The sequence below is a fragment of the Massilia sp. PWRC2 genome, from assembly GCF_049896725.1.
Taxonomy (GTDB): domain Bacteria; phylum Pseudomonadota; class Gammaproteobacteria; order Burkholderiales; family Burkholderiaceae_D; genus JAFCUW01.
The window spans coordinates 230,347-286,615 of the sequence record NZ_JAFCUW010000007.1; the positions used below are offsets into that span (position 1 = coordinate 230,347).

At 62.9% G+C, this 56,269-nt stretch carries 53 protein-coding genes, 3 tRNA genes and 1 pseudogene (2 of these 57 running past the window's edge); 21 read left to right on the top strand and 36 right to left on the bottom strand.

Annotated features, from left to right (window positions below; all coding sequences use genetic code 11):
* From xylF to ACP7BZ_RS15360, 3 genes and pseudogenes are all read right to left on the bottom strand, one after another.
* Positions 1–971: the 5' portion of a D-xylose ABC transporter substrate-binding protein gene (gene xylF, locus ACP7BZ_RS15350; protein WP_426114774.1), read on the bottom strand. Its footprint begins 16 nt before the window's first position; 971 of the gene's 987 nt are visible here — the first part of the coding sequence; its start codon is at positions 969–971; its stop codon lies off the left edge, out of view.
* 160 nt (positions 972–1,131) lie between these two features.
* Positions 1,132–2,325, bottom strand: coding sequence for a XylR family transcriptional regulator (locus ACP7BZ_RS15355; RefSeq protein WP_426114624.1), 1,194 nt, complete (start codon positions 2,323–2,325; stop codon positions 1,132–1,134).
* A 202-nt stretch (positions 2,326–2,527) separates the two neighbouring features.
* Positions 2,528–2,671, bottom strand: a pseudogene (locus tag ACP7BZ_RS15360) (hypothetical protein); the annotation flags it as partial.
* A gap of 256 nt (positions 2,672–2,927) precedes the next feature.
* On the opposite strand from ACP7BZ_RS15360, the gene ACP7BZ_RS15365 reads away from it, so the two are divergent.
* From ACP7BZ_RS15365 to ACP7BZ_RS15375, 3 genes are read left to right on the top strand one after another with little or no spacing between them, the layout of a single operon-like run.
* Positions 2,928–4,448, top strand: coding sequence for a TadE/TadG family type IV pilus assembly protein (locus tag ACP7BZ_RS15365; RefSeq protein ID WP_426114626.1), 1,521 nt, complete (start codon positions 2,928–2,930; stop codon positions 4,446–4,448).
* Positions 4,445–4,927: a TadE/TadG family type IV pilus assembly protein gene (locus tag ACP7BZ_RS15370; RefSeq protein ID WP_426114628.1), complete on the top strand. Its 483-nt coding sequence runs from the start codon at positions 4,445–4,447 to the stop codon at positions 4,925–4,927. The genes ACP7BZ_RS15365 and ACP7BZ_RS15370 overlap by 4 nt, the downstream gene beginning before the upstream one ends.
* Entirely contained in the window at positions 4,914–5,504 is a 591-nt protein-coding gene (locus ACP7BZ_RS15375) for a TadE family protein (RefSeq protein ID WP_426114630.1), read from the top strand. Before ACP7BZ_RS15370 ends, ACP7BZ_RS15375 begins: the two co-directional genes overlap by 14 nt.
* 205 nt (positions 5,505–5,709) lie before the next feature.
* On the opposite strand, the gene kdpE is transcribed toward ACP7BZ_RS15375, so the two are convergent.
* The 10 genes from kdpE to ACP7BZ_RS15425 all read right to left on the bottom strand — a co-directional run bounded on the left by kdpE (position 5,710) and on the right by ACP7BZ_RS15425 (position 15,755).
* Complete coding sequence (kdpE, locus tag ACP7BZ_RS15380; RefSeq protein WP_426114632.1) at positions 5,710–6,411, bottom strand: two-component system response regulator KdpE; 702 nt, start codon at positions 6,409–6,411, stop codon at positions 5,710–5,712.
* Entirely contained in the window at positions 6,404–9,121 is a 2,718-nt protein-coding gene (gene kdpD, locus ACP7BZ_RS15385) for a two-component system sensor histidine kinase KdpD (protein ID WP_426114776.1), read from the bottom strand. Before kdpD ends, kdpE begins: the two co-directional genes overlap by 8 nt.
* A gap of 25 nt (positions 9,122–9,146) precedes the next feature.
* The gene (gene kdpC / locus ACP7BZ_RS15390; protein WP_426114634.1) at positions 9,147–9,722 is read right to left on the bottom strand and encodes a potassium-transporting ATPase subunit KdpC; all 576 of its coding nucleotides are present in this window, start codon (positions 9,720–9,722) and stop codon (positions 9,147–9,149) included.
* A gap of 23 nt (positions 9,723–9,745) precedes the next feature.
* Positions 9,746–11,860 carry a potassium-transporting ATPase subunit KdpB gene (kdpB, locus tag ACP7BZ_RS15395; protein ID WP_426114636.1) on the bottom strand — a complete coding sequence of 705 codons (2,115 nt, stop codon included), beginning with the start codon at positions 11,858–11,860 and terminating at the stop codon, positions 9,746–9,748.
* A 20-nt stretch (positions 11,861–11,880) separates the two neighbouring features.
* Positions 11,881–13,692 carry a potassium-transporting ATPase subunit KdpA gene (gene kdpA, locus ACP7BZ_RS15400; protein ID WP_426114638.1) on the bottom strand — a complete coding sequence of 604 codons (1,812 nt, stop codon included), beginning with the start codon at positions 13,690–13,692 and terminating at the stop codon, positions 11,881–11,883.
* On the bottom strand, positions 13,692–13,778 hold the full coding sequence (gene kdpF, locus ACP7BZ_RS15405; protein WP_426114778.1) for a K(+)-transporting ATPase subunit F: 87 nt from the start codon (positions 13,776–13,778) through the stop codon (positions 13,692–13,694). Before kdpF ends, kdpA begins: the two co-directional genes overlap by 1 nt.
* Complete coding sequence (locus ACP7BZ_RS15410; RefSeq protein WP_426114640.1) at positions 13,778–13,867, bottom strand: potassium ABC transporter ATPase; 90 nt, start codon at positions 13,865–13,867, stop codon at positions 13,778–13,780. Before ACP7BZ_RS15410 ends, kdpF begins: the two co-directional genes overlap by 1 nt.
* 102 nt (positions 13,868–13,969) lie before the next feature.
* Positions 13,970–14,722 (bottom strand): TorF family putative porin, encoded by a 753-nt coding sequence (locus ACP7BZ_RS15415; RefSeq protein WP_426114642.1) that lies wholly within the window; start codon positions 14,720–14,722, stop codon positions 13,970–13,972.
* A 32-nt stretch (positions 14,723–14,754) separates the two neighbouring features.
* Positions 14,755–15,426 (bottom strand): hypothetical protein, encoded by a 672-nt coding sequence (locus ACP7BZ_RS15420; protein ID WP_426114644.1) that lies wholly within the window; start codon positions 15,424–15,426, stop codon positions 14,755–14,757.
* The gene (locus ACP7BZ_RS15425) at positions 15,423–15,755 is read right to left on the bottom strand and encodes a hypothetical protein (RefSeq protein ID WP_426114646.1); all 333 of its coding nucleotides are present in this window, start codon (positions 15,753–15,755) and stop codon (positions 15,423–15,425) included. The genes ACP7BZ_RS15420 and ACP7BZ_RS15425 overlap by 4 nt, the downstream gene beginning before the upstream one ends.
* A gap of 191 nt (positions 15,756–15,946) precedes the next feature.
* On the opposite strand from ACP7BZ_RS15425, the gene ACP7BZ_RS15430 reads away from it, so the two are divergent.
* From ACP7BZ_RS15430 to ACP7BZ_RS15440, 3 genes are all read left to right on the top strand, one after another.
* On the top strand, positions 15,947–16,165 hold the full coding sequence (locus ACP7BZ_RS15430; RefSeq protein WP_426114780.1) for a transposase: 219 nt from the start codon (positions 15,947–15,949) through the stop codon (positions 16,163–16,165).
* Positions 16,162–17,061, top strand: a complete 900-nt coding sequence (locus tag ACP7BZ_RS15435) for an IS3 family transposase (RefSeq protein ID WP_426114648.1) — start codon at positions 16,162–16,164, stop codon at positions 17,059–17,061. Before ACP7BZ_RS15430 ends, ACP7BZ_RS15435 begins: the two co-directional genes overlap by 4 nt.
* A 416-nt stretch (positions 17,062–17,477) precedes the next feature.
* A complete protein-coding gene (locus ACP7BZ_RS15440) occupies positions 17,478–17,765 on the top strand; it encodes a helix-turn-helix transcriptional regulator (RefSeq protein ID WP_426114650.1) in 288 nt (95 codons plus the stop codon).
* Here the strand turns inward: ACP7BZ_RS15440 and ACP7BZ_RS15445 are convergent.
* From ACP7BZ_RS15445 to cysS, 9 genes are all read right to left on the bottom strand, one after another.
* Positions 17,760–18,131 (bottom strand): tyrosine-type recombinase/integrase, encoded by a 372-nt coding sequence (locus ACP7BZ_RS15445; RefSeq protein WP_426114652.1) that lies wholly within the window; start codon positions 18,129–18,131, stop codon positions 17,760–17,762. The genes ACP7BZ_RS15440 and ACP7BZ_RS15445 overlap by 6 nt on opposite strands.
* Entirely contained in the window at positions 18,106–18,732 is a 627-nt protein-coding gene (locus tag ACP7BZ_RS15450; protein ID WP_426114654.1) for a tyrosine-type recombinase/integrase, read from the bottom strand. The genes ACP7BZ_RS15445 and ACP7BZ_RS15450 overlap by 26 nt, the downstream gene beginning before the upstream one ends.
* A gap of 115 nt (positions 18,733–18,847) precedes the next feature.
* A complete protein-coding gene (locus ACP7BZ_RS15455; protein ID WP_426114656.1) occupies positions 18,848–19,063 on the bottom strand; it encodes an Arm DNA-binding domain-containing protein in 216 nt (71 codons plus the stop codon).
* A 165-nt stretch (positions 19,064–19,228) separates the two neighbouring features.
* Positions 19,229–19,321 (bottom strand) — tRNA-Ser (locus ACP7BZ_RS15460).
* Between the two features lie 94 nt (positions 19,322–19,415).
* Entirely contained in the window at positions 19,416–20,663 is a 1,248-nt protein-coding gene (locus ACP7BZ_RS15465; RefSeq protein WP_426114658.1) for an aspartate kinase, read from the bottom strand.
* Between the two features lie 118 nt (positions 20,664–20,781).
* Positions 20,782–22,191, bottom strand: coding sequence for a tRNA lysidine(34) synthetase TilS (gene tilS, locus ACP7BZ_RS15470; protein ID WP_426114660.1), 1,410 nt, complete (start codon positions 22,189–22,191; stop codon positions 20,782–20,784).
* A gap of 7 nt (positions 22,192–22,198) precedes the next feature.
* A complete protein-coding gene (locus ACP7BZ_RS15475) occupies positions 22,199–23,176 on the bottom strand; it encodes an acetyl-CoA carboxylase carboxyltransferase subunit alpha (RefSeq protein ID WP_426114662.1) in 978 nt (325 codons plus the stop codon).
* Positions 23,177–23,288: 112 nt separating this feature from the next.
* Positions 23,289–23,948, bottom strand: a complete 660-nt coding sequence (locus tag ACP7BZ_RS15480) for a DNA-3-methyladenine glycosylase family protein (protein ID WP_426114781.1) — start codon at positions 23,946–23,948, stop codon at positions 23,289–23,291.
* Positions 23,948–25,327: a cysteine--tRNA ligase gene (cysS, locus tag ACP7BZ_RS15485; protein WP_426114664.1), complete on the bottom strand. Its 1,380-nt coding sequence runs from the start codon at positions 25,325–25,327 to the stop codon at positions 23,948–23,950. The genes ACP7BZ_RS15480 and cysS overlap by 1 nt, the downstream gene beginning before the upstream one ends.
* A 263-nt stretch (positions 25,328–25,590) precedes the next feature.
* Here cysS and ACP7BZ_RS15490 point away from each other — a divergent pair, with 263 nt between their 5' ends.
* From ACP7BZ_RS15490 to ACP7BZ_RS15515, 6 genes are all read left to right on the top strand, one after another.
* Positions 25,591–26,199: a peptidylprolyl isomerase gene (locus ACP7BZ_RS15490; protein ID WP_426114666.1), complete on the top strand. Its 609-nt coding sequence runs from the start codon at positions 25,591–25,593 to the stop codon at positions 26,197–26,199.
* Positions 26,200–26,254: 55 nt separating this feature from the next.
* Positions 26,255–26,746 carry a peptidylprolyl isomerase gene (locus ACP7BZ_RS15495; protein ID WP_426114668.1) on the top strand — a complete coding sequence of 164 codons (492 nt, stop codon included), beginning with the start codon at positions 26,255–26,257 and terminating at the stop codon, positions 26,744–26,746.
* A 35-nt stretch (positions 26,747–26,781) separates the two neighbouring features.
* Positions 26,782–27,537, top strand: coding sequence for a UDP-2,3-diacylglucosamine diphosphatase (locus ACP7BZ_RS15500; protein ID WP_426114670.1), 756 nt, complete (start codon positions 26,782–26,784; stop codon positions 27,535–27,537).
* A 273-nt stretch (positions 27,538–27,810) separates the two neighbouring features.
* Entirely contained in the window at positions 27,811–28,179 is a 369-nt protein-coding gene (locus ACP7BZ_RS15505; RefSeq protein ID WP_426114782.1) for a GntR family transcriptional regulator, read from the top strand.
* Positions 28,176–29,048: an ABC transporter ATP-binding protein gene (locus ACP7BZ_RS15510; RefSeq protein ID WP_426114671.1), complete on the top strand. Its 873-nt coding sequence runs from the start codon at positions 28,176–28,178 to the stop codon at positions 29,046–29,048. Before ACP7BZ_RS15505 ends, ACP7BZ_RS15510 begins: the two co-directional genes overlap by 4 nt.
* Positions 29,045–30,034, top strand: coding sequence for a hypothetical protein (locus ACP7BZ_RS15515; protein ID WP_426114673.1), 990 nt, complete (start codon positions 29,045–29,047; stop codon positions 30,032–30,034). The genes ACP7BZ_RS15510 and ACP7BZ_RS15515 overlap by 4 nt, the downstream gene beginning before the upstream one ends.
* A 101-nt stretch (positions 30,035–30,135) precedes the next feature.
* On the opposite strand, the gene ACP7BZ_RS15520 is transcribed toward ACP7BZ_RS15515, so the two are convergent.
* The 4 genes from ACP7BZ_RS15520 to rnr all read right to left on the bottom strand — a co-directional run bounded on the left by ACP7BZ_RS15520 (position 30,136) and on the right by rnr (position 34,897).
* Positions 30,136–30,828, bottom strand: a complete 693-nt coding sequence (locus ACP7BZ_RS15520; RefSeq protein WP_426114674.1) for a YceH family protein — start codon at positions 30,826–30,828, stop codon at positions 30,136–30,138.
* A gap of 11 nt (positions 30,829–30,839) precedes the next feature.
* Positions 30,840–31,577, bottom strand: coding sequence for a serine O-acetyltransferase (gene cysE / locus ACP7BZ_RS15525; RefSeq protein ID WP_426114676.1), 738 nt, complete (start codon positions 31,575–31,577; stop codon positions 30,840–30,842).
* 105 nt (positions 31,578–31,682) lie between these two features.
* Positions 31,683–32,429, bottom strand: a complete 747-nt coding sequence (rlmB, locus tag ACP7BZ_RS15530; protein WP_426114678.1) for a 23S rRNA (guanosine(2251)-2'-O)-methyltransferase RlmB — start codon at positions 32,427–32,429, stop codon at positions 31,683–31,685.
* On the bottom strand, positions 32,426–34,897 hold the full coding sequence (gene rnr / locus ACP7BZ_RS15535; RefSeq protein WP_426114680.1) for a ribonuclease R: 2,472 nt from the start codon (positions 34,895–34,897) through the stop codon (positions 32,426–32,428). The genes rlmB and rnr overlap by 4 nt, the downstream gene beginning before the upstream one ends.
* A gap of 373 nt (positions 34,898–35,270) precedes the next feature.
* On the opposite strand from rnr, the gene ACP7BZ_RS15540 reads away from it, so the two are divergent.
* The 6 genes from ACP7BZ_RS15540 (at position 35,271) to phaP (ending at position 39,017) form a co-directional block, all read left to right on the top strand.
* A tRNA-Leu gene (locus ACP7BZ_RS15540) sits at positions 35,271–35,355 on the top strand.
* Between the two features lie 125 nt (positions 35,356–35,480).
* Positions 35,481–35,565 (top strand) — tRNA-Leu (locus ACP7BZ_RS15545).
* A 438-nt stretch (positions 35,566–36,003) separates the two neighbouring features.
* Complete coding sequence (locus tag ACP7BZ_RS15550) at positions 36,004–36,201, top strand: heavy-metal-associated domain-containing protein (RefSeq protein WP_426114682.1); 198 nt, start codon at positions 36,004–36,006, stop codon at positions 36,199–36,201.
* A 41-nt stretch (positions 36,202–36,242) separates the two neighbouring features.
* Positions 36,243–38,081 (top strand): ATP-binding protein, encoded by a 1,839-nt coding sequence (locus ACP7BZ_RS15555; protein WP_426114684.1) that lies wholly within the window; start codon positions 36,243–36,245, stop codon positions 38,079–38,081.
* 24 nt (positions 38,082–38,105) lie between these two features.
* The gene (locus ACP7BZ_RS15560) at positions 38,106–38,315 is read left to right on the top strand and encodes a hypothetical protein (RefSeq protein ID WP_426114686.1); all 210 of its coding nucleotides are present in this window, start codon (positions 38,106–38,108) and stop codon (positions 38,313–38,315) included.
* A gap of 153 nt (positions 38,316–38,468) precedes the next feature.
* Complete coding sequence (gene phaP, locus ACP7BZ_RS15565) at positions 38,469–39,017, top strand: TIGR01841 family phasin (protein WP_426114689.1); 549 nt, start codon at positions 38,469–38,471, stop codon at positions 39,015–39,017.
* Positions 39,018–39,063: 46 nt separating this feature from the next.
* Here the strand turns inward: phaP and tssA are convergent, their stop codons facing one another.
* The 6 genes from tssA to ACP7BZ_RS15595 form a co-directional block, all read right to left on the bottom strand.
* On the bottom strand, positions 39,064–40,155 hold the full coding sequence (tssA, locus tag ACP7BZ_RS15570) for a type VI secretion system protein TssA (protein ID WP_426114691.1): 1,092 nt from the start codon (positions 40,153–40,155) through the stop codon (positions 39,064–39,066).
* 40 nt (positions 40,156–40,195) lie between these two features.
* Positions 40,196–42,832 carry a type VI secretion system ATPase TssH gene (tssH, locus tag ACP7BZ_RS15575; protein WP_426114693.1) on the bottom strand — a complete coding sequence of 879 codons (2,637 nt, stop codon included), beginning with the start codon at positions 42,830–42,832 and terminating at the stop codon, positions 40,196–40,198.
* An 86-nt stretch (positions 42,833–42,918) separates the two neighbouring features.
* On the bottom strand, positions 42,919–43,410 hold the full coding sequence (locus ACP7BZ_RS15580) for an Hcp family type VI secretion system effector (protein ID WP_426114695.1): 492 nt from the start codon (positions 43,408–43,410) through the stop codon (positions 42,919–42,921).
* A gap of 44 nt (positions 43,411–43,454) precedes the next feature.
* Positions 43,455–44,960: a type VI secretion system contractile sheath large subunit gene (tssC, locus tag ACP7BZ_RS15585; RefSeq protein WP_426114697.1), complete on the bottom strand. Its 1,506-nt coding sequence runs from the start codon at positions 44,958–44,960 to the stop codon at positions 43,455–43,457.
* A complete protein-coding gene (gene tssB / locus ACP7BZ_RS15590; RefSeq protein WP_426114699.1) occupies positions 44,957–45,457 on the bottom strand; it encodes a type VI secretion system contractile sheath small subunit in 501 nt (166 codons plus the stop codon). Before tssB ends, tssC begins: the two co-directional genes overlap by 4 nt.
* 66 nt (positions 45,458–45,523) lie before the next feature.
* Positions 45,524–46,105, bottom strand: a complete 582-nt coding sequence (locus tag ACP7BZ_RS15595; RefSeq protein ID WP_426114701.1) for a hypothetical protein — start codon at positions 46,103–46,105, stop codon at positions 45,524–45,526.
* Positions 46,106–46,296: 191 nt separating this feature from the next.
* On the opposite strand from ACP7BZ_RS15595, the gene icmH reads away from it, so the two are divergent.
* Entirely contained in the window at positions 46,297–47,058 is a 762-nt protein-coding gene (icmH, locus tag ACP7BZ_RS15600; protein WP_426114703.1) for a type IVB secretion system protein IcmH/DotU, read from the top strand.
* 30 nt (positions 47,059–47,088) lie between these two features.
* On the opposite strand, the gene ACP7BZ_RS15605 is transcribed toward icmH, so the two are convergent.
* The 4 genes from ACP7BZ_RS15605 to ACP7BZ_RS15620 all read right to left on the bottom strand — a co-directional run bounded on the left by ACP7BZ_RS15605 (position 47,089) and on the right by ACP7BZ_RS15620 (position 53,673).
* Entirely contained in the window at positions 47,089–47,862 is a 774-nt protein-coding gene (locus ACP7BZ_RS15605) for an OmpA family protein (RefSeq protein ID WP_426114705.1), read from the bottom strand.
* Positions 47,859–48,842 (bottom strand): type VI secretion system-associated protein TagF, encoded by a 984-nt coding sequence (tagF, locus tag ACP7BZ_RS15610; protein ID WP_426114707.1) that lies wholly within the window; start codon positions 48,840–48,842, stop codon positions 47,859–47,861. The genes ACP7BZ_RS15605 and tagF overlap by 4 nt, the downstream gene beginning before the upstream one ends.
* The gene (gene tssM / locus ACP7BZ_RS15615) at positions 48,839–52,639 is read right to left on the bottom strand and encodes a type VI secretion system membrane subunit TssM (RefSeq protein ID WP_426114709.1); all 3,801 of its coding nucleotides are present in this window, start codon (positions 52,637–52,639) and stop codon (positions 48,839–48,841) included. The genes tagF and tssM overlap by 4 nt, the downstream gene beginning before the upstream one ends.
* 224 nt (positions 52,640–52,863) lie before the next feature.
* A complete protein-coding gene (locus ACP7BZ_RS15620) occupies positions 52,864–53,673 on the bottom strand; it encodes a M15 family metallopeptidase (protein ID WP_426114711.1) in 810 nt (269 codons plus the stop codon).
* 106 nt (positions 53,674–53,779) lie between these two features.
* Between ACP7BZ_RS15620 and ACP7BZ_RS15625 the strand changes: the two genes are divergently transcribed.
* Both ACP7BZ_RS15625 and ACP7BZ_RS15630 read left to right on the top strand, forming a co-directional pair.
* Positions 53,780–54,526 carry a hypothetical protein gene (locus ACP7BZ_RS15625; RefSeq protein WP_426114713.1) on the top strand — a complete coding sequence of 249 codons (747 nt, stop codon included), beginning with the start codon at positions 53,780–53,782 and terminating at the stop codon, positions 54,524–54,526.
* 84 nt (positions 54,527–54,610) lie between these two features.
* Positions 54,611–56,269: the 5' portion of a VRR-NUC domain-containing protein gene (locus ACP7BZ_RS15630; RefSeq protein ID WP_426114715.1), read on the top strand. 117 nt of this gene lie beyond the right edge of the window; the window shows 1,659 of its 1,776 coding nt (coding positions 1–1,659); the start codon lies at positions 54,611–54,613; its stop codon lies beyond the right edge, outside the window.

The window sequence follows — 56,269 nt, forward strand, 5'->3', positions numbered from 1 at the left end:
TGATCCTGCGTGTAATAGCCATCCGTCACCAGCAGGTTGACGTTTGCCCTGGTCAGCGCCGTCGGTTTGAGCAGCACCGCATTGACTTGCTTGAGGCCGTTGTTGTACTGGGCGTTGTAGACCGGCTTTTCATCGCGCACCAGCTGCACCGCCAGCTTGGCCGCTTCTGCCGCCAGCTGCTTGAGCGGCTTGTACACCGTCATCGCCTGGGTGCCGGCCATGACCCGCTTGACGGCCGCCAGGTCGGCGTCCTGGCCCGACACCGGCACTTTCCCCGCCAGTTTCTGCGCATTCAAGGCCTGGATGGCGCCGCCGGCGGTGCCATCGTTGGAGGCGACGATGGCGTCGATCTTGTTGTTATTGGCGGTCAGCGCATTTTCGACAATCGCCAGCGCCTCCGAGGGACTCCAGTCCTTGACCCATTGCTGGCCGACGATCTTGACGTCGCCCTTGTCGACCAGCGGCTGCAACACCGCCATCTGGCCTTCGCGCAAAATCTTGGCGTTGTTGTCGGTGGGGGCGCCGCCCAGCAGATAGTAATTGCCCTTCGGTTTGAGGGCCGCCACCGTGCGCGCCTGCATTTCGCCGACCTGCTTGTTGTCGAAGGAAATATAGGCATCGATGTCGGCGTTGAGAATCAGGCGGTCATACGACAGCACCTTGATGTTGGCTTTTTTGGCTTCACGAATTGTGTTGTTGAGCACGGTGGCGTTGTAGGGCACGATGACCAGCACGTCGACCCCGCGGGCGATCAGATTTTCGATTTGCGCAATCTGGCGCTGTTCGCTGGCATCGGCCGACTGCACGAACACCTGGGCGCCCATGCTGGTGGCGGCGGCGGTGAAAAAATCGCGGTCGCGGGCCCAGCGTTCGACCCGCAGGTCATCGATGGAAAAACCGATTTTCGGGCTCTTGGCGTCGGCATTGGCGGCGCCGCTGGCAAATGCGAGAACGGCGGCCAGCATGGCCATGATGCTGATGGTGCGCAGTGTCTTCACGGGCTTGTCTCCAGAATGGTTTTTGTGCGATCCCGTCTTCCCGGGCGATTTCCCGGTTCCAAGATTCGTAGGGGAATGTTGCGCGGACTGGGCGGTGCGCGCAATTATGAAATTGACGAATGGGCATTACGATTTACGCGCTGGCGGCGCCATGTCGCCGTTCGCGGTCTTGCCAGGCACGCGGGGTGCAGCCCAGCTCGCGCTTGAACACGGCGTGCATGTACTGCACCGACGTAAAGCCGCAGCGCAGCGCCACCTCGGCGATGTTGGCGTCGGCGGCAGCGAGCAGGCTGGTGGCCGCTTCGAGCTTGAATCGGAGAATTTCATCGTGCACGCTGCACTGCTGTTCCTGGCGAAAATGCGCTTCCAGGCAAGAGCGCGAGATACCGACGTAATCGGCCACCTGTCCCGTCTTGATGCCCTGGCAGGCGTACTGGCGGATGAAATGGCGCGCCCGCATCACGTGCGGATGGCGCGCCGGCTGGTGCCGGCTGGACGCCTGCGCATTGATGCCGGCCGGCGGCACCAGCAGGCGCAGCGCGCCCGGGTGGGCGCCGTGCAGCATCTGGTCGAGCAGGCGGGCGGCGCGGCGGCCGATTTCCTGGCCACCCTGGATGACCGAGGTCAGCGGGATGCGCGCCAGCATGTGCGCCAGCGGGTCGTTGTCGATGCCCACCAGCGCCACCTGCTCCGGCACGGCGATGCCGGCCAGGCTGCACCCCTGCAGCAACTGGCGCGCGCGGGCATCGGTGACGGCGATGATGCCGATCGGCTTGGGCAAGGCGCGCAGCCAGGCGATCTGCTGTTCACTGGCATCCTGCCACGAGGCGGCGCTGGTGCTGTGGCCGCGGTAGATGTCGGTGGCCAGATTGTCGCGCCGCAGCAATGCACAAAAAGCCTGTTCGCGCTCCTGGGCCCAGCGCGCGCCCGCGCTTGCAGGCAGGCTGAACATGGCGAAGCGCACCAGTCCCGCTTCGACCAGGTGCTGGTAGGCGACTTCAACGAGCCTGGCATTGTCAGTGGCAACATATGGCACCCCGGCCGGATAATCGGCCGCCGCAGCGTACGATGCGCCGACCGCCACCACCGGCAGCGGGCTGCGGGCAAGCGCGGCGGCAACGCTGGGATCATCGAAGTCGGCAATGATGCCATCGCCCTGCCAGTGCTCGATGCCGGCCAGGCGCAAGCGAAAATCTTCTTCGAGAAACACATCCCAGTGCGCGCGCGTGCTGGCCAGGTGGCTGGCGATGCCGGCGATGACGTCGCGGTCGAATATTTTATTGGCGTTGAACAGTAACGCGACGCGGTGCGTTGGCGGCGTGCTCATGGGTGACGGCGCAGCCCTGCCGCGCGCGCCCGGTTTGCTTGGTTTGCAAATGCCATCGCCTCTCCTGTCCCCGTGGCGCCGGCGGTGGACGCTGCGGGCACCTCGGCCCCATCATAGGAACAGGCCAGCAGGCGGTCAATTCAGGGGGCATAGACGACGCAGATTATGCGTCGCAGGTACGGCGCAGCAGATACGGGCAGGCTCAGTCGGGCATGTCAAACCGGTAGCCGACCCCACACACGGAAGCGCTGCATGCGCTGGCCGGTTCGACCGCCTGCAGTTTCTTGCGCAAATTCTTGATGTGGGTATCGCTGGCACGGTCGCCGAGGTCACGTCCACCGTCCCATCCACGTTCGAGTCCACCTTCGCGTCCACCTTCGCGTCCGCCATGAGGTTACTGGCCTGAGCGCCCTGCCCCATCGACGACACGGGTTGACGGTGCTTGCCTGAACGCTGACCTTGCCCGCCCGCACAGCCGCCGCAGCCGGCTGCCGTCTGGGCGGCCCTTGCGAGAGATCAATAACCCGCACATGACGCCGACTAAAATCGCTATGTTGCAAATCAGAATTTTTTGACGCCGTCGGTGTATCACGGGAGAGTGCATGGGCACAGACGAAGCAGGCAGGGCGATCATCGGCACCTGCAGCCACTGCGGCGCATCATTGCGCCTGCACGCACCAGCTTTTCCAGTGGCGCCGCCGCGGCAGGCCGGCGCCATCGCCATCCTGTTCGCCCTGTTGCTCATTCCCCTGATCGCGATCTGCGGCTTTGCCATCGATCTCGCCATGCTCTACAACAGGAAAGCGGAAATGCGCAATGTGGCACATGCGGTCGCGCTGGCTGCAGCGAAAAAACTCAATGGTACGGCCGCTGGTGTGAGTGACGCTGTTAGCGCAGCGGCGAGTGTCGCGGCGCTGCAAAAATTCAATTACTACAAAGAGACCGTTACCTGGTCCTCGGCAGCCCTGACATTTAGCAGCAAGCCTGATCGGCATGGCAGCTGGACCGATGCGACAGGGGCGGCCGCCGATGCGGCGCGCGTCTACTATGTCAAGGTAGATACCGAAAAGTTAGACCCCGCAGGGACGATTCAAACTGCGTTGATGAGAGTCATTTCTTCCTCTTTCAACAGCCTGCAGGCAAACAGCGAAATCATTGCTGGCAGGACCAGCATCGACATCGCGCCCTTAGCGATATGCGCCATGTCAGCAGCGCCGGCGACACGGCGCAACAACTCGGCGAGCAACGCTGAACTGGTCGAGTATGGCTTCAGAAGAGGCGTCAGCTACAACCTCATGGACCTCAATCCGGCGGGAACCGATGCCCTCAACTTCCTGGTCAATCCGCTGGCGGCACCGGGAACAAGCGGACAACCGTCCGATTTTGCGCCTTCGACGGTGGGCCCGTATGCATGTACCGGCAGTCTGGGCATCCCACGGGTGACCGGGGACCCGATTTCAGTGAGCCCCGCCTTTCCCCTCGGGGCGCTGTATAAACAACTCAACGCGCGATTCGACCAGTATGACAATGGCCAATGCACGGCCCATGGAGCGCTGCCGGACGCCAATATAAAATCGTATAGCTACACCGACATGGCCTTACCGACAGGCTGGGTGACGATCGCGCCGCTGACACAAGCTGCGGCAGCCATCGTCAGCGATGGCAAGCGGCAGACGATCGCCGACCTGCCGCCCGCCACCGGCACGGCGAACCAGTATGGAACGCTGTGGGCGTATGCCAAGGCAGTCCCCTACGCAGCTTACAGCGCAGGCGTTGCCGAACCGAGCGCGGGGTACCCGACTTTTACGACCGCGTCCTGGGCCGTCATGTACGGCGGACAAACCGTCAAAGCATACCCACCAGGTTCGGCAACGCCCTACAAGTCTGGCGCCAGCAGCAACAGTGCGAAGCCCGCCGCCAACCATGCTCCCGGATTGCGCAACCGTCGTGTATTAAACGTCGCACTACTTTCTTGTGCTGCCACGCCTTCCACTACTGCCAATGTGCTGGCGGTGGCCAAATTCTTCATGACGGTACCGGCAACTTCCACGGCACTGGCTGCAGAATTTGCCGGCACGATTCCACTGGAACGGATTAGCGGCAACGTACAGGTGTTCCCATGAGCATGTCGAAGAATCCATTGAACCGCAATGAGCGTGGCAGCGCTGCCGTGGAATGTGCATTGGTGTTGCCCATCATGGTCGCGTTGATTGCTTTTACGCTGTTATTCGGCAGGCTGTTCTGGCACTACACGGTGGCACTGAAAGCAGCGCACGATGCCGCCACTTTCCTTGCCATGTCAAGGCTTGCGGAGGTCAGCATTGACAAGACCGACCTTGGAGAAATTGAAATCGCCAAAATCGCCAAATCAATCGCCGTCACGGAAGTCGCCGAGCTCAACCCGGGTAGCGGCGCGACGCCAGTGGTCGATGTCAGCTGTGACCGGCACCCGTGTATTGGCACGCAAGTGCCGGGCGAGGTTGCAGTCATGGTACAAATGAAAATGTTCGACATATTCCTCTCCGGTGTCACCAGTGACATTGCTGGATCAGAGGGAATCTTGCTCTCCGCCGAGGTCCGGGTGCCCTATGTCGGCAACTAAGCTTTCTCGCGTTCATGCGCATGCGCGTGCCTGTGCCGGCGGCAGCACGCTCATCGAATTTGCCTTGATCGTGCTGGTCTTTCTCATGTTCCTATTCGCGGTACTGGAACTGGCACGCTTGATGTTTCTTTACAATACTTTTCAAGAAGTCACGCGGCGCGCTGCCAGCGCTGCGGCGACGACCGACTTCAGCAAATCGACCGAGATGGACAAGGTGCGCCAGGACGCAATATTTCGCAGCACGTCCGGCAGCCTGGTCCTGATGCCCGAACTGACTGACCAAGCTGTGCGCGTTGATTACATGTCGCTCAGTATGGGAGCAGACGGCGCCTTGGCGATGCAAGCGATTGCTGCCGGTGCGGTTCCGTCCAGTCCGGAAGAAAACCGCAGGAATTGCCTGATCGACCCGTATGCTGACAATTGCATCCGGCTCGTCCGCGTGCGCATCTGCGATCCCGCCACCACTTCAGCGTGTTCACCGATGATGTTCAACACATGGACATCGATTGTCAGCCTGACTGTCGCCATGCCGCTGGCGACCACCATCGCATCTGCGCAGACACTCGGACTGCGCTAGTGTGGATGCGCTCGGTTCCCGTCCGGCGCTTTCAATTTTTCAGGGGCGTTACATGAAGATGCGCCTGCTCGGCTGCGCATTTCGATCAGTTTGCCGACCTGGGCAGCAAGGCCATCATCCGCTACGATGGCGACAAGGCAGTGGTAGCGCAGGCGCAAATCAAATCAGCACGCCCTGTTCCGTGATGAACGTTGGCCGTGAAAATTCAGACCGGTCCCAAGGACAAGCGGTATCCCACTCCGGTTTCAGTGAGCAGGTAGCGCGGTTGTGCTGAGTCGCTCTCGAGCTTGTGCCGCAGGTGGCCCATGTAGATGCGCAGATAGTGGCCATCCTCGGCATGCGAGGGCCCCCATACCGCGCGCAGCAGTTGAGGATTGGTCAGTACCCGCCCGGCACTGGTAACGAGCACCGCCAGCAGTCGAAATTCGGTCGGTGTCAGCTTTACCACGGCGCCCGCCTTCGACACCCGGCGCCCTTTCAAGTCGACGGTGACGTCGCCGAACTGCACCAGTCCATCGGCTGCGCCGTCGGCCGGCCGCTGACGGCGGATGGTGGCGCGCACGCGCGCCTGCAGTTCGCCGACGCCGAATGGCTTGGTCAAATAATCGTCGGCGCCGGCGTCGAGCGCGCTGATCTTGTCCCCTTCGCCGGTGCGTGCCGACAGAACGATGATGGGGACCTTCGACCATTTGCGGATTTCACCGATCAAGTCCATGCCATCGCCGTCCGGCAAACCGAGGTCAAGAATGATCAGGTCTGGACTGCGGGTGCCGGCGTCGGCCAGCCCGCGCTGCGCGGTGGCCGCTTCATGCACCAGCCAGCCCTCTTCTTCCAGCGCGGCGCGCACGAAGCGACGGATCTGTGGCTCGTCTTCTATCAGCAGCGCGAATGGCGGATGTTCATTCATTGAGATAAGCCTTGCCGTGATCTGCTTCCGGCGCCGGGATCGACGGCGGCTGTCCCAGCGGAAGCGTGATGATAAAAGCGGCGCCGCCCAGAACCGAGCGCGCATACTCGATGGTGCCGTTGTGCGCTTCGACGATGGCCCGGCAGATCGCCAGCCCCAGACCGACGCCACTGCGCGCCGATTCGCGTTCGCCACGGGTGAATTTTTCGAACATGGCCTCTTCACGCCCGGACGGTACGCCCGGCCCGTCATCGGCAATGGTCAGCACGGCGCCGCGCCGTCCCAAGTTCGCTGCAATATCGATATGCGAGCCGCCGGGGGTGTATTTTGCGGCATTTTCCAGCAAATTGCACAGCACCCGCTCGAGCAGCACGGCGTCGAAACGCACCAGTGGAAAATCGTGGGCGATACTGGTGGTCACCCGATGCTGTGCGAGCGGGCTGGCGCACAGGCGCAGGGCAGTGCCGACGGCCTCCTCCAGCGTCTGCCATTCCAGCTGCAGCTTGATTTCGCCGCTTTGCAATCTGGCCATGTCGAGCAGGTTGCCCACCAGGGCGTTCATGCGCAAGGCCTCACTGTGCAATTGCTGCGCCATTTCCAGCTGCGCCGGCGCCAGCGCAGGGCGGGAACGGGCCAGGGTTTCGGACAATCCCACCAGCAGGGTCAAGGGCGTGCGCAAATCATGCGACAACGCCGCCAGCAGGGAATTACGCAGCCGTTCGGTTTCCATGCTGACCAGGGCGCCCTGCGCAACCTCGATGTAATGGACCCGTTCGAGCGCAATGGCGGCCAGCGCGGCAAAGGTGTCAAGCTGCTTTCTCTGTTCTGGAATCATGATCCAGCGTTGCTGTTCGGGCGAGATCGCCAGCACGCCGCGGGTGCGCATCGGCGCCACCAGCGGCAGGTAAAACAGGGCGCTGGCCGGCAGGGTGTCGGTGCCCAGACCGGCGCTTTCGGCGTGATCGTACGCCCACTGCGCAATGCCGAGGTCGGGCATCGGCATGGCCTCACCGGCTTGCGCCAGCGGGGCGATCAAGTGATCGTCGGCGTCCGGCACCAACAGCACCGCCCTGGCGCGAAAGGTACGGTCGATGGCGCTGCGGGTGGTATCGATTATCTGCTCGGCCTGCAAGGCGCCCGACAATTCGCGGGCAAATTCGTACAAGGCGCGTGAGCGCCGCTCGCGGTGTGCGGCGACGTTGGCCTGGAAGCGCAGGCCGGCGGTCAGGTGCCCGGTGATCAGGCCAACGGCCAGCATGACGCCAAAGGTCACCAGATACTGCAGGTCCGAGACGGCGAACGAAAAACGCGGCGGCACAAAAAAGAAATCGAAACAGGCCACACCCACGCAGGTGGCCACCACCGAGGCGCCACGGCCGAGCCGCACCGCCACCAGCACCACCACCAGCAGAAACAGCATGGCGATATTGGCCAGATCCAGGTAGGGCAACAAGGGGGTCGCCAGCAAGGCCATGGCCAGACTGCTGACAGCCGCAATCACATACCGCAGGCAGCGCCATTGACCACCCTCCTCGGCAACAGCGGGCGCCGCCGGCGTCGCCGGCGCGTGTGCCGGGTCGCCAATTTCCACCAGATCGACGTCCGGCGCCAGCGCCGCCACCCGCCGCAGGTGCGATGTGCGCCATGGCCAGCTGCGGTGGCCGCGCGCCATGACGATCTTGGCCAGATTGTGTTCGCGCGCGTAATCGACGATCGCCGCGCCAATGTCGGCGCCGGCTAATACCGCCGTGCTGGCGCCGAGCTCGGCAGCCAGATTGAGTGTGCGCAGAATCGCCTCGCGGCGCCCGTCCGGCAAGCGCTGCAGCGCCGGCGTTTCCACGTACACCGCATGCCAGTCGGCGCCCAACTGGCCAGCCAGCCGGGCAGCGCTGCGCACCACGTGTTCATTGCCTGAGCGCGGCCCCACGCAGGCCAGCAGGGCGCCGCGGGTTTTCCACACCGTGTCGATCGACTTTTCGACGCGATAGGCGCGCACGTCGTCCTCGACGCGGTCGGCGGTGCGGCGCAAGGCAAGTTCGCGCAAGGCAATCAGATTTCCCTTGCGGAAGAAATTTTTGGAAGCCCGCTCCGCCTGTGGTCCCTGATACACCCTGCCACTGAGCAGGCGTGCCAGCAATTCATCGGCGGGCAGATCGACCAGCACCACCTCGTCGGCCTCATCGAAGACGGTGTCGGGCACCGTTTCCGACACCCGGATGCCGGTGATGCCACCGACCACATCGTTGAGGCTTTCCAGGTGTTGCACATTGACAGTGGTAAATACATCAATGCCAGCGTCGAGCAACTCCTCGATATCCTGCCAGCGCTTCGGGTGGCGCGAGCCGGGCGCGTTCGAGTGCGCCAGCTCGTCCACCAAAATGAGCGCCGGTTGCCGGGCAAGGGCGGCGTCGAGATCGAACTCGCCGATCGCCGTGCCGCGGTAGGCGAGCATCTTGGGCGGCAACAGCACCAGACCGTCGAGCAGCGCGGCGGTCTCGGCACGTCCATGGGTTTCCAGTACGCCCACCAGCGGTGACTGCCCTTGTTGCTGCAGGCGCCGTGCGGCCGCCAGCATGGCATAGGTTTTACCAACACCGGCCGAGGCCCCAAAGTAGATGCGCAGGCGACCGCGCGCTGCCTGCCGCTCCTGTTGTTGCATCTGGGCCAGCAAGGCATCGGGATCGGGTCGCTGACTGTCGCCGGGAATCATGGGCATGGTGTGTTTTGCTTGGTTGCTAGTGCGTTGCGCCATCCAGGGCCAGGTTCAGCGCAAGCACATTGACCCTGCTCTCGCCGAAAAAGCCCAGATGTTGCGCAATAGTATGCACTGAGATCAGGCTGTCGACCTGCTCACGCGGCATCTTGCGCGCGCTGGCGACGCGGCCGGCCTGGTAGCGCGCAGCCGCCACGCTGATTTCCGGGTCGAGTCCGCTAGCCGAAGCGGTCACCAGGTCAACCGGAATGGCCGCCTTGTTAGTCGGGTCGGCGTCGCGCAGGGCGCTGATGCGCCCTTTGACGGCGTCGATGAGGGCCGGGTTGAGCGGCCCCTGGTTGGCGCCGGAGCTGCCGGCGGCGTTATTACTCATCGGCGCAGTGGCCGACGGCCGGCTCCAAAAATAGCGCGGCGAGGAAAAAGTCTGGCCGATCAGGCTCGATCCGATCGGTTTGCCGTCGCGCAGTACCAGGCTGCCAGCGGCCTGGTCGGCGAAGGCAAGTTTGCCGATGCCGGTGACGGCCAGCGGATAGAGTACGCCAACGACCAGTGTAAGAGCGCCGAACAACACGATGGCGGGACGCAGGGTGGATTTCATGATGGTTCCTTTCAACTTGAACGTTAAACCAGGCGCAGCAGCGACAGCAGCATGTCGATCAGCTTGATGCCGACGAAGGGCAAGATAATGCCGCCGACGCCGTAGATCAGGATGTTCCTGCGCAGGAGCGCGGCAGCGCCGATGGCACGGTAGCGCACGCCCTTCAGGGCCAGCGGGATGAGCACGATGATGATCAGGGCGTTAAAAATCACCGCCGACATGATCGCCGAATTCGGGCTCGACAGCTGCATGATGTCGAGCGCTTTTAACTGCGGGTAGGTGCCGACAAAGGCCGCCGGAATGATGGCGAAATACTTGGCGATGTCGTTCGAGATGGAAAACGTCGTCAGCGAACCGCGCGTCATCAGCATCTGCTTGCCGATTTCGACAATTTCCAGCAGCTTGGTCGGATTCGAATCGAGATCGACCATATTGCCGGCCTCCTTGGCGGCCTGGGTGCCGGAATTCATTGCCACCGCCACATCGGCCTGGGCCAGTGCCGGGGCATCGTTGGTGCCGTCGCCCGTCATCGCCACCAGCCGGCCTTCCGACTGGTAGTCACGGATCAATTTCAATTTGTCTTCGGGCGTGGCTTCGGCCAGGAAATCATCGACACCGGCTTCGGCGGCAATCGCGGCGGCGGTCAGCTTGTTGTCGCCGGTGATCATCACGGTCTTGATCCCCATGCGGCGCAGCTCGGCAAAGCGCTCCTTGATGCCGCCCTTGACGATATCCTTCAGTTCCACCACGCCCATGACACGGCCGTCGTCGACCACCACCAGCGGCGTGCTGCCGCGGCGCGAAACGTCATCGACCAGCCTGGCCATCTCGGCGGGATAGACCTGGCCGATCGCTTCGACATGCTTGCGCACCGAGTCGGCGGCGCCCTTGCGCACCTGGCGCGCACCGAGATCGGCGCCGCTCATGCGGGTATTGGCGCTAAACGGGATGAACACGGCACCGAGCGCCCCCAGATCGCGTTCCCGGATGTTGAACTTCTGCTTGGCCAGCACGACGATCGAGCGGCCTTCAGGCGTTTCATCGGCCATTGACGCCAGCTGCGCCACATCGGCCAGCTGTTGCTCGCTGATGCCGGGTGCCGGGAAAAAAGCCGCAGCCTGGCGGTTCCCCAGGGTAATCGTGCCTGTCTTGTCGAGCAACAGCACATCGACGTCGCCGGCCGCTTCCACCGCGCGGCCCGAGGTGGCGATGACGTTGGCGCCCATCATGCGGCTCATCCCGGCCACGCCGATCGACGACAGCAAGGCGCCGATGGTGGTGGGGATCAGGCACACCAGCAGGGCAATCAGCACGGTCACGCTGACCGGGGTGCCGGCGCCGGCCGCGGTCACGCTGAACATGGAAAACGGCAGCAAGGTCACCGTCACCACCAAAAACACAATGGTCAGCGCGACCAGCAGGATGGTCAGCGCGATTTCATTCGGCGTCTTCTGGCGCTTGGCGCCTTCGACCATCGAAATCATGCGGTCCAAAAAAGTTTCGCCCGGGTTGACGGCAACCCGTACCACCAGCCAGTCCGACAGCACGCGCGTGCCGCCGGTGACGGAAGAAAAGTCGCCACCCGATTCGCGGATCACCGGCGCCGATTCGCCCGTGATGGCGCTTTCGTCGACCGACGCCATCCCTTCGACCACCTCGCCGTCGATGGGAATGACGTCGCCCGCTTCGACCAGAATGCTGTGCCCCTTGCGCAGATCGGCGCCGGGCACCGGCAGCCAGGTGGTGCCGTATTTGGCAGTGGCCAGCTTTTTCGCCATCACCGTCTGTTTCAGGCCGCGCAGGGACGCCGCCTGGGCCTTGCTGCGCCCTTCCGCCAGGGCCTCGGCGAAGTTGGCGAACAGCACGGTGAACCACAGCCATATCGAGATTGCCGCGATAAAACCGCTGTCGGCAATTTCGGCCGGTGAGCTAAGCGCCCGGAAATACATCAGCGTCGTCAGGATACTGCCCACGTACACGACAAACATCACCGGACTGCGCGCCTGCGTGCGCGGTCCGAGTTTCATGAAGGCGTCGCCAATGGCGGGCAACAGCAGGCTGGTATCGAACAGCGTCAGCGATTTGCGTGGCGCTGCCTGCGGTGTACTGACCTTGGGCAGGGATTTTGTTTGAGACATCTTGGACTCCGTGGCCATGATTACTTTGTATACAATTGAAGGTGTTCAACCACCGGCCCCAGGGCCAGAGCGGGAACATAGTTAAGTACACCTACCAGCAACACCACCCCGATGAGCAGGCCGACGAACACCGGCCCGTGGGTCGGCATGGTGCCGGGGTTGGCTTGCAGGCGCGGCTTGGCTGCCAGCGAACCGGCAATCGCCAGAATCGGCACAATGACGGCAAAGCGGCCGAACCACATGGCGATCGCCAGCATGACGTTGTAAAAAGGCGTATTGGCGGAGAGGCCGGCAAACGCACTGCCATTGTTGTTCGCTGCCGAGCTGAAGGCATAGAGAATTTCCGAAAAGCCGTGCGCGCCCGGATTGGCGATCCCGGCCTTGCCAGCGTCGAGCATCACGGCGATCGCCGTGCCGCCCAGCACCAGCACGGGAGTGACCAGAATGGCGATCGAGGTCATCTTCATCTCGAAGCTCTGAATTTTCTTGCCCAGGTATTCCGGTGTGCGACCGATCATCAGGCCGGCAATGAACACGGCCATGATGGCGAACACCAGCATGCCGTAGAGGCCCGAACCAACCCCGCCGAACACCACTTCGCCAAGCTGAATGAGCAGCATCGGAATCGAACCGCCCAAGGGCGTGAAGGAATCGTGCATGGCGTTGACAGCGCCGCACGAGGCCGCCGTGGTAATTGCGGCAAACAGGCTTGACGCGGCAATACCGAAGCGCGTTTCCTTGCCTTCCATATTGCCGCCAGCCTGGATTGCACTGCCGACCTGGTCAACGCCCATTTGCAGCAGTTGCGGGTGGGCGGCCTGTTCGGCGCCCAGCACCACCAGGGTGGCACCAACAAACATGATGGTCATCGCCGCCAGCACGGCAATGCCCTGGCGGCGGTCGCCCACCAGACGACCGAAAGCAAAGCACAGGCCGGCGGGAATCAGGAAGATGGCCAGCATCTGGCCAAAATTACTCAGCGGCGTGGGGTTTTCGTAGGGATGGGCTGAATTGGCATTGAAAAAGCCGCCGCCATTGGTGCCGATCATCTTGATCGCTTCCTGCGACGCTACCGGGCCCATGGCGATGGACTGGCTGGTGGCAACCAGGTTTTCCATCACCGGCTGGCCCTTGGCGTCTTTCAGGGGCTGGCCATCGGCGCCGTTTTTCGGCACCGAATAAGCAACCGGCTCAAGGAGCTGCACGTCCTGATAGGCCGAAAAATTCTGGATCACGCCCTGCCCCATCAGAAATACTGAGAACAGCAGCGACAGCGGCAGCAGCACGTACAGCGTCGAACGGGTCAGGTCGACCCAGAAATTGCCGATGGTCTTGGCCGAGCGGGCGCTAAAACCCCGGATCAGGGCGAACACGACCGCCATGCCGGTAGCGGCCGAAAAGAAATTTTGGGCCGTCAGCGCCAGCATCTGTGTCAGATAACTCATGGTCTGCTCGCCGCTGTAACCCTGCCAGTTGGTGTTGGTGACAAAACTGACGGCCGTATTGAACGACGAATCCGGGCTGATGTTCGGCAGCGACTGCGGATTGAGGGGCAACCACTGCTGCAAGCGCTGCAGTGCATAGACAAACAAGGCGCCCAAACCGTTAAATACCAGCAAGGCGACGGCATACGCCTTCCAGCCCATGTCGGCGCCGCTGGCGACGCCGGCGGCGCGGTACAACAGGCGTTCGATGGCGCCCAGCCAGCCCATGCCGGGAACGGCAGCGCCCTCGCCCTTGCCGACCTGGGCCAGCACGATGCCGAGCGGCCACGCCAGGGCCAACAGGGCGACCAAAAAGGCGCACAACAACATGAATGACGGGGTGCTCATCACAAATCCTCCGCGTTCAGCAGGGCATGCACCAGGTAGGCCAGCAGGCCGATGGCGACCACGCCGCCGATTTGCCAAATTTCCATTATTTTTCTCCCAGCTTCTGGCAGCCCGAGGCGAAGGCCCAGATCAGTGCGACGAACAGCACTGTGGCACCGATATACATTGCATCCATGTGATCCCTTTTGATGTTCTGGTGTCGATACGGCCAGCGTAGCGCTGACCGCCTAAAAATTTTGTAAACACTTGAACCAATGGTGTAAACAACTTGTAAAAATTAGAAGGTCTTGCTGATGGTCAGCTGCAGCGCGGATTTACCGAGAAACTTGCCGTTGGCCGGCGAGGCATACGCCACCTTGCCGGCGTTGGTGCCGATGTAGGCCAGGGCGCCAGTGACAACGCCGAAGTCGTGGGTGACGCCGACTTTCCAGTCGATGTAGCTGGCCGTGCCGTTGTTGTCGACGCGCTGACGGCCGGCATGCAGATTCAGTGTGACGTCCTTGACCAGCTCGGGATTGACCGACAGGTCGAGGTAGCCGCTGTTCTTGCTGTCGACAAAGCCGAACAGATTGGTCACCGCGTGCGAGTATTTGAGAGCCCCGGGACCGTAGGACAGCTGGCCGTACAGTTCCGTGGTATTGGCATTGGCAAAGCCGCTGACGTCGGCCAGGCCATTCGATGGATACACATAGGTCAGCACCCCGACGTCATAGCCAAATCCCTGACCGATGTCGCCGCGCTTGCCGGCATACAGGTCGATTTCCACATCGCCGCTGCCACCGGCGTCCTTGGTCCATTTAATTGTCGAGGCCCAGATGCCCACGTACAGGCCGGACGGCTTGTTGGTGAAATCGGCGCCGCCCTGCAGGGCTGGCTGCAGGCGGGACTGCGAAATACCACGGTAACGGTAGTCGCTGGTGACGGCGGCATTGAAGGTCAACTCATTCGGCCCGGCGGCGGCCTCTTGCGCCAGAACGTTGCTTGATGCAAAAGTGGAAACCAGGGCGACAGCCAATAGGACGTTTTTCATGCAGCGCTTTCTCTTTCAGGGGGGGGGGTAAATCAATGGTTGAATGAAATGGGGGAAATCGCGGCCTGCTGCGCATACACCTCGCGGTACAACGCGTGCAACTCGGCAGCCGCATCCGGATCGCAGGTTTCAGCGTCGCAGACGCAGCGCCCGTGACCGTATTCGTTGGCGTCGGGCCAGTGCAGCACAGTGTTCGCCAGGGTTGCTGACATGACTTGGGCGACATACAGGCGGGCTCGCGCCAGCTCCAGCGCGGTCGGCTCGCCGACGTCTGCCAGAATGACGAACAGCGCTTTCAGCGAAGGATTGAACATGCGTGCCCCGTTCAGGTCAGCAATCAGGCTGTAATTGGCGTCAAGGTCGTAGTCGGCCGGCGCGAGCGGCACCACAACCACCCGCGCCGACAACAACGCGCTGCGGCAATCGTGGCTGGCGCAGGCACCGGTGTGGATCAGCAGATCGCTGTAGCGGGAAGCTATCTGGTCGATGCCGCCAGTGGCCACCCGCGCGGGCAAGGCCAGCGCCGCCATCGCAGGGCCCTGGCCTTCCTCGCTGCGCGCGCACCCCCAGCGATAGGCGCTGCGTGCGGGGTCGATGTCGAGCAGGCACATGCGACTGCCGCTGCGGGTGCGCAGTACCGCCAGGTTGGCAGCCAAAGCGCAATGACCGCGCCCTGTTTTAGTGCTGGCGATGGCGACGATCATGGCAATTCTCCTGCCGCCGCGTGATGATCACCGAGACGCGCGCCGGGCAACTGCCGCTGCACCGTTTCGCTCAACAGCGCGACAAAGCCGAGCTGCACGCACAGCCACACTGCAATGCGCTGGCCGCCGGCGCAGACGGCGATGCGCATGAATTCCAGAGCGTCGCCGCACACCCGCATGGCAAGCTGGCGCAGCGTGGTAACGGAGGCACTGTCCACGCTCAGGCGCAGCACACGCAAACCGGTCGCTGCAAGCGGGCCTGGCGCCGCGGATTTCGGCACGTGTTCGGCGCACTGTTGTGACACTTGGCGGGTCGACCAGGAATTCATGCTGCCTCCATCGGGGATGCGTTATTGACCGGGACAAGCGTATCAAGCTAGGCATAAAAATTTTCTAAAAAATCCACGAGGACGCGTAAACGCTGTGTAAAAAACGCTGTGTAAAAACGCAGTGTAAAAAACGCAGGCGGGACGGCGCGATCGCATGCGCGTTTACAGTTCGTTGACGCATCCGGCAAAGCATTCAGAACGTCAGCGAGAGCATGGACATCGGCCAGACCGCGATCCGTCGATGGCTGGCCCAGTTCAGCGCCGAGCAGAGTGGCCAGCGCGGCATCGGTAAACCATTGACTGCCGAGCAGCAGAGGATCCGCCAGCTGGAGCAGGAGAATCAACAACTTCGCCGGGACGTGACGATATTAAAAAAAGCGTCGGCCTTCTTTGCCCGCGAAATGAAGTGACCCACCAGGTCATTGAAGCGCTGCAAAAGGAGGCCGTCCCGGTCTTGCAAAGCTGCCGTGTTCTGGAAGTGAGCAGGTCTGCTTTTTACGAAGCCAAGCGACGTTTCGCCATGCCCAAGGTGTGCAAAGAGAGCGTCCATTTGAAGGCCGCATGTATGGCAAGCCACCAGAGTTACGGCAGCCGTCGAATGGTCACAGCCATGGCAAACGACGGCTTCAAAATTGGATGCTACAAGGTGCGTCGATTGATGCGCCAGGCGGCCCTGAAGCCCGTCTGCAAGCGAAAATTTGTTCACACTACCGACAGCAAGCACAACTTGCCGATTGCCGCCAATGTGCTCAGCCAACAGTTCGATCCGACAGGGCCGAACTTGGCTTACGTCAGCGATATTACCTATATCAGGACCGGTGCTGGGTGGCTGTATCTGGCCACCGTGCTCGACCTGTACGCTCGTAAAGTGGTCGGCTGGGCGATGGCACCGAGCATGCCTGCCAAACTGGTGTGCGATGTTTTGAACATGGCGCTCGGGCAGCGCCGACCGGCAGCAGGCCTGATCGTTCATTCCGATCGGGGCAGCCAGTATGCCAGCGAGCTTTACCAGGATCTTTTTAAAAAAAACGGCTTCGTCTGCAGCATGAGCCGCAAAGGAAATTGCTGGGCGTTGAAGCATCGCTTCAACGCCGTCGCAGAGCGCTTCTTCCTGAACCTCAAAATGGAACGTGTTTGGCAACGTCAATATGCCAACCATGCCGAGGCCAACGCAGACATCACCGACTACATCGTCGGCTTCTACAACGGCAAGCGCATTAATTCAGCATCGGGCAATCTGCCGCCCACCGTCTACGAACGGAAAATCGCAGAACGCGAACCTATCGTTGTGTCCGAAATTACTTGACCACCGCAAATCGTTGCGGCGACATTTGCCCATAGCGATCGGCCGTGCGACGCGTTGGGTGTTCAAGGAGATATACACCGAACAGTCCCACAGCAGCACCCCGTCTGGGCCAGTTTAAAAACGAGCTGGTGCACCGCCACCACTATGCCAAGCGGGCCGACACCAGTTCACGCGTTGTTGATGACGTGCACCTGCCAACTGCGCCTCCACGATCAAACCCACGTCAAGTTTACGACCGCGCAAATTGAAGCTCATCTATCTCTCCTGATACGAAAGTCTCCCAAAAAACCGTCCATTCGCGCTAGAAAAAAATTTTCCCCGGTTCAGACTGATGCAAGCGCTCTCCGCAATACACTCTATCAAAGGTGAAATAAAGCATGCTTGCTACAGACAAAGCCCATACTGGCAACGATTCCGTGAACACCCTTGGCGGCGCAGGTGAACCAGCCGCAAAACGTGCGCAGATCGGCCCGCACGATGAAGACAGACTGATCAAGATTGATGTAGTGATGGCCCTGTGTGGCAAATCGCGAAGCAGCATTTATGCAGCGATCAAGCGCGGCGAGTTTGCGAAACCGGTCAAGATCGGACCGAGGGCGTCAGCTTGGTTGCTGAGCGAAATCGTTGCCTGGAAAACACAGTGCATCAGCGCCCGCGACCTTGGCACTGAGGCCGAGGCCACTGTAGCCCCTACCCGGCTATGACTGCCTCTCTCCTGGCCCTGTCGACATCGAGGAACGCGTGCTCTGCGCGGACATTCCCTCACCCACCAGTGCCGCTGCCGATTGCGCGTCCAGGTAATCGGCCCAGTGCTGCATCATGATCCTGCGCTCATCGAGATATCTGGCGCGGTCGTAGGCGCTCTCGCTCTTGTCCTTGGGCGCATGGGCCAGCTGCCAGTCGACCACCTCGTGCCGGTAACCGAGCTTTTCCTTTAGTGTCGTCATCGCCAGCGCCCTGAAGCCGTGGCCCGTCATGTCGCCCTTGTAGCCCATGCGCTCTATCGCCTTGAGGAGCGCCATATTGCTCATGGGCCGCTTGGCATCACGCATGTTCGGAAACAGGTACATGCCTCCCCCGGTCAGCCGATGCAGCTCGCGCAACAACGAACCCGCTTGCCGCGACAGGCAGACGTGATGGTCGGTCTTGTCCGGCTTCGCCTTGCGCCGGCCCATTTTCATGCGTGTCCAGGGAATAATCCACTCCCCCCTTGTCAAGGTCAATTTCCGACCAGGGTGTTTCGATCAGTTCGCTGGTGCGCACAAACACCATCAGCATCAGACGCATCGCCACGCGGGTCGGCATGCCCATGCACGCTTCGTTGCCATGCAGCGCCCGCAGGAAGCCAGGAAGCTGGTCCGGTGACAGCGCCGCGAAATGACTTTTTTCGCGCACCTCCAGCACCTCCCCCAGCAGTGCCGCCGGATTGCGTTCTGCCAAGCCGCTGCGAACGGCGTAGTTGAACACCCGGGCGCAGTCGGCCGCCATGCGCTTGGCCACCTCGAGCGATCCGCGCCGTTCGATGGCGCGGATCGCTCGAGGACGTGCGGCACCTTGACGGCGTCGATGGGCATCGCGCCAATGACTGGAAAATATCCATCTCAAAACGATGCAGAATGTTTTTCGCTGTTTGCAGCTGCCATTTTTTAGCGTTGACGCGGTGCCAGTCACGGGTCACCGCTTCAAACGTGTTGCCGGCGGCATACTTGCTGTGCAGGGCACGCTCGTCGCGCACACGGCCAGGATCGGTGCCCGCGGCGCACAGCTGGCGGGCAGCGTCGCGCTGCTAGCGCGCCTGACTCAGCGACACCTCCGGATAGGCGCCGAAGTGCAGCTTGTTTTCCTTGCCGTTCGGCTGCCGGTACTTCATGCGCCACAGCCTGGAGCCGGCCGGGGTAACTTCAAGGTACAGGCCGCCGCCATCGAACAGCTTGTACGGCGCCTCGCGCTTTTTGGCGTTGCGAATCTGCAGATCAGTGAGGGGGACGACGCGCTTCGGCATTTTGGGGGCCTCTCGCAGGACGGTTGTTCGCGAGCCCCCAAAAAAGCTCCCAAACTCGCTGGAGCTACGTGGGCGCCGCTGGACGATTGGAGACGAAAAAAAACCCACTTTCTCTATGAGATTAGCGGGTTTTTAGACATTCTCGGATGATCGAGAACAACGTTTTGGCGGAGACGGTGAGATTCGAACTCACGATACAGGTATAAGCCGTATGCATCCTTAGCAGGGATGTGCCTTCGGCCACTCGGCCACGTCTCCATTCTGGTGTCGCAGTCGCTACAGCAGAAGACCAGAATCATACTGGCTGGCTACCCGTTCGGTCAATGGAACGACCGACATTTTTTTTAAATTCTTACTCTTTTTCCAAATCGAATGCTTTGTGCAGGGCCCGTACCGCAAGCTCCATGTACTTCTCGTCAATGAGGACAGAAATTTTGATTTCTGACGTGGAAATCATCAGGATGTTGATGCCCTCTTCCGACAGCGTGCGGAACATCTGCGAGGCGACCCCGACGTGGCTGCGCATGCCCACGCCGACCACCGACACCTTCGACACCTTGGCGTCGCCCAGCACGCTGGCCGCACCAATGTCGCCCTTGACGGACTCGAGCACGCCCATGGCCTTCTGGTACTCACCGCGCGAGACGGTGAAGGTAAAGTCGGTCTTGCCGTCCACCGACTGGTTCTGGATGATCATGTCCACTTCGATGTTGGCGTCAGCCACCGGTCCGAGGATATGGAAGGCGATGCCTGGCTTGTCGGGCACGCCCAGAATGGTGATCTTGGCTTCATCGCGGTTGAAAGCGATGCCGGAAATAACAGCTTGTTCCATATTTTTGTCTTCCTCAAACGAAATCAGGGTGCCCGAATTGGCTTCTTCGTGCAGGGGCAGCAGGGGGTCGGTCAGCGACGACAGCACGCGGGTGGGGACGCGGTAGTTGCCGGCAAATTCGACCGAGCGGCTTTGCAGCACTTTCGATCCCAGCGAGGCCATTTCCAGCATTTCTTCGAACGTCACCGTCTTCAGGCGGCGCGCGTCCGACACCACCCGCGGGTCGGTCGTGTAGACGCCGTCGACGTCGGTATAGATCAGGCATTCGTCCGCCTTCAGGGCGGCGGCGATCGCCACGGCCGAGGTGTCCGAACCGCCACGCCCCAGGGTCGAGATGTTGCCATCTTCATCGACGCCCTGGAAGCCGGTAATGATGACCACCTTGCCGGCGTTCAGATCGGCCAGCACTTTTTTATCGTCAATCGACTGGATGCGCGCCTTGGTAAACGAAGAATCGGTCTTGATCGCCACCTGCCAGCCCGCATACGAGACCGCATCCTTGCCGATCGCCAACAGCGCCATCGCCAGCAATCCCACCGACACCTGCTCGCCGGTCGAGCAAATCATGTCGAGCTCGCGGGGGTCCGGCTGGCCCATGATTTCGCGCGCCAGGCCAATCAGACGGTTGGTTTCCCCGGACATGGCCGACGGCACCACCACCACCTGGTGGCCGGCATCGTGCCACTTGGCGACGCGGATGGCGACATTCTTGATCCGTTCCGTCGAGCCCATCGACGTGCCGCCATATTTGTGGACAATTAATGCCATAAGGTGTTTCTCGGTAGAGGGTAAAAAGAGGCCGTACTCTACATGCTGCAATGCAGAATGACAAGAAGCGGGGCCGACAAAGCTATACCTTGTGGATATAAGGTCATGCAGATTTCGGCTATGTGGCAAGGTCTGCGGTTTCCCAGCGCAGCGCGACGCTGCCCTCGCCTTCGACCAGGTGGTGGTAGTCCATGCCGATGCCAGCCGCGTACAGCACGCTCTTGCCGGCGCCCACCACCGGCAGGCGGGTGCGCTCCCACGCCGGCACGTTGACCGCCTGGTAGTGGTACTTGAGGCTGCGCGTCGGCCGGTTGTGGGCCAGTTTGATGCGCTCGCCGCCGACGCGAAAGTCGATGTGCAGGCGCTGCACGCGCAGCCAGGCCGGATCGAAACCGCGTGTGGCGCTATCGAAATGCAGGGTGCCGCCGTAATCGGGAAAGTCGAGCGACGCCTCGCCCTGCCAGACAAAACGCTCGGCATGGCGGACGATCACGCCGTCATCGTCGGGGTCGCGCATGCCGGCCAGCTCATCGAGCTTGTCGACGATGTACAGGCGGTCGCGGTGGCGCCGAATATGGCAGTCGGGATGGCTGACCAGCATCTGTGAGCCGGGGCGCGCTTCGAGCAGCTGGCTGACCATCTCGTCGAGCCAGGCAGCCGATGGCATGCGCACCTGTTTTAGACTGAACCAGTAGCGCAGCAGGTTGCGCACGCGGTCCAGCGTCAGCAGCCGCAGGGGGGCGACCTCGATGGTGCCATCGACCAGGACGGCGCGCAAATCATTCTCGGCCAGCTCGGCCAGCAGACGCTGGGCCGATTGCGCGTGCGCTGCGCTACGGGCAAAGCGTTCCTGAAAGCCAGGAAAGGCGGCCGCCAGCGCCGGCATCACCTGCAGGCGCAGCGCGTTGCGCGCGTAACGGGGATCGCTGTTCGATTCGTCGTCGATCCAGCTGATGCCATGGACGCCGGCATAAGCTTCCAGGGCCTCGCGTATCACTGGCAGCAGCGGCCGCGCCATCACCAGAGCGGCGTTGCCAAGCAGTTCAGGAGCGCTGTTGGCGCCGTCCATGCCCGACAGGCCGGCCATGCCTGAGCCGCGCAGCAATTGCAGCAGCACCGTCTCGGCCTGGTCGTTAAGATGGTGGGCAGTGAGCATCAGTTCGACGCCATGCCGCCCGCACAGGGCGCCCAGCGCCGCGTAACGCAGCTTGCGGGCGGCCGCCTCGATCCCGGATTTGTTCTTTTGCAGGGTGACATGGCTGGCGTCAAAACGCACGTTCAGCGCTTTACACTGGGCGCGGCAATGCGCCAGCCAGGCGTCGGCGTTCGGGCTGAGACCGTGGTGGACATGGAAGGCAAACAGGGCGACGTCATGCGCGCTGGCCCAACTGTGGGCCAGGTGCAGCAGCACCGAGGAATCGAGGCCGCCGCTGTAGGCGATGGCAAGCGCCGGGCGACTGCCCTGGCGCAGCGCCGCCAGGGCGCGCGCGAAGATGTCCGGCAGACTGCCGGTGGTAGATCGACTCACTGAGACTTCACTCTTCTGCTGGCAGGGTTTCTTTGAATTTACCGTAGCTCATCAGTTTCTGATGGCGGGTATCGATCAGTTCGCGCGTTTTCATGCCCTGGAACTGGCGCAGCGAATCGGCCAGTGCCCGCTTGAGCATGGTGGCCATGGCTTTCGGATCGCGGTGGGCGCCACCGAGCGGCTCGTTGATGATCTTGTCGATCAGGCCCATCGCCTTCAGGCGGTGCGCCGTCAGGCCGAGCGCATCGGCAGCGTCGGATGCGCGCTCGGCGGTTTTCCACAGGATCGAGGCGCAGCCTTCCGGAGAAATCACCGAATAGGTCGCATATTGCAGCATCAGCACGGCGTCGCCGACGGCAATGGCCAGCGCGCCGCCGGAGCCGCCTTCACCGATGATGGTGGCGATCAGCGGCACTTTCAGTTCGGCCATGACGTACAGATTGTGGCCGATCGCTTCGGACTGACCGCGCTCTTCGGCATCGATACCGGGGAAGGCACCGGGCGTATCGACAAAGGTAAAAATGGGCAGGCCGAATTTTTCCGCCACTTTCATCAGGCGCATGGCCTTGCGATAGCCTTCCGGCTTGGGCATGCCGAAATTGCGCAGCGCGCGCTCCTTGGTGTCGCGCCCTTTCTGGTGACCGATCACCATGCAAGCCTGGCCATTGAAGCGGGCCAAGCCGCCAACGATCGACAGATCGTCGGCGTAGGAGCGGTCGCCATGCAGTTCGTGGAAATCGGTGAAGATTTCGTTGACGTAGTCCATGGTGTAGGGACGCTGCGGATGGCGGGCGATTTGCGACACCTGCCACGGCGTGAGCTTGGCGTAAATGTCCTTGGTCAGCTGCTGGCTTTTTTTGGCCAGGCGGTCGATCTCTTCGGAGATGTCGACAGCGGAATCGTCTTGCACGAAACGCAGCTCTTCAATCTTGGAATCGAGCTCGGCAATAGGCTGCTCAAAATTGAGGAAAGTTGTTTTATTCATTGGTACTCCGAAGGAATTTCACAGGAAGCGCCTGCTGCACCCACCGCCAGCACGGGCGCTACCGTTGCAATAATTGCAGGCCGCAACCAGTCTCGGCGCGGCCTGCCATCGTCTATTCTACCGCAGCGGGATCGAGGCTACGCCACAAATACCAGGTGGCAACTGTACGCCACGGTTCCCAGTTGGCCGACACTTCCCGCGCATCGCTGCGCGAGACAGGCTCACCGGAAAAATAATTGTGGCTGATGCCGTGGATCAGACCGGGGTCGTCCAGCGGCAGCACATTCGGCCGCAGCAGGTTAAAAATCAGGAACATCTCGGCAGTCCAGCGGGTGATGCCGCGGATTTGCACCAGTTCGGCAATCACCGCTTCGTCGGCCATTTCGGCCCACAGGTTGGTGTGCACGCGCTTGGCCTTGAAGTGGTCGGCCAGGTCGAGGATGTATTCGGTCTTGCGCTTGGACAAACCGCAGCCGCCCAGTTGCTCGGCACCCGCCTTGATCACTTGCGCCGGGGTGATTTTGGGACAGGCCGCCAGCAGCTTGGCCCAGGCGGCGTCGGCCACCTTATTGGTCACCTGCTGGCCGACGATCGAACGGGCCAGCGTGGTAAACGGGTCGGGATGGCCGACCAGGTGCAGGTCGCCGAACTGGGGGATCAGCTTTTTCATGATGCGGTCGCGCTTCATCAGCTCGAGCTTGGCCTGCTCCCAGTAGGCGGGTACTTCAATGAGGAGGGCGGCATTGCCGACGGCGTCCTTGTTGAGCGCCATCATGCACGACGCCAGTTGGTGGTGCCGTCCGGCTTGTCTTCGAGGATGACGCCGGTGGCCAGCAGGTCGGCGCGAATGCGGTCCGATTCGCTGAAATTTTTCGCTTTTTTGGCGGCGCTGCGGGCTGCGATCAGGGCGGCGATGTGATCATCGTCGGCGCTGGCATCACCCTGCAGGAATTGCTGGGCGCTGCGGCCCAGCAGACCGATGACATCGGCCAGCGCGCGCAACTGGCCGGCCAGCGCGCTCGAGCGCGTTTTATTGAGTTCACTGACCATATCGAACAGCACGGCAATGGCAATTGGCGTGTTGAAGTCATCGTTCATGGCATCGGCAAAGCGCACGCCGTGGGGGCTGCTCCAGTCAGGTGCAGCGAGGTCCGCTTCGATGCCATCGAGCGCCGTGTAAAGACGGGTGAGGCCAAGCTTGGCATCGTCGAGGTGGGCGTCCGAATAATTGAGGGGGCTGCGATAGTGCGCTTTTAAAATAAAGAAGCGCAGCACTTCGGCGTCGTACCTGGCCAGCACATCACGGATCGTGAAAAAATTGCCCAGCGACTTGGACATTTTCTCGTTGTCGACCCGCACATGACCATTGTGCAGCCAGTAGTTGACCATTGGCTGACCGAAAGCACCTTCGGACTGGGCGATTTCGTTTTCGTGGTGGGGGAACTGCAAATCGGCGCCGCCGCCATGGATATCGAAATGCTCACCGAGGGTGGCGCACGACATGGCCGAGCACTCGATGTGCCAGCCCGGCCGCCCACTGCCCCATTTCGACGGCCATTTGACTTCGGCCGGCTCGTCATCCTTCGACGCCTTCCACAGCACGAAGTCGAGGGCGTCGCGCTTGCCTGTATTGACGTCGACCCGTTCGCCAGCGCGCAAGTCGTCGAGCGACTTGCCGGAGAGCTTGCCGTAGCCGGGAAAATTGCGCACCGCATAATTGACGTCGCCATCGTCGGCGCGGTAGGCCAAGCCTTTTTGTTCGAGCAGCTCGATGATGCCGAGCATTTGCGGCACGTACTTGGTGGCGTGCGGCACCAGCGTGGGAGGCAGGATGCCCAGCGCCCGGGTGTCTTCGTCCATGTAGCGCTCGAAACGGGAAGTGAGCGAATAAATCGATTCGCCATTGTCCACCGCGCGGCGGATGATCTTGTCCTCGATATCGGTGATATTGCGGACATAATTGACCTGGTAACCGGACGCCGTGAGCCAGCGATAGACCACATCGAAGGCCATCATCATGCGCGCGTGGCCGATGTGGCAGTAATCGTAAATGGTCATGCCGCACACGTACATGCCGACCTGACCGGGGACGATGGGGACGAAGTCCTGTTTGTCACGCGCGAGCGTGTTGTAAATCTTCAGTTGGCTCATCGGGCTCTTGCGGTGAATAGCAGCAGCCGCGACGGCACAAACCATAGCTGACGGGGGTGCGGAATCCTCGGGGGCACGCACCGGCAGCGGTTGATGGTTCGATATCGTCACGGCCCTCTGTATTGTTCTTATTTGATAGAATGGACGTTCTGCGCGAAAGTATAGCATTGATAAAAACCCCTCTGGCCGCATATGGCCAAGGTTTATTTTTCTGCACAGCGCTTGACAGCGCTTTGCGTTAACTCCACCTTGTGAAAGCTGCCATGTCCGCCAATTTGTTTCGAAAATCCACCGCCAGCTGGCTTGGCCGCGGCTTGAGCGTGCTGCTCGGCCTGTCCTTCGGCGCCGTGCTCGCCGCCGAGCCGGCCAAATTGCCACAAGTGGCGCTCAAGACCAGCATGGGCGAGATCGTGCTCGAACTGGACCAGGAAAAGGCGCCCAAAACGGTGGCCAATTTTCTCCAGTACGTCAAGAACGGCCATTACAAGGGCACCGTCTTTCACCGCGTCATCGATGGCTTCATGATCCAGGGTGGCGGTATGGATGCGCAGCTGGTCACCAAAAAAACGCTCAAGCCGATCCAGAACGAAGCCAATAATGGTTTGCTGAATGTGACCTATTCGGTGGCCATGGCGCGCACGGGCGACCCAAATTCAGCGACCTCGCAGTTTTTTATCAATGTCGCCGACAACAGCGCCCTCGATTATCCGGGGCGGGATGGCTTCGGCTATACCGTATTCGGCAAGGTCATCCAGGGCCAGGACGTGGTCGACAACATCAAGGGCGTCGTCGTCGACGACGTCAAGGGCCAGCAAAACGTGCCGGTGGTGCCCATCGTGATCACCGGCGCCAGCGTGGTCAAGGCCAAATAAAATAACATCCGCAAACCAGACGCACCATTTTTACCCATTCATCAAAAGGACTGTCATGACCAAAGTACTGATCACCACCAATATGGGCGCCATCACGGCTGAACTGGACGAGGCGAAAGCGCCGAAAACGGTTGCCAACTTTATCAAGTACGCCAGCGAAGGCCATTACAACAACACGATTTTTCACCGTGTGATCAGCGATTTCATGATCCAGGGCGGCGGTTTCGAACCTGGCATGAAGCAAAAAGCGGCGCCACAAACGGTTGAAAACGAAGCCAAGAACGGTCTGAAAAACGACAAGTACACGCTGGCCATGGCACGTACCTCGGATCCGCACTCGGCGTCGGCGCAGTTCTTCATCAATACCAAGAACAATGCCTTCCTCGACTATCCAGGCCAGGACGGCTGGGGCTACGCCGTGTTCGGCAAAGTCACCGAAGGCACCGACATCGTCGACCAGATCAACAAGGTCAAAACCAGCCGCAGCGGCATGCACGCCGACGTCCCGAGCGACGCCGTGATCATCGAAAAAGTCGAAGTTCTGTAATTGCGTACCAACGGCTGGTTCCACAGGCAACGGCCATGAGCCAGCCGGCGCGCATTGCCGCGTATTTTATTTCTGACCTGCACCTGCAGGCATCGCACCCGCGCACGGCCGAGGCGTTTTTCCGCTTCCTGGCCGAGCGCGCGCTGCATGCCGAGCAGCTGTATCTTCTCGGCGACCTGTTCGAATACTGGGCAGGTGACGACGACCTCGATTCCCCCTTCAATGCCACGGTCGTCGCTGCCCTGCGCCGCGTGGCCGACGCTGGTGTGGCCGTGTTCTGGATCGCCGGCAACCGCGACTTCCTGGTCGGCGCCCGGTTTGCCCATGCCTGCGCCCTGACCCTGCTGGCCGAGCCACACCTGGCAACGATTGCCGGCACCCGCGTGGTGCTGGTGCACGGCGACGCCGAATGCACCGGCGACAGCGCCTATATGGCGTTTCGCGCGCAGGTGCGCGAACGCGCCTGGCAACAGCAATTTCTGGCCCTACCGCTAGCGCAGCGCAAGGCCATCATCGCCGGCCTGCGCGATGGCAGCCGCGACGCCCACGCGGGCAAGAGCATGGCCATCATGGATGTGACGAAGCTAGCCATCGACGCCCTGCATGTCAGCAGTGCTTGCGACATCATCATCCATGGACACACCCACCGCCCTGCCCTGCACGTCGACGGCGCCCGCCGCCGCTATGTGCTGCCCGACTGGGAATGCGATGACGGGCCCGTGCGCGGCGGCTGGATCGCCATCGCGGCCGACGGCGTCATCCGCCGCCACGACTGCAACGGCAGCGATTGACGGGGCACTCTCACGGTCAGTGCCGGCACATCCCCAGCGCCGCGCCGAGAACATCATCGCCAAAGTTTTCGTAGTCAAACGTTGATTCATCGTCAATAATAAGTCCCTGACAAGCAGGCCCGACCGCGGCGCACCGGCGTTCGCATGCATATCCGAAACTGCTTGCGACGCCCTGTGACGGTGTTATAGTTCACTACAACACCAATCACAGCGGGGAGGCACCATGCAACACGCACTTGTACCAGCGCCCGGCCAGCGGGGGCATCAACCATGATGACGCCCGGCTGGAACGAGCACACGCCAATCTATCGGCAACTAAAAGAAAAGGTCCTGGAGATGATGCTCGACGGTGACCTCAAGGCAGGTGACGCCCTGCCTTCGGTGCGCCAGGTGGCAGCCGACTATCAACTCAACCCGATCACCGTATCGAAGGCATACCAGGAACTGGTCGACGACAATCTCGTAGAAAAAAGAAGGGGAATCGGCATGTACATGACGGCAGGCGCCAGCGAAAAACTATTGGCCAGCGAACGCGAGCGCTTCGTGCGCGAAGAATGGCCGGCGATGGTGGAACGGATCCGCCGCCTCGGTCTCGATGTCGAGCAGTTGCTGCGCAGCGCCGCACCGGTGGCCGACGCATGAGCGCCGTCATCACCGCCAGCGGCCTGTCGAAGCGCTACGGCCAGCAGATCGCCGTCGACGACGTCAGTTTTACCATCGGCGCCGGCCGCATCGTCGGCTTGATCGGTCCCAACGGCTCGGGCAAGACCACCACCCTGAAAGCGGCGCTGGGCCTGGTGCCGTTCGAAGGTAAGCTCGATGTGCTCGGTTTCGATCCGCGCACCGAGCGCGACGAGCTGATGAAGGAAGTCTGCTTCATTGCCGACGTCGCCATCCTGCCGCGCTGGCTGCGGGTGGGCGACGCCATCGATTTCGTCGCCGGCATCCATCCGCGCTTCGACCGCAGCAAGGCCGAGCGCTACCTCGCCGCCACCAAGCTGACGCCAGCGATGAAGGTCAAGGCCATGTCCAAGGGCATGGTGGTGCAGCTGCACCTGGCACTGGTGATGGCGATCGACGCCAAACTGCTGGTGCTCGATGAGCCGACCCTGGGCCTGGACATCATTTACCGTAAACAGTTTTACCAGAATCTGCTGGAAGACTATTTTGATGAAGGCAAGACCATCGTCATCACCACCCACCAGGTCGAGGAAGTCGAACATATCCTGACCGACCTGATGTTCATCCGCGATGGCAAGATCGTGCTGGCCGCCTCGATGGAAGAAGTGAGCGAGCGCTACACCGAGGTGATGGTGCCGAGCGAGAAATTTAATGCTGCCAACGCCCTGCAGCCCATCAACAAGCGCAGCGTGTTCGGCAAGTCGGTGATGCTGTTCGACTCGGCCGGACCGGGCGGCGTCAGCCGCGCGCAACTGGCCGGCATCGGCGAAACCCGCAACATCAGCGTGGCCGACCTGTTCGTCGCCACCATGAAAGGACCGACCGCATGAATACCCTCAAATGGTTGCTGCGCCGCGAATACTGGGAACACAAAGGCGCGTTTTTCTGGGCCCCGGCGGTGGTCGCACTGGTGATGGTGGCGATGGTGGCGGCCACCCTGGTGTTCGGTTTCATGTCGCCAGCGATGAACGCCCATGTGGTCATCAACGGCAACGAATTTACCCGTAGCGCCGTGGTGATGAGCGCGATGGGGCCGCAGGCGCGCGCGGCCATGGCGAACGGCGTTGCCAACGGCTACATCGTCGCTGCCGCCCCGCTGTTCGGCGTGCTGCCTTTCGTGGTGTTCTTTTATTGCCTGTCGGCGCTGTATGACGACCGCCGCGATCGCAGCATCCTGTTCTGGAAGTCGCTGCCCATCTCCGACCGCGATACCGTGCTGTCGAAAGCGCTCGCGGCACTGGTGCTGGCACCCATCGTCACCTTTGTGATCGGCATCGTCGCGGCGCTGGTGATCGTATTGCTGTGCCTGTTCGGCGCGGGCCTGTTTGGCGTCCATATCGTCGGCGCGGTACTGGCCAACCCGGCGTTCTGGCTGGCGCCCCTGCAGATGCTCGGTCTGTTGCCGGTGTACGCGCTGTGGGCACTGCCCACCGTCGCCTACCTGCTGCTGATGTCGTCGCTGGTGCGCTCGAAAGTATTTCTGTGGGCGGTCGGCGTGCCGCTGCTGGTGCTGGCCCTGCTGCGCTGGCTGAGCTACATGACGATGTCGCTGATGGGGGTGGCCATCGATGTTCACTGGATTGGCGAACACATCGTGCTGCGCGGTCTGGGCAGCGTGGTGCCTGGTTTCTGGCTGCCGTTTGGTGCAGTCTCATCGCGCACTCTGCTCGATGCTGACCAACATGTCGACGCCGGCAATGTGTTCGTGCAATCGTGGCTGACCCTGGCCCAGCCCACCGTGTGGATCGGCGTGGCGGCGGCGGTGCTGATGTTGTATGGTGCGATGCGGCTGCGGCGCTGGCGGGATGAAGGCTAAGGGCTGAGGGCTGAGGGCTAAAGGCTCGACGGCAGATGGCTTGATGCGCTTTGGTCAGCCATCGTTGGGACAGGTCGCTGCGGCGCCGGTCCCCGTAGTGCCTATTCGAACTGCTGCTTAAAAGCGGCAAACTGCGCTTTTAAATCATCGACTTCGGCGCGCAGCGCGGCGATCTCCTGCTCGAGCTGCGCGGTCCGGCCGCCGGCGGCCGGCGTGCTGACGGCGCCAAAGGCCGACTCTTGCCGCGCCAGTGCGGCGTCACCGGCCAACCGGTGGCCGTAGCGGGGTTCCTTGGTGCCCGGCGCCAGGCTCAGTTTCGACACCAGCGGCGGGTATTTATCGATCAGAAATTGCAAGCTCGATTCGACCTCCGCCACCGACTTGAAATCGTGCATGCGGCCGCTGCGGGTGCGGATCTCGCCCGCCGTTTGCAGTCCGCGCAGCATCAGGATGGCCAGCACCGCCAGCTTGTCCTGTTCCAGCGTCCATTTGACGCGCATGCGGTGCTCGTACTTGACCACCCGCGCGCCGGCCTGGGTGACGCCGCTGACGAATTTCCGCTGCATTAGCCGCTGCAACACCTCGGCCACCGTCTCCTCGGACAACTGCATGACGGGATCGCGGCTCGAGAGCTGGTTGCAGCCATTGGTCAGCGTGTTCAGCGAGAGCGGATAGTTGTCCGGCGTGAGCGCTTCTTTTTCGGCCAGCACGGCCAGCACCCGCACTTCAAAGGGATCGAGCTGATCGGGCTGATCGGGGATATCCACTACTGCAGCGCCGTGTTCGATGGTCATCCGGAAGATCCTTAATCGACGAGTTTGTTCAATTGCAGGGTGTCGAGTTTATCACCGTCAGGGGTGCTCGGGCAGCACAGCCCTGCCTGCTTCAAGATCACCATCATGCGCTCCAGCTGCTCATCCTGGCGGGCGGCGTGATTGATCAGGCCATGCAGGGCTTTCGACAGCGGATCGTCGCCATTGGGCGTCACGCCATACGCCGAAAACAGCTGCGCGCTGCGGCCATCGACATCCTTGCGCACCAGGTGGGCGGGATTGCCAACCGCAGTGGCGCCGGCCGGTACCGGCTTGACGACGACGGCGTTCGAGCCGATCTTGGCATACTCGCCGACCGTGAACGCGCCGAGCACCTGGGCGCCAGCGCCGACGATCACCCCCCGCTCGAGCGTCGGATGGCGCTTGGCGCCGCTGCTGAGCGACGTGCCACCCAGCGTGACACCCTGGTAGATGGTGCAGTCATTGCCCACCACGGCCGTCTCGCCGATGACGACGCCGAAGCCGTGATCGATGAACACGCGCCGGCCGATGGTGGCGCCGGGGTGGATTTCGATGCCGGTAATAATGCGGGCGAGGTAAGAAATAAAGCGGCCCAGCCACTTGAGCTGATTGACCCAGCAGCGGTGCGCCCAGCGGTGCATCATGATCGCCTGAAAGCCCGGATAACAAGTGATCACCTCGAAACCGTTGCGGGCCGCAGGATCGCGTTCGATGATGCTCTTGATATCGTCAGAAAGGTGGGAAAACATGCGGCAGGAGCGGAAGGGGCGACAGTTGCGAGAGCGTCATGGTAGCGCATCGGCCGCCATCATGCTCGATGGGCAGGCCGGGCGGCCCGCCGGGGGGCTGGCGGATCAGACGCCTTCTTTGCCGATCCGCTGGCGGCGCGCCTCGTACAGGCACACACCCGAAGCCACCGAGACGTTCAGGCTTTCAACGGAACCGAACATCGGAATACCGACCAGCACATCGCAGGTCTCGCGCGTCAGGCGGCGCATGCCCTCGCCTTCCGAGCCCATCACCAGCGCCGCCGGGCCGGTGAAATCGGCTTCGTAGAGGCCACGGTCGGCGTCGTCGGTGGTGCCGATCAGCAGGATGTCGCGCTCTTTCAGCTCGCGCATGGTGCGCGCCAGATTGGTGACCGTGATGTACGGCACCGTTTCGGCGGCGCCGCTGGCGACCTTGGCAGCCGTTGCATTCAGACCCACAGCGCGGTCTTTCGGCACGATCACGGCGTGCGCGCCGACCCCGTCCGCCACCCGCAGGCAGGCGCCCAGGTTGTGCGGGTCGGTAATACCGTCGAGAATGAGCAGCAGCGGCGGACCTTCGATGGCATCTAACAGTTCATCGAGGTTGCGCGCCAGCGCCAGCTGGCTGGCGAAGGCGATCACGCCCTGGTGACGGCGGGTGCCGACGATTTTGTCCAGGCGGGCCGAGTCGACCGGCATGACGCGCACGCCGAGCGCCTTGGCGCCGGCGATCAGGTCGTGCATGCGGCGATCCTGGCGGCCCGCATCGACAAAAATTTCTTCCACTGACGACGCTTCATGGCGCAGCCGCGCGTTGACGGCGTGGAAGCCGAAAATCATTTTATTCTTCATTGTGCACGTTTCTTCTTGCTGGTTTTTGCTGGCGCGGCCGGCTTGGCCGCGCCTTTGCTGCGTTTGGCCGAGGCTGGCTTGGCAGCCGCGCTGGAGGCGCCGTCGACCGATGTATCGAGATCGTAACGCGACGGCGCCGTCGCCTCGCTCATCGCCGGTTTGCCGGATGCCTTGGCTGGCTTGGCTTCCTGCGCCTTGGCGGCGGCGCTCTTGGGCACGCCGGTGCCGTCGACCTCGTCATTGACCTTGCCCGCCATGACCAGGTCGATCTTGCGCGCTTCCAGGTCGACGCGGGCCACCTGCACGGTGACCTTGTCGGTCAGCTGGTAACGCTTGCCGGTGCGCTCGCCGCGCAGTTCGTGGCGCGAATCGTCGTACTGGAAGAAGTCGGTACCGAGTTCGGTAATGTGGACCAGGCCCTCGACGTACAGGTCGTCGAGCTGGACGAAAATGCCGAAGCTGGTGACGCCGACAATCATGCCGGTAAATTCTTCGCCCAGCTTGTCCTTGATGAAGTAGCACTTGAGCCAGGCTTCGACATCGCGCGAGGCTTCATCGGCACGCCGTTCATTGGCCGAACAGTGCACACCCAGCGCATCCCAGATGGTCAGATCCTTGTCCTGCTTCTGGGTACCGGCCGCCTTGTCCTTGGCCTGCTTCTTGCGGGTCGCATTCGACACGGTGGAATTCAGGCTGGCCAGGTCGATGCCCTTCGGCTCATACTTTTTGCCCAGCAAAATCGCCTTGATGGCACGGTGCGTGAGCAGGTCGGGATAGCGGCGGATCGGGCTGGTGAAGTGGGCATACGCCTCGTAGGCCAGGCCGAAGTGACCGATGTTGTCGGGGCTGTAGACCGCCTGCTGCATCGAGCGCAACAGCATGGTTTGCAGCAGCGCCGCGTCGGGGCGCTCTTTTACCTGGCGCATCAAGATGGCGTAATCGTTGGCCGCCGGCTTGTCGCCGCCGCCCAGGTTCAACCCCACCTGCTTGAGGAAGGTGCGCACCTGATTGAGTTTTTCTTCGGTCGGTGAGGCGTGAATGCGGTAGGTGCCCGGATGCTTGTGGCGAATCAGCAAGTCGGCGGCGCACACGTTGGCCGACAACATGCACTCTTCGATCAGCTTGTGCGCTTCGTTGCGGGTGCGCGGAATGATCTTTTCGATCTTGCCCAGCGCATTGCAGACGATATACGTTTCGGTGGTCTCGAAATCGATGGCGCCGCGTTTCTGGCGCGCCTGGTGCAGCGCCTGGTAGACCTTGAACAGGTTTTGCAGGTGCGGCACGATGGCCGGCCGGCGCTGCGCCTCTTCGCCCTTGGGCTCGCCCAGCGTGGCGGCCACTTCGTTATAGGTCAGGCGCGCGGCCGAATGGATCACCGCCGGGTAGAACTGGTAGGCGGTGACGGCGCCGGTGGACGACACCACCATGTCGCACACCAGGGTCAGGCGGTCGACCGCAGGGTTGAGCGAACACAGTCCGTTCGACAGCTTCTCCGGCAGCATCGGAATGACGCGGCGGGGGAAGTACACCGAGGTGCTGCGCTCGAGGGCGTCACCATCGAGGGCGTCGTTGGGCTTGACGTAATGGCTGACGTCGGCAATCGCGACCAGCAGGCGGAAACAGTTTTCATCGCCGATACGCACCGGCTCGCAATACACGGCGTCATCGAAGTCACGGGCGTCTTCGCCATCGATGGTCACCAGCGGCACGTCGCGCAAGTCGACACGGTCGAGCAGATCGCCATCGCGCACTTCGGCCGGCAGCTTGGCCGCCTGGTTGAGGGCGGCTTCGGAAAAAATGTGGGGCACGCCGAACTTGCGCACGGCAATTTCGATTTCCATACCGGGGTCGTCGAGGTCACCGAGCACTTCGACCACGCGGCCGGTGGGCTGCTTGAAGCGCGATGGTTGCTCGACCACTTCGACGCTGACGATCTGGCCAGCCTTGGCCTTGCCGGGACCGCCGGCGATCAGGATGTCCTGGCCGATGCGCTTGTCTTCGGGAGCAATCAGCCAGACGCCGTTTTCATTGAGCAGGCGGCCGATCACATGGCTGTTGGCACGGCTGACCACTTCGACGATAGTCGCTTCCTTGCGGCCGCGGCGGTCGGTACCGGTCACGCGGGCCAGTACTTTATCGCCATGCAAGACTTTTTGCATTTCTTTGTCATTGAGGAACAGGTCCTCGCCCGGCTCATCCGGGATGACAAAGCCAAAACCGTCGCGGTGGGCGCTGACCTTACCGGCGACAAAGCCGGAATGGTCGGCCAGGGCAAACTGCCCCGCCTGGTCCGACTCGAGCTGGCCGTCGCGCTCCATGGCGTTGAGGCGGCGCGACAACACGTGGATGGCGTCGTCGTCGACCTTCAGGGCCTTGGCCAGCGCGTTAGCGTCGAGCGGCGACTGGGCGTCGCGAAAAATGCCGAGAATATCCTCGCGGCTGGGGATGGTATGTGTAGGTTGGTTCAAATCGTTTTCTTAATGTATTTGACAGTGCTCGCGGTAGACGCCCGGTTCACTGAAGTGAGTAGATTGACACGCCATTTTGCATAGTGTAACGGACGACACCGTGAATTGCCTAACGCGGCGCAGGTCACTTATTGAAAGGAAATGACTTGTCGAAAAAATCCGTTTTCGGCACTTTGACATTTCAATTTGTTCCGCTATAATTTCGGTCTTTCGCCGAGACCCCGGGTCGCAGCGAAAGAAAAATGCAGCAGAATGGTTGATGGTTGCAGCGGCGTCTAACTTTATTAGCAACTGAAGTTAGTCTGGCGCAAAACACCAAAGACCAGTATGATAGCAGAAGTCGGCGGCAACGCCGAGATGTTGAAGTAACAGTGCCCACGTGGCGGAATTGGTAGACGCGCATGGTTCAGGTCCATGTGCCGCAAGGTGTGGGGGTTCGAGTCCCTCCGTGGGCACCACTACCGGATTGTTTTCCGCAGCAGTTTGATTTGAAGTACACCATTGCGCCGTGATCGCAGTTCGAGATTGCGGCGTTTTAGTTAGTAGCAAGCAGTAAATGGCAAGTGCAGGTTGCAGTATCAGTGCCCACGTGGCGGAATTGGTAGACGCGCATGGTTCAGGTCCATGTGCCGCAAGGTGTGGGGGTTCGAGTCCCTCCGTGGGCACCAACTACCGGAGTTGTTTCCGCAGTAAAGTAGCAGCCTCAAAACGCCGCAGTTCTCGTTGAGAAATGCGGCGTTTTGTTTTGTCAGCCTTACGCCGCACCTCTCGTAGAGAAACGCGGCGTTTTGTTTTGTCAGCCTTACGCCGCACCTCTCGTAGAGAAACGCGGCGTTTTGTTTTGTCAGCCTTACGCCGCACCTCTCGTAGAGAAATGCGGCGTTTTGTTTTGTCAGCCTTACGCCGCACCTCTCGTAGAGAAACGCGGCGTTTTGTTTTGTCAGCCTTACGCCGCACCTCTCGTAGAGAAACGCGGCGTTTTGTTTTTATGTCGTCTTTCTCAAAAAGAATAAACGGACATTTTGTTGATCAATTGGTCCGTCCGCGTGCGCACCCGCCGCCACGATAGGCTAAACTACTTGTCGCTCCCTGCCACAAGGATTGCCATGCTCACGCTCCAGATTCCCACCATCAGTTGCGGCCACTGCGCCCGCGCGATCACCGCAGCCGTGCAAGAGCTCGACCCGGCCGCCCGTGTCGCCGTCGATATCGATCGCAAACAAGCCACCATCGACACGAACGCCGCCACCGCCGACGTCCTCGCCCGCCTCGAAGAAGAAGGTTTCGCGGCCAGCGCAGCCTGATCCGCGCCTTCCCCTCCCGCAAGCCGGTCGCCCCGATGGACTTGAGCGCACTTTCCGTCAATTACCACGCGATGCTGATGCAATCGCCCGACCCGTGCGTGCTGGTCGACCTGCACAGCGTCGTACTGATCGACGCCAATAAGGCTGCCGAAACCATGTTCGGCCGCACGCGTGCCGAGTTGCTGACCATGCGGCTCGACCAGCTGTGCCCGGCCGCGCAGTCAGGCGACCTGGCGTCCACCACCCTCATCGAAACCGAGCTGGCGCGCGCCAACACCAACCGCAGCGGCCAGTTTGCCCTCGATGTGTGCAATGCGGACGGTCGCGTACTGCCTTGCGAAGCACTCCTCATCCGCATACCGATCGCCGGCCACGATGTCGCGCATGGCCGGCTGGTCGACGTCTCGGCCCGCCTGCGCGCCGAAAAACTGCGCGACGGCCAAAGCGACATTCTCGAGATGATCGCCGCCGGTGGCGCCCTCGGCCCCGTGCTCGAGCGCCTGGTGCGGCTGATCGAATCGCTCTCGCCCGGCGTGCTGTGCTCGGTGCTGCTGCTGGCCGACGATGGCGTCTCGCTGCTGCCCGCCGCCGGCCCCAGCATGCCGGCGCCGTTCATGGCCGCCCTCGAAGGCGTGCGCATCGGCCCGGCGGTCGGTTCGTGCGGCGTCGCCATGCATGAAAAAAAGCTGGTGATCTCACCCGACCTGACTGTCGATCCGCACTGGAAGGATTACCTCGCGCTGGCGACACCGTTCGGGCTGCGGGCCTGCTGGTCGACCCCGATCATGCCCGACGACAAAGAAGTACTGGGCTCATTCGCCATGTATTACCGCGAAGTGCGCAGCCCGCAAGAAGACGACATCAAATTGATCGGCACCGCCAGCCACCTGGCCGGCATCGCCATCCAGCGCCATCGGCGTGCGCGCGAACTGTCCCTGCACCGTGAACACCTGGAAGAACTGGTGGCGGCGCGCACCACCGCGTTGACGGCAGCGGTGACGCGCGCCGACCAGATCAACCAGGATCTGTCGGCGGCGCTGTCGACCCTGTCGCGGGCGCAAGACGAACTGGTGCGGCGCGACCGGCTGGCCGCGCTCGGTGTGCTGGTGGCCGGCGTCGCCCATGAACTGAACACACCGATCGGCAACAGCGTAGTGGTGGCCACCTCGCTGGCCGAGCGCACCCGCGCCCTGCGCCAGCAGATGATGCAAGGCTTGCGGCGCTCGGAACTGGAGCGCTTTCTGCTCGATGCCGGCGAGGCCGGTGATTTATTGGTGCGCAATCTGACCCGTGCCGCCACCCTGGTGGCCGGTTTTAAACAAATCGCCGTCGACCAGGCCAGCGCCGAGCGTCGCCGCTTTTCCCTGTCCGATCTGCTGGGCGACCTGGCGGCGCCCTTGCGGGTGGCCGCCAGGCCAGCGCGCATTGCACTCGAGCTCGATGTCGCCGACAAGCTGAGCATGGACAGCTACCCGGGCCCCCTTTCGCAAGTGGTCACGGAACTGTTTGAAAACTGCCTGGCGCATGCGTTTGCCGGTATCGAAGGGGGCTTGGTACGCATCAGCGCCAGCGCCAGCGGCGCGCAGGTGGCGATCAGCGTGGCCGACAACGGCGCCGGCATCGCCACAGCATTGCAGGCGCGCGTGTACGACCCGTTTTTCACTAGCAGCGCGCGCAGCGGCCGCTCCGGCCTGGGGCTGCACGTGGCGCACAACATCGTCACCAATATCCTCGGTGGATCCATCGAGCTCGACAGCAAAGCGGGCGCCGGCACCCGTTTTACCATGCTGCTGCCACAATGCGCGCCGGCGCGCCCAGCCGCAGCGCCGCTGCGTGCGGAGGCGACCGACGCCGCGCACAGCAGCGTGGCGGGATCATGAAGTTGTACTCGTGAAGGTGCGCACGTGAAGCACGCGACCAGCCTGATGGTGGCCGCCGCGGCCGCACTGCTGGCGGCCGCGGCAGCAGCCGAACCGGCGCCGTGGTACAAGTGGCGTAGCAACATCGATGGCGCCGTCGTCTGCGCGCAGACGCCGCTTGGTGCAGGCTGGGAAAAAGCAGCCGGTCCCTACCGCGACAGTCACTGCACGCGGCCGGCGCCGCAGCGGCGCTGAGCGGCGCCATTCGTGGAGGGTGATGCGCAGGATTTGCTTGATTGATTGAATTGAAAATATTAAATTCGACAGCAGCGCTGATCGATGTCGTACAGTAGGGCCGGAGGAGAAACATCAAGGTTGTCCATCGCAGTACCAACCGAGGAGAAGTGCATGTTTACTAGTCCCGAGCAATTCGCATCCGCTACCAAGACCCTGTTCGAACTGCAGATGATGACGTTTAACGCCCTCACCAGCAAAGCGGTGCAGGGTGTCGAACAGGTGGTGGCACTGAATATGGCCACCGCCCGCAGTTCAGTCGACAGCGCCATGGCGGCCGGCCAGAAAATCCGCGAAGCCAAGGATGCGCAGGCGGCGCTGGCAGCACTGACCAGCCAGGCCAAACCGGACCTGGGCGGCGCCGTCGAATATCAAGAACAGATGAAAGTCATCATCGACGACATCCGCAAAGAATTCCATGACGCCGCCGACACCCATATCGCGGAAGCCAAAAGCGCCCTCTCCGCCCTGATTTATGACGTCACCCAGAACGTCAAGCCGGGCACGGAAAACGCCGTCGAGATCATCAAGACCGCGATCGACAACGCTTTTAAGGGCTACGAGCAGGTCACCCAGGCGACCCGCCAGGCGGTGGCCACCGTCGAAGAGCAGATCAGCAAGGCGACTGCGAAGGTGACGCCGGCCGCCACCGCCCGCAGCTGAGGGTAAGCTGAGGGTAAGCTGAGGGTAGCCGGGCGACTGCTGACGCTCAGCCGGCCTTACCGGCACCGAGCATGTCCTCCAGCTGACCGAACAGCACATCGTCCTTGATCACTGCACGCAGCCACACGTGCAGCGGTTGTTCGCCCCAGCGGGCAGCCTTGTCGGCCAGGTAGGCGACCGGGCTGTGCGGCTCGGTTTGGCGGAAAAATGCCGCCACCGCGCGCAGCTGTTCGAGCGCATCGGCGCGCGTGCGCAGCGCGGCATGCGCGGGCACCGATGAGAGCAAGGGCATCGACTGCATCGGCGGTAGCAACGGCGCCAGCGACGGCGTGCCGTCGGGCCCAGCCGGCGGCGCTGCCACTGCTGTCGGTGGCGCCGGTACTGATGGCGCCACCTTTTGCTGGTGCGCCAGCAGCGGCCTGACAAAGTGCGCCAGGTCCTGCAGGCTGGCGCGCGCCGCGCTAAAGCCGGGGCCATCGGCGCCGAGGCGCTGGTCGACCACCCGCTCGAGTTGATTGACCGCCGCTTCACAATAGCTGCACTCGTCGAGCAGGCGCGCATAGAAGGCCGTGCTGCTTTTACGGCGGGCGCCGTCCAGGTCCGGCGCGCTTTTGACTGGACCGCCCTGGCTGTTCGCGCTGTTGCCAGCGGCAGCATGGCTGCGTGCGCTGGCGCTGGCGAAATCGTTCAGGCTGTATGCCGGCAGCCCTTCCGTCACCGGCAGCTCGCGCGCCAGCTGCGCCACCCGCGCAGCGATCCAGGCCAGATTGCCGATGCGCTGTTCATGGCCTTCATCATCGGCCAGCGGGTAGACGCCATCCCAGTAACGCTCGCACAGGCCGGCCGTCACCAACAGGGCGTCACCGAGCGCGCGCGCGCCGGCCGTCTTGGCGGCCGCTTCCGCCAGCCACACTGCCAGGCGCAAATCCTTGCTGCGGGTTTTTAGCAGGCCGCTGCAGCCGCTGGCGACAAACTTCCAGTCGGCTTCCTTCAGTGCGGTCACCCAGGCGCCCTGTTCCAGCGAAGGATCGTCGGCCTGGCGCGCACGCGCGATCGCATCGAGTTCGGTGGAAAACGCCAGATCGTCACCGCACGGCGCCTGTTCGCTGACGGGGGCCAGCAGTTCTTCGATGTCCATCGCTTCGCTCCTCGTAGGTATGTGGGGGCAGGTATTTTCTTTATGCCGCTTCGATGGTGTATTTGAATTTGCCCGCCTTGGTGGCGCTGCACTTGATGCGGGCGATGGCGCCCCCTTCGGCCATCGCCGCCAGCACGCTGTCAGCGATTTCCGGCAGCAGCGTGCCATTGACGATGGCGTCGACATTACGTGCACCCGAATCGACTTCGGTGCAGCGCGCCAGCACGGCGTTGACCAGGGCGTCGTCGTAGTCGAAACGGGCCTGGTGGTTGTGACGCACGCGCGCGCTGATGCGATCGAGTTTGAGGGCGATGATGCGCGCCAGCACCTGGTCACCGATCGGATAAAACGGCACCACCGTCAGGCGGCCCAAGAAGGCCGGCTTGAAGTGTTTCATCAACTGCGGGCGAATCAGTTCGGCCAGCTGGTCCGGGGTGGGCAGCTCGGCTGCCGACTTGTTCAGGCAAGCCTGCATCATCTGGCTCGACGCCGCGTTCGAGGTGAGGATGATGATGGTATTGCGAAAATCAATCTGGCGCCCTTCGGCGTCGTCCAGCACGCCCTTGTCGAACACCTGGAAGAACAGTTCGAGCACGTCGGCGTGGGCTTTTTCCACTTCATCGAGCAGCACCACGCTGTACGGGTTGCGCCGCACCGCCTCGGTCAGCACACCCCCTTCGCCGTAGCCGACATAACCGGGCGGCGAGCCTTTCAGACCGGACACGCTATGGGCTTCCTGGTACTCGCTCATATTGATGGTGATGCGTTTTTTTTCGCCGCCGTACAGCAGGTCCGCCAGCGTCAGCGCCATTTCGGTCTTGCCGACGCCAGACGTACCGACAAACAGGAACACCCCTTTTGGCTTGTTCGGGTCGAGCAGGTTGGCGCGCGCCGTGCGCACACGCTGGGCCACCACCGCCGCCGCATGCGACTGGCCGATGATGCGCTCTTCGAGCATCGGCTGCAGCTGCATCACCGTGCGGATCTCGTCCTTGATCATGCGCCCCAGCGGAATGCCAGTCCAGCCGGAGACGATGTCGGCCACCACCTGGGCGTCGACCTGCACCGGCACCAGCGGCGCTTCGCCCTGCAGCTCGCGCAGGCGCGCGATGCGCTCGCGCAAAGCGTCCGTCTGGCGCGGTCGCTGGTCCGCTTCGATGTCGGCGCGCAGCTGCTGGATATCGGCGTTGAGCGCCTTTTCCTGTTCCCAGCGCTGGGCCGCCTGGCGCCGGGCGTCGAGTGCAGCGCTGTGCGCGGCCGCCAGTTCGGCCAGCCGCACGCCATGCTCAATGCCGCCAGCCTGCTCGCGCATGAGCGCCGCCACCTGGGCGTCGATGCGTTCGATCAGGCGCGCCTGCGCTTCGACCAGCGCCGGTGTACTCGACTGCCCGAGAGCCACCTTGGCGCAGGCAGTGTCCAATACGCTGATGGCCTTGTCGGGCAGCTGGCGGCCACTGATAAAACGGTGCGACAGCCGCACCGCCGCTTCGATGGCGTCGTCATAGACGCGCACGCCGAAATGCTGCTCCATCAGCGGCGCCATCGCGCGCAGCATGGCGCAGGCGGTGGCCTCGTCCGGCTCTTCCACCTTGATGACCTGGAAGCGGCGCGCCAGCGCGGCGTCTTTTTCAAAATATTTTTTGTATTCGCCCCAGGTGGTGGCGGCGATCGTACGCAGCTCACCGCGCGCCAGCGCTGGTTTCAACAGATTGGCGGCGTCGTTCTGGCCGGCGGCGCCGCCGGCGCCGATCATGGTGTGCGCTTCGTCGATGAACAGGATGATCGCATGGGGGCTTTTCTTGACTTCATCGATGACATTTTTCAGGCGGTTCTCGAACTCGCCCTTGACGCTGGCACCGGCTTGCAGCAGCCCCATGTCGAGGGTGTGGATGTCGACCCCCTTGAGCACCTCGGGCACCTCGCCGGCGACGATGCGCAGTGCCAGTCCCTCGACCACGGCGGTTTTGCCGACCCCTGCCTCGCCGGTCAGAATGGGGTTGTTCTGGCGCCGCCGCAGGAGAATGTCGATGGCCTGGCGGATCTCGCCATCGCGGCCGATCACCGGATCAAGCTTGCCGTCGCGCGCGCGCTGCGTCAGGCAGGTGGTGAACTGGTCGAGCGCGGGGGTGGCGCGCTGGCCAGGCGCCAGCTCGCCCATGGCGTCACCGGCCGGCGCTGGCGCGGGACGGCTGGCGGCCGCTTCGGCCGAACCGTGCGTGAGCTTGTCGAAGTCGTGCTTGAGACGGTCGACGGGGATTTGCGCAAACAGGGTCGAACCACGCTGCGCCAGCTGCGCCAGGTCGGGCGCGGTCAACAGCGCCAGCAGCAGGTGACCGCTGCGGATGCGGTGTGGCCCGTTGCTGCCCAGCGAAGCGATCAGCCAGGCGTGTTCCAGCAAGCTGGGCAGGTGGCGTGAAAATACCGGCGTGCGTGTGCTGCCGCGGGCGAACTTGGCGATCTCGCGGCGCAGGTCCGATTCCAGCCCGGTCAGGCTGATGCCGCACTGGTGGGCGATGCAGGTGAAATCGCAGTCGGGCTGCTCCAGCAGGGCCAGGAACAGGTGCTCGATGTCGACTTCAAAATGGCCCTGGCCGACGCAAATGGCGGCAGCGCGGGTGGCGGCAGCGCGGGTGCTGTCGTCGAGTTTTCCAATCAGCGTTTTCAGATTGATGTCCACGGTCGCTCCTTGTCGAGATGGATCAGGTGTGCACGCCCAAAACGAAACGCGGCCAGGCGGCCGCGCTGCGCGCCTGTGCGCGGGCGTTAGACGACCTTGTTGGTCGCCAGGTCCCAGCCGCCCGAGGTATTGCCGCCGGAGCCGCCGGTGATTTTTTGTTGGGTGTACTTCCACTTCACCTTGGAGAACTTCAAACCCAGGCTCTCGGTGAGGATATCGCCCTCGCTGACGGCGGGGCTGACGTCGCCGATCAGGACGTTTTCCAGTTCGATTTCAAAGTACTTGACGCGCTCGCCCTTGCCATCGGCGCGCATGAACTCGAGTTTGGCCTTGGGGATGGTCTTGCCCGATGAGCAGGTCTGCAGCAGGATCGGGGTCGACAGGTCGGCCAGCTTGGCGACGCTGATTTCACTGTGCTCGCAGCGCTCGGCCGTGTGGCCGCCGCCGGTCGAGGCGGTGGCCGACTTCGGCTGGGCCACCGACCAGTGCACCGATTTGCATTCGATCCAGTCCCTGTGTTTATCGTCAGTCGACTCGCCCTTGATGCCATCGATCTGCAGGTAGACGTCAATTGCCATGCTGTGCTCCTCAATAAAAGAAAGTTAAAAATAAATGGACATTGTCAGTTTTTGGTCGATTGCGGCAGTTCCGCGACCAGGCGGAGTGAAACGGACAGTTCGTCGAGCTGGAAGTGCGGCCGCAAAAACGACACGGCACGGTAGACCCCAGGCCGGCCCGGCACCTCGCTCACCTGCACGCTCGCTTCGCGCAGGGGGAACTGGGCCTTCTGTTCCTGGCTGGCGTTATCGTCAAGCAGTACGTACTGGGTCAGCCAGCGGTTCAGGTATTCCTCGACATTGGAGGCAGCCGAGAAGCTGCCGATTTTGTCGCGCATCATCGCCTTCAGGTAGTGGGCGATGCGCGAGACGGCGAAGATGTATTGCAGCTGCGAGGACAGCACGGCGTTGGCGTTGGCGGCATCGGTCGAATATTTGCGTGCCTTTTGTGCCGACTGGGCGCCGAAAAACGCTGCGTACGCGGTGTTCTTGCAGTGCACCAGCGAGATAAAACCAAGGTCACTCAACTCCTTCTCGCGGCGATCGGTGATGGCCAGCTCGGTCGGGCATTTGAGCGCCACTTCGCCATCGTCGGTCTTGAAGGTGTGGGTCGGCAGATCCTCGACCAGACCGCCCCCTTCGACACCGCGGATGGCGGCGCACCAGCCAAAGTCTTCGAACGCGCTCGTCAAGCGCGCCCCGAATGCGTAGGCGGCGTTACACCACAAGTACTTCCGGTGGTCGCTGCCATCGACATCCTCGACAAAATTAAAGCCATCGACCGTCATGCCATCGGCTGGATTAAACGGCAGCCGGCCCAGAAAGCGCGGCAGGGTAATGCCGACATAGCGGGCGTCCTCGGACTCGCGAAAGGCTTTCCACTTGGCGTATTCGATGGTGTCGAATACCTTGGCCAGGTCGCGCGGCTTGCCAAGATCGCCGAAGCTGTCGAGGCCCATCAGCGCGGGCGCGGCCGAGGTAATGAACGGCGCGTGGCTGGCGGCCGCCACGTGCGACATCTGCTCGAGAAAATAGATGTCTTCGGGCTGGCGACCGATCTCGAAGTCACCGATCAAGGCGCCGTAAGGGGCGCCGCCGAAGGTGCCGAATTCTTCTTCATAGATCTTCTTGAACAGGGCGCTCTGGTCAAATTCCAGCGCTGACTGGAAGTTCTTGACCAGCTCTTTCTTGGTGGCGTTCATCATGCGAATCTGCTGGCCGCCGCTGCTAGTGGAGTTCTTTACCAGATAATGCAGGCCGGTCCAGCTGCGTTCGAGCTGTTGAAAGGCCGGCGCATGCATCACCGCCGACAGCTGCGCCGAAATCATGCGATCGAGTTCGGCGACGCGGGCGTCGATGGTCGCCGACAGGTTGTGCGAGATGACCACGGTGCCGTTCATGACCTGGCTGACCAGTTCGCCGATCAAGTCCTTGGCACGCGCGTGTTCGCTCGACGACGCCGCCACCCGGCTTTGCTCGATGATGTCGTCGAGCAGGTCGCCGCTCTGCGCTGCGGCGTCCGTTGGCAGCGCCACGGCCGCCGGGGCGCGGGGATCGATCAGGGTGCTCATGGCTGCTCCTTCCTGCGCAGGCTGTCGAGTTTTTCTGTGCTGTTGAGGACCTCCTGCAGGATGTCTTCCAGCCGGTCATTGCCAGCGAGCTTGTTGCGCAGGTCAGCGAGCTTGGTACGCGCTTCGAGCAGGCCGTTGAGCGGCGCCACCTGGCGCACCACCGATTCAGGGCGGAAGTCGGCCATTTCGCGGAACTGCAGCTGGACGGCGAATTCGCCGCCTTCCGCGCTCAAGTGATTCGGTACGCGAAACTGCGTCGCCGGCGCCACCGCGCCGAGTACTTCATCAAAATTGTCGACATCGACGTTGACGAAATTGCGCTCTTTGAGCGCTTTTTTGGCAGCCGCCGGATCACTGCCAAAGTCGCCGATAACACCCACCACGAAGGGCAGTTCCTTGTTCTCGATGGCGTCGCCGATCTCGACGTCATACGTCATCTGCACCCGCGGCGGGCGCACTTTCTGCAGGCGCTTTTGTACGCTGTCTTTCTTGGCCATATGAACTCCAGGAGAAAAATCAGGCCGGACCGGCCGGCAATCGAGGTTGGCGTGGCGCCCGCCCCATCAATTCAAGCCGCAAAACGGATTACTGCACGGCACCTTGATAGTCGACGCCGCCGCACCCGCCCCCTTTGTCGGCGTCGCTGGCGTCGCAGGCCGTGGTGTGACCGGGCGCGGTGCCGGTGGCGACACGATCGACTCGTTCAGGGTCTTGCGCAGCAGCGCCGCCAGGTCTTGCGCTTCGCTGCGCACCGATCCCGTAAAACCATTCTTGAGCGAGAGGTCACCCAGCGCTTTACTCGACACCCGCAAGCCGCTCACGGCCACCAGGCTGTAGCCGAGCATGTCGTCGGGATCGCGCTCGAGCGCCTGCAGGCCGCTGACGATGGCTTCGCCATAGTTCTTGTCATCGAAGCGCATCTGGGCGATGCGCAGCAGCGGGGTCTTGTCGGTGGGGTGCGTCGCGGCCGCCGCTTTCAGCATGGCGTAGGCCTGGTCGGGCCGGCCGGCCTTGGCGGTGGCATCGGCATCGGACAGGATGCTGGCCATGCTGGCCTTCCTCTCAACCGGCGCGGACGCCGGGCCGGCGCAGGCGCCGATCAGTGCGGCGCCAGCGAGCGCCGGTAAGATGCGGTAAAAATTCATGGAAGTCTCCGGTACCGTTTGTACAGCCGACATAGTGAGCTTGAGAAATATCGACTCTTTGCGCGAGATCAATTGTTTTGCGAATGTGGTGATTCGGAGAAATATGACGGCGGCTTGCGGCAACGCAGATATTCGGATGCGCATTGCTCCAAGACTAGCCATTTGTTCCCGCGCGAAAACATGGAGATCGTATGACCGACCACGCCGAACGACGCGCTGCTCCCGCCCAGCCAGGCAGCCGCGGGGCGGCGCCGCCAAGCCTGCTCGACCTGATGTATGAGGGCTTTTATGCGCTGTACCTGCTCAAGAACGGCAATAGCCCGCATGATCCGATTGCCTTCGCCGAGACCATCAGCACCTTCCTGATCGACGTCGACCGTCAGGCCAAGAGTTACGGCACCTCGCTCGACGAGGTCCAGGCCGCCCGCTATGCGTTTTGCGCCGCCGCCGATGAAATCGTCCTGCGTTCGAGCTACCAGGTGCGTGAAGCATGGCAGACCCACCCCCTGCAGTTACGGCTGTTCGGCGACCAGCTGGCGGGCGAGCATTTTTTCAGCAAGCTCGACGACCTGCGCGCGCGCGGCGCCGCTCACCTGCAGGCGCTCGAAGTGTTTCATATGTGCTTGCTGATGGGGTTCCAGGGCCGCTTTGCCATCGATGGCGATGAAAAGCTCAAGTTCATGTGCACCACCCTCGGTCATGAAATCGCCCGCATGCGCGGCGAGACACGCGCCTTTGCGCCGCATGCCGAGCGTCCGGACCAGGTGGCCAACAAGCTGCGCAGCGACCTGTCCTTGTGGGTGCTGACGGCGGTATTCGCGCTGGCCGGGCTGGGCGCCTACCTCGGCTTGCATGCCAGTTTGTCGCACGCCACCAGGCAGTCGCTGGCCGGCTACAACGATGTGATCAAGCTGCCACCACGCGCTGCCAGCGTGACCATCACCCTGCCATGAAATCGAACGGCCGGCGCCGGCGCCGGCCCGTCACTGCACCACCTTGAACTCGATCCGGCGGTTGCGCGCGCGGCCGTCGGCGCTGCGGTTGTCAGCCACCGGCCGGTCCGGCCCTTCGCCCGACACTGCGATCAGCTCAGGCTTGACGCCCTTGGCGGCGACATAGCTGCGCACCGCCTCGGCGCGCGCCTGCGACAGCGCCAGGTTGCTGGCGCGGGCGCCGGCATTGTCGGTGTGGCCGATCACCTCGACCTTCTTGTCCTTGAGCGCCAGCAGCGCCACGCTCATCTGGTCGAGAATCTGCATGCCCGAATCGGTCAGGGTCGCCTTGCCGGACTCGAATTCGATGATGCGGTTGGCCAGTGCGGTGTCGAGCACCGCCTGCTCCGATGCCACCACCCGCAGGCTGTTATTAACGGCGATGGCCGGCCCGGCGCCGGCCGCCGCCGCCGTGCTCAGCGCCGCCCCCACCTGCTGGCGCAGCGCCTCGCTGCCGACGTCACCACGCAGGGTGGCGGCAGCGCCATCGACCTTCAACTCGCCGTGGCTGACCAGCTGCAAATCGGGGCCGATCAAGCGCGCCAGGGTGGTGTGCCACTCGGGCGAGGCCGCCACCGGCCCCACCACCAGCTGGTCGACCACGCGGGCGCTGCCGAACACCTGGCGCAAGCGCGCCAGCAAGGCCGCCCTGGCCCCTTCATCGGCCAGCGTGCCGCTGACGATCACCGGGGCTGGTGCCGGCGCGTTCTGGGCAAGGCAGTCAGCTGCGCTGAGCAGGGCCGCGGTCAGGATCACGATTTTCACTTGGCAGCTCCCAAAAAAGTAGCGAGAAACAGTTCGCGCGCCAGCCGCAGCGACAAGGCCGGCTGGTCGAGGTGACTGGCGAGGGCGCGCACATCGACATCGGCGCCGAGGTGCTCGTCGACCCAGCCAGTGTCGGCCAGGCTGACCTGCTGATGACGGCCCACCATGGGATCGATAATCGCGTGCAGCGCCGCCACGCAGGCGTCGCAAAAACCCACCACCAGCACCGGATTGCCCTCCTGCTCGGTAAAGAACAGCGCCAGATCGAGGTCGGCCCGGCGCAAGAAGGGCGCAATGAGCTCCATCCAGAACGCCGCCACCGCTGCCCGCTGTTCGAGCGCGCGCGGCAGTGGCAGCAGCAGACTTTTTTCGAGGTCGGCGGCGCCACCGTGCAGCAGCGGCTGCAGCAGCATGCCCAGCGCCAGCACCAGCCGGCCGCTGTCACGCCGTTGCAGCGACGCCGCCAGCGAGGCCAGCGTGGCATCGGCGAGAAAATGGTCCAGGCTGGCGCTGGCGTCCTGCTCCAGTCCGGGCGCGCGTTCAGCCAGTTCGTGCAAGCCCTTGTGCGGATCGGCGGCGGCGATGATGGTCTGGGTCCTCGTCATGAGCAGCTGAAACAGCGGCGCCAGCACCAGCGGGCAGTGCGACACAAACGTCGTCGGCACCTGGACGGCGATGGTGCGCATGAGCAGAAATGGAAAGCGGCGACCCGATTGATCGTGACTGCCCACCACATGACCGGCGATCGCATGACGGCGGCGCGGGCCGACGAAGGCGAATGACACCGGCGCCATGGCATCGTAGTGCAGCTTCCAGCGCGGATCGTTCGGCAGGCGCGTCATCACCTGCGCCAGCCAGTCGTCCAGTACCCCCATCAATTCGGCATCCGGCGCCAGTTTGATGAAGTCGCTGCAGGCGGGCAGCTTGCCAAAGTAGCCAAGCCGTTCGCGCGCGCCGGCAGCGCCATGGGCGGCGTTCATGGCGCCCCCGCAGCAGTGGCCATCGCTGTCGCCGCAGGGATCGCTGGGGCTTCATGACCGGCGATGGTGGTCGGCAGGCGCATGCCGCGAAAGCCCTGACCCGGTCCGGGAGCGCCAGCGGGGTCGCCCGCGCTGACGATTTTCAGCTCCACCGTGACCGACACCAGGCCGCTGGTCCAGCGCAACTCGAACACGCCACCCTCCTTTTTTTTGCGCGCGGCCGTATCGATGAGTTTTTTCAAGCCCTGATCGGAGCTGTCGCTAAACAGTTCCACCGTGCGGCCGTCGACGGTGATGGCCGAGACGCGCGCGCCGGCCACCCCTTGCGGTCCCGGATGCACCATATTCGTCCAGGCTGGCGTGCCGCTTTTGTAGCGCAGCTGCTGGCCGGCGATTTCGACGGTGTATTCGACAATCCCGGGCACCGCTTGCGGCAGCAACTGGAACAGCGTTTGCGGCGCGACTGGCGCGGCCACGCCGTTGGCGCTCAGGGGCGCAATCCAGCCGGGAAAGCTGGCCACCACCTGGGGGGAGAGGGCGATGCCGAGGTCGGCCCAGGTGCGCGCGGCAACCACATCGCCGCGCCGCACCACCAGTGGTCCCATCGCCGTGCTGACAAACTTGGCGATGGCGCCGTCGGGGCCGAACACCTGGCCGATGTCGGCCACCGAGGCTTCCGCTGCGCCGGCGACGAACGGCGCCCTGCTGGCCAGGTTTTTCTGGAATGGTTCGAGTACCTGGGCGCGCCAGGTTTTATTGAGCTCCATTTCGCTGGGGGTGACGATGACGGCAAAGGTCTGCATCAAGGGCCGCACCAGGATCGGCCGCAAGGCCAGTTTCTGGCTCTCGCTCATCCCGGTGAGCATCTGCTCGTCGACATATTTGAGGGCGTCCGACAACTCCGATCCATTTCCTTCGAGGGTTTGCTGCATGAACTGCTTGGCGCCAGGTCCAGGGTCACCCTGGTTCTTGAGCTGATTGAGGCGCCCGCGCAGGCGCGATAGCGCGTCGAGATAGCCGCCCATCAGCGAGGCCTGCTTTTCGCGCAAGCCGACCAGCCGGGCGACGCCGGCAAATTCACGGCCGATCGCGCCCAGCGTGCCAGGCTCGCCGGGCGCGGTCGGCAACTGCACGACGTCGCGCACTTCGCTGGGGGTGCTGCCGCTGATTTTTTGCATCAACAGCGCCCAGGCGCCCTTCTCGGCGCGCTCGCGGGTGGCGGCAGCGGTGGTGGCGCCCGGGTTGTCCCACGAGGTTTGCTGGTAGATCGCCTCGAGCAGGCGGGCCAATGGCGAGTTCTGGGTGTCGCCCAGCCGGTTCATGGCATTGATACCAGCGTCGAAACTGCCCAGCTCTGCGATGGTGACGCCCTGGACAAATTTCTGCCACTCGGCGATGTAATCGGATTTATACATGGCGGTCAGGGTCTTCTGGATCTGTTCAGGGCTGCCTTCGAGCGTCAAGTCGTCTTTCACGGCGGTTTTTAACACCCAGTCGGTGCTTTGCAATTCCTTGCTCGATGCTTCACGGATGGCGCCGTAGACAAAGCCGCTCCACGCTTCGCGGGTAAACGCGCCAGACACCGCGGTGCTGCCGCCGACCAGCGCCTGATCCTGCTGGCCGACGATGCGCGCCACCGTCACCGCGCTAAAGCGGGTGGCGGCGCGCGCCTTGATATCGGCATACACGCGTTCGCGCGCCGGCGCTCCGCGCACCACTTTGCGCAGATTTTCGCGGGCGGCATCGAGCAGACCGAGCTTGGGAGTGAGCTGCGGCCAGGCCGGGTCGCTCACCTGTCCCACGTGAAAGGTCAACAGGCGCTCGGCGCTGCGCACCATCTGCTCGTGCGGCATGGCGCCACGACTGCTTTCGAGCCAGCCGCGCCAGAAGCGCGTCAACTGGTCATTCAGGTGGCCCGCTTCGGCGTGGCTTTTATCGGCCAGCATCAGGTAAGTTTTGAGCGCGTTGTAGCCGTCGATAACGCTGCTGGTGGAGGCTTCCTGATACAGACCGGCGCGTGCGACCGGGGCAGCAGCAGCAACAACGCCAGGGGCCGCAGCAGGAGCGAGCGCAGCGCTGCCAGCGGCCGCCGGTTCAAGGCGCGCAGCATTCGCATTCATCTCGGCCAGATGCGCTTCGAGTGCGGCGGCCACCGGTTGCAGCATCACTTCGCGCACGCCGCCAAAATATTCGTCGCGCAGTTTGCGCTCGAGCGCGTCGCCCTGGTACAGGCCGAAGCCAAGCATCCACGGCTTGTCGTGGCGGTATTTGTCGAGCTGCTCGATGCGGTCCTGCAGAATTTCCAGCGCTTCCAGGCGGCTCTGCAAGTCGCTGCGTCTGGCCTGCAGGCGCACCACCTTGTCCAGATCGGCCTGCACATTGGCCACCAGTTGCTTGTTGCTCATGTACGACCAGCTCCATGCGCCCAGTGCGCATCCGAGCAACACGGTAGCGGCAAAAAAGGCGCCGTATTTCCAGCGCGCGCTGGCCGGGCTGGTGTAGCGCGCCACCAGGTCGCGGTCGGCAAAGATCACTTTGCGGAACAGCTCGAGCAAAAAGTAGCCGGACCGCTCGACGGTGTCGGCGCCGGCCGCACTGCTGCCCGCAGTGAGCGCCAGGTCGAAGCGGCTGGCCACCCGCTTTGACGACTGGTTCGCCGTGCCCCCTTCTTGCACGGCGCTGGTGAAATAAAAGCCGCGAAAGACCGGCTTGAACTGATAGGTGTTTTCATCGAACAAAGTGGCGAGGAAGGAGCGCAGCGGCGCCTTGATGGAGGCAAATTCGGGTGGAAAAGTAAACACCCCGGGACGCATGGTGGCGCTGCGGTTGGCCATGCTGGCCAGGCTCATTTCCTTGAGGCCGTCGTGCAGTTCATCGAAATGGGCATCGAAAAAAGCCAGCACATCCGGCGGCGTACGGCGGCGGTTGTAGCGCATGGTGGCGCCCCATACGCGCTCACGTTCGGCGCCTTCGCTGTCGTGAAAAAAATCGTTGAAGCCGGCGATCAGGTCGGCCTTCGTAAAAATCACGTAGACCGGCGCGAACACGCCCAGCCGTTCGATCAATTCCTGCACGCGCGTGCGCAAGCTCTTGGCCAGCTCGATCGCCGCTTGCGGATTATCGCCCACCAGTTCAGCCACGCTGACACAAATGAGAATGCCATTGATGGGCGCGCGGCGGCGGTATTTGCGCAGCATGGCGAGAAAGCTGAACCACTCGGCGCGGTCTGCCTCGACGGTCGAATAGCGCCCCGCAGTATCGAGCAAAATACCCTGGCTGGTGAAAAACCAGTCGCAGTGGCGGGTGCCGCCGACGCCTTGCACAGCCTTGCTGCCGGCGATGGGAAATTGCAGGCCGGAGCAGCCAATCGCACTGCTCTTGCCGGCCGCCGGATTACCGATAATCATATACCAGGGCAATTCGTAGAGGGCCGCCGCACCGCTGTTCAAGCCCAGCTTGGACGTCTTGATGGTGTTGATTGCTTCGAGCATGCTGGTGCGCAGGGCAGCGGCGGCGGCGGCGCTGGCCGCCTGCTGGGCATCCTCGGCGGGCGCGGCGCTGTCGCTGGCGGCCGGCACCATGTTGTGCTCCAGCCCGCTGGCCTGGCGTTGCCGGTAATGGCGCCGCGTCAGCCACCACGCCCCCCACACTGCCAGCAGGCACAGGCAGCCGAGCGCGGCCCACAGCGCCGCCACATCGAACAAGCGGGTTCCCAGCAGCAAACAGGCTGCCAGCACCAGGAAACCGAGGGTGCCGAGCACCCGGCTATCAGTGAAGAACTGCCAGAGTCGGGCCATGGGTCGCTCACAGTCGGGAGTCAATGAAGGTCTCAGTGAATAAACATCTGAGTGATTGAAGATCCGAGTTAATTAAAATCCGGCAGGCAATGTTGGCATCGTTGAGGCAGCCCAAATTTGCGCCATCACAAACCGGGCGCCGCCAGTGGCCAGGCGGCCTGTTGACTGTGGCAAATCGGGCGCAGCGCTCACCGGCAGCAAGCAGTAGCAACCGGCCCCACCCGCTATGGATGCATGACCCCTTTGACGCGCAATTCGGTGTGCCCAAAATCCATCATGGTCCAGCGCCCGCCCCAAGTCAGTCCCAGCGCTTCCGCCACGTCGCCGTACAGCTGATAGCCGCGCATGGCCCAGGGATCTTTTTCGGAAATCACCAGCTTGCCATCGCGCCAAAAGGCGCAGTCGGCAGCCAGGCCGTATTGATGCCAGCTTTGAAAGGCGCGCGCATTCGTCACATTGCTGCCCATCCTGGCGAGCAGGTTTTGACGGGCCGGACTGCGGTAGCCCTCCAGCAAGGCCATCTCGTAGCCGTGTTTTTCTTTCATGATCTTGAAAGCGAGCAGCAAACGCTGTCTGAACTGGGCATCGAGCATCTGCCAGTTGCGGCTGGCGTCGACCAGCATCGGCCGCACCAGCGTGACTTCCGCCGTGGTGAACGCCAGCGGCGGCAGCGGCGCTGGTGGCATCAACTGTTCGCCTTCGAGCAAGGCGGCAATCTGGGCGTCGGGCGCGGCCTGGCTGGTTTCAAAGCCCGGCAACATGCCCGGATGGCTCAGACCAATGGCCAGCAAGGTCGGCACCAGCACCACCACCGCGGCGGCGGCGCACAGCCAGCGATGGCGAACGATCGCCTGGCGCAGGTGCTGCCACCAGCGCCGCGGTTGCTGCAGACTGGGCAGGCGCAGCCGCGGCAGGCGCCAGCGGCCGACGGCGCTGGCGAGCTGCCCGGCGAACTGGCGGCCGGCGGGAAACAGTGCCATCCAGATGGCGCTGCAGGCCAAAATAAGATACACAAGTGCGATCAAGATCAGCATGGCTTCTCCCGCTTTTGTTTCTAATCGGAATACGAAGGCCAATCTTAGGAGTCATGCCGTGCGCCCCACAGACGAACATCAAACACCGTCCACACGCCCCAACTTTATGGCAACAACAAAACGCGTGGGCGGCAGCGACAACATCCTGGCGCGCCTCGACCGCAGCGGCAATGGCGCCCGGGCGCGCTGGCCGCACGCCGCCAGGGCCGCGTGGACTGGCACAGCGCTGGCGGCGCTGGGGCTGGCGGCGGCGCTGCTGCTGAGCATGCGGCCAGAGCGCGCGCAAAGTCAGCGCGGCGCGCCGTTGATGGTGGCGACCCCGATCAGCGATGCAGCGCCAGCTGCCAGTGCGCCAGCGCCGGCTGAGCCATCGCTGGAAGCGCAGGCGGCCGCGCAGGTCGAAGCGCAAGTCCAGGCCGAGGTCGAAGCGGCACTCGCGCCGCGCCCTGAAGTCGCGCCGGCAGCGGCGCTGGCGGCCGTCGACCCACAGCGCGAGGCCGCTTCACTCGAACCGATCCCGGTCCTGCCCATGCTGGCCGACGTCGTCGAACAGGCGCCCGCCGCGCCCGCGCCGCACGTTGCAGCGCGCACAACGCGGACGCGCCCGGCACCGGTAGCCAAGGGGATGCAAGCGGCAACGGCGCGCGCAGCCGAGCGCCCTGGCACCCCGCCACCACCACCCGTCAACGGCCAGGATGCTGCCAATGACACCGACGTTGCCCTGCTGTCGGCCATTCTGCTGCATGCGCCCCGCCACAGTGCCGAGCGCGCCAAAGCCGAGGCAAAATGTCGCGTTGACAAGAATTGCACGTGGTCGGGTCCCCTGCCCGCCCTGCTGCAGGCGGCCCACTAAGCTAACCGGCTATCGCGCTACGTTGTTGGTGCGCCCGCTCGAATTTCTCTCGGTGCAGAGAGCGCGCTGCGATATACTGTATGCATGCACAGTACAGCAGCGAGCGCCCCGGCGCCTGCCGCAGCGAACTACAGCCCGCCGGCCGGCGCCGCTGAGGTCCTCGGCCCTTCTCCTACCACCGACGTCGCTCCCCCGTCTGGCCCGGCCATGCCTGGCGGCGCGCTGTATTACCTCGATAATTTCCAGCGCGTGCTGGACTGGATCAACAGCCGCTACAGCGATCTGCTGTCAGCCGATGAGGCCGGCTTTATCGCGCGCTTCGGCGCCCTGCCACAGCCAGCGCGCGCCCTGCTGGTGCGCATGATCATGCGCAAAGGCGAGCTGTTTCGCCTCAACAAACTGGCCTATGATGAAATCGGCTGTCCGCTGGCCGCCAGCCGCCAGTTGCTCGAGGCCGGTTGGCTCGAGACCGATCCGCTGTTGTCGATCGAGCAGTTGTTCGGGTTGTGCTCGAAAGCCGAGCTGGGCCTGTGCTTCGAGCGCCGCGGCTGGCATACCCTGCGCAAAAGCGAACAGCTGGCCACGCTGCGCGACAGCGGCGCCGGGGCGCGCCGCTTTTCGGCATGGCTGGGCGGCAGTTCAAGCACTGGCGATGGCGTGCTGCGGGTGCGCGTCAAGCCTCTGTGCGAACGCCTGCGCCTGATTTTCTTTGGCAATTTCAGGCAAGACTGGACCGAATTGGTCCTCTCCGACCTTGGTCTGGTGCGCTACGAACTGGTCGACATGCCGAGCGCATCGCGCGGCTTTCGCAGCAGCGCCGACGTCGACCGCTACATCGAACTGCACCAGGCCAAGCAAGATTTTCGGGCCGGCGGGGCGCCAGCCGATATCCTGCTGCGCCTGCCGCAAACGCCGTTTGAAAATGACTGGCTCGACAGCCGGCACCAACGGCTGCTGTTCCAACTGGCGCAACAGCTGGAAAAAACCGGCCAGTTCGACGCCGCTTACCCCGTCTATGCGCGCTGCCGGTTTCCCGGCGCCCGAGCGCGCGCCGTGCGTGTGCTGGAAAAAACCCGCCAGTACGGCGCCGCCCATGCACTGTTAAAAACGGCGTTACGGGCCCCCGAAAGCCAGGCCGAACGCCAGCAACTGCTGCGCATCGCTCCGCGCCTGTGTCGCCAGCTGGGTTTACCGTGCAGCCGTGCACCGAAGGTGCCGGCGCCAGCGCGCATCGATCTGCGCCTGCCGCAGCCAGCGCCCGGCTGGTGGGTCGAGGGCCTGGTGCGCGATCAGCTCGCCAGTGCCGAGGCGCCCGTGCGCTATGTCGAAAATGCGCTGATCAACGCCCTGTTCGGGCTGCTTTGCTGGCGCGCCGTGTTTTGCGCCATCCCGGGCGCCTTCTTCCACCCGTTTCATCGCGCCCCCGTCGATCTGTACAGCGCCGACTTCGTCGCCCGCCGCGCCAGCCAGTTCGCCGCCTGCCTCGAACAACTCGACAGCGATGCCTACCTGACCACCATGCGCACCACCTTCGCCGCCAAGCACGGCATCGCCTGCCCCTTCGTCAACTGGGATTTTCTCGACACCGCGCTGCTCGAGCTGGCGCTGACCTGCATCGCCCCGCTGCACCTGAAACGCCTGTTCGAGCGCATGCTGGTCGACCTGCAGGCAAACCGCAGCGGCCTGCCCGACCTGATCCAGTTCTGGCCGCAGCAGCGGCGCTACCGCATGATCGAAGTGAAG

Excerpts from the sequence above, each read along its gene's own strand:
- kdpB (WP_426114636.1), bottom strand. The coding sequence starts at position 11,860 with ATGTCTCAAACAAAATCCCTGCCCAAGGTCAGTACACCGCAGGCAGCG.
- rlmB (WP_426114678.1), bottom strand. The coding sequence starts at position 32,429 with ATGAAGAATAAAATGATTTTCGGCTTCCACGCCGTCAACGCGCGGCTG.
- ACP7BZ_RS15495 (WP_426114668.1), top strand. The coding sequence starts at position 26,255 with ATGACCAAAGTACTGATCACCACCAATATGGGCGCCATCACGGCTGAA.
- tssC (WP_426114697.1), bottom strand. The coding sequence starts at position 44,960 with ATGAGCACCCTGATCGATCCCCGCGCCCCGGCGGCCGTGGCGCTGCCA.
- tssM (WP_426114709.1), bottom strand. The coding sequence starts at position 52,639 with ATGGCCCGACTCTGGCAGTTCTTCACTGATAGCCGGGTGCTCGGCACC.
- ACP7BZ_RS15595 (WP_426114701.1), bottom strand. The coding sequence starts at position 46,105 with ATGAATTTTTACCGCATCTTACCGGCGCTCGCTGGCGCCGCACTGATC.
- ACP7BZ_RS15475 (WP_426114662.1), bottom strand. The coding sequence starts at position 23,176 with ATGAATAAAACAACTTTCCTCAATTTTGAGCAGCCTATTGCCGAGCTC.
- ACP7BZ_RS15445 (WP_426114652.1), bottom strand. The coding sequence starts at position 18,131 with ATGTACCTGTTTCCGAACATGCGTGATGCCAAGCGGCCCATGAGCAAT.
- ACP7BZ_RS15455 (WP_426114656.1), bottom strand. The coding sequence starts at position 19,063 with ATGCCGAAGCGCGTCGTCCCCCTCACTGATCTGCAGATTCGCAACGCC.
- ACP7BZ_RS15520 (WP_426114674.1), bottom strand. The coding sequence starts at position 30,828 with ATGACCATCGAACACGGCGCTGCAGTAGTGGATATCCCCGATCAGCCC.
- kdpA (WP_426114638.1), bottom strand. The coding sequence starts at position 13,692 with ATGAGCACCCCGTCATTCATGTTGTTGTGCGCCTTTTTGGTCGCCCTG.
- ACP7BZ_RS15505 (WP_426114782.1), top strand. The coding sequence starts at position 27,811 with ATGACGCCCGGCTGGAACGAGCACACGCCAATCTATCGGCAACTAAAA.
- ACP7BZ_RS15420 (WP_426114644.1), bottom strand. The coding sequence starts at position 15,426 with ATGATCGTCGCCATCGCCAGCACTAAAACAGGGCGCGGTCATTGCGCT.
- icmH (WP_426114703.1), top strand. The coding sequence starts at position 46,297 with ATGACCGACCACGCCGAACGACGCGCTGCTCCCGCCCAGCCAGGCAGC.
- kdpE (WP_426114632.1), bottom strand. The coding sequence starts at position 6,411 with ATGAATGAACATCCGCCATTCGCGCTGCTGATAGAAGACGAGCCACAG.
- tssA (WP_426114691.1), bottom strand. The coding sequence starts at position 40,155 with ATGGACATCGAAGAACTGCTGGCCCCCGTCAGCGAACAGGCGCCGTGC.
- ACP7BZ_RS15625 (WP_426114713.1), top strand. The coding sequence starts at position 53,780 with ATGGCAACAACAAAACGCGTGGGCGGCAGCGACAACATCCTGGCGCGC.
- ACP7BZ_RS15480 (WP_426114781.1), bottom strand. The coding sequence starts at position 23,948 with ATGGCGCTCAACAAGGACGCCGTCGGCAATGCCGCCCTCCTCATTGAA.
- ACP7BZ_RS15425 (WP_426114646.1), bottom strand. The coding sequence starts at position 15,755 with ATGAATTCCTGGTCGACCCGCCAAGTGTCACAACAGTGCGCCGAACAC.
- ACP7BZ_RS15550 (WP_426114682.1), top strand. The coding sequence starts at position 36,004 with ATGCTCACGCTCCAGATTCCCACCATCAGTTGCGGCCACTGCGCCCGC.
- ACP7BZ_RS15465 (WP_426114658.1), bottom strand. The coding sequence starts at position 20,663 with ATGGCATTAATTGTCCACAAATATGGCGGCACGTCGATGGGCTCGACG.
- cysE (WP_426114676.1), bottom strand. The coding sequence starts at position 31,577 with ATGTTTTCCCACCTTTCTGACGATATCAAGAGCATCATCGAACGCGAT.
- kdpC (WP_426114634.1), bottom strand. The coding sequence starts at position 9,722 with ATGAAATCCACCCTGCGTCCCGCCATCGTGTTGTTCGGCGCTCTTACA.
- phaP (WP_426114689.1), top strand. The coding sequence starts at position 38,469 with ATGTTTACTAGTCCCGAGCAATTCGCATCCGCTACCAAGACCCTGTTC.
- tagF (WP_426114707.1), bottom strand. The coding sequence starts at position 48,842 with ATGAACGCCGCCCATGGCGCTGCCGGCGCGCGCGAACGGCTTGGCTAC.
- ACP7BZ_RS15370 (WP_426114628.1), top strand. The coding sequence starts at position 4,445 with ATGAGCATGTCGAAGAATCCATTGAACCGCAATGAGCGTGGCAGCGCT.
- ACP7BZ_RS15515 (WP_426114673.1), top strand. The coding sequence starts at position 29,045 with ATGAATACCCTCAAATGGTTGCTGCGCCGCGAATACTGGGAACACAAA.
- ACP7BZ_RS15355 (WP_426114624.1), bottom strand. The coding sequence starts at position 2,325 with ATGAGCACGCCGCCAACGCACCGCGTCGCGTTACTGTTCAACGCCAAT.
- tssB (WP_426114699.1), bottom strand. The coding sequence starts at position 45,457 with ATGGCCAAGAAAGACAGCGTACAAAAGCGCCTGCAGAAAGTGCGCCCG.
- kdpD (WP_426114776.1), bottom strand. The coding sequence starts at position 9,121 with ATGATTCCCGGCGACAGTCAGCGACCCGATCCCGATGCCTTGCTGGCC.
- ACP7BZ_RS15410 (WP_426114640.1), bottom strand. The coding sequence starts at position 13,867 with ATGGATGCAATGTATATCGGTGCCACAGTGCTGTTCGTCGCACTGATC.
- kdpF (WP_426114778.1), bottom strand. The coding sequence starts at position 13,778 with ATGGAAATTTGGCAAATCGGCGGCGTGGTCGCCATCGGCCTGCTGGCC.
- ACP7BZ_RS15375 (WP_426114630.1), top strand. The coding sequence starts at position 4,914 with ATGTCGGCAACTAAGCTTTCTCGCGTTCATGCGCATGCGCGTGCCTGT.
- cysS (WP_426114664.1), bottom strand. The coding sequence starts at position 25,327 with ATGAGCCAACTGAAGATTTACAACACGCTCGCGCGTGACAAACAGGAC.
- ACP7BZ_RS15415 (WP_426114642.1), bottom strand. The coding sequence starts at position 14,722 with ATGAAAAACGTCCTATTGGCTGTCGCCCTGGTTTCCACTTTTGCATCA.
- ACP7BZ_RS15365 (WP_426114626.1), top strand. The coding sequence starts at position 2,928 with ATGGGCACAGACGAAGCAGGCAGGGCGATCATCGGCACCTGCAGCCAC.
- ACP7BZ_RS15500 (WP_426114670.1), top strand. The coding sequence starts at position 26,782 with ATGAGCCAGCCGGCGCGCATTGCCGCGTATTTTATTTCTGACCTGCAC.
- ACP7BZ_RS15620 (WP_426114711.1), bottom strand. The coding sequence starts at position 53,673 with ATGCTGATCTTGATCGCACTTGTGTATCTTATTTTGGCCTGCAGCGCC.
- ACP7BZ_RS15510 (WP_426114671.1), top strand. The coding sequence starts at position 28,176 with ATGAGCGCCGTCATCACCGCCAGCGGCCTGTCGAAGCGCTACGGCCAG.
- ACP7BZ_RS15490 (WP_426114666.1), top strand. The coding sequence starts at position 25,591 with ATGTCCGCCAATTTGTTTCGAAAATCCACCGCCAGCTGGCTTGGCCGC.
- ACP7BZ_RS15580 (WP_426114695.1), bottom strand. The coding sequence starts at position 43,410 with ATGGCAATTGACGTCTACCTGCAGATCGATGGCATCAAGGGCGAGTCG.